A 56,012-nucleotide genomic window follows, 5' to 3' on the forward strand; every position below is an offset into this window, starting at 1 on the left:
CGCCACTGCCCAGAATCACGACCGGCTCATTCATCCAGCAATTCGCCCGGTTGGTAGTCACGCGAGGCGGCACGTCCCATCACGTCCCAGTACCGCACGGGGGGCATGCCCGTACCGGGGCGCATCACCGCCACCTGTTCGGGGCCCAACCGCTGCCCCGCGGCGATCGGCACACGCGCCACCAAGCTCTTGCGGGCCACGCCCGCGGTGGCAGCCTCGCCCGGCTGCGGCCGCTTGATGCCATCGCCCAGGCACGCCTCGATCGTGCGCACGCCGCGCACGAGCGCGGCCATCTCATCGGGCTCCAGTGATGCCGCGTTGTCTGGACCCGGCAGGGTTCGGTCGAGTGTCAGGTGCTTCTCGATAAGGCAGGCGCCGCGCGCCACCGCAGCCAGCGTCACTTCTATGCCCAGCGTATGATCCGAATAGCCCACCGGCAAACCGAATGCCGCCCGTAGCGTGTCCATGGCGCGCAGATTGACCTGCTCAGGAGCAGCCGGGTAGTCGCTCGTGCAGTGCAACAGCGTGACGCCCTGGCGCAAGGCGGCCTGTCCTTCGGGCGAGGCATAGGCATCCTGAAACGCCGCCAACCCAGGGCGCTCCTGCGCGCCCGCGACGCGACCAAAGGCAATCACGCCCAGGGCGAGCTCGACCTCGCTCAACGTCGCCATACCGGTGGAGACGATCAGCTCGGCCCCGGTGCGCGCGTGCTGCAGCAGAAACGGGGCATTCGTGAGCTCGCCCGACGGGATTTTGAGCAAGGACAGCCCCAGCTCGTCGACCAACAAGTGCAGGCTGGCTTCATCGAACGCGGTAGAGAGAAACCGCAAACCTTGCCGCTGCGCGTGGGCCATGAGTTCACGGTGCAGGGCGGCAGGCAACTCCAGCCGTTGCAGCATGGCGAGTTGCGACTCTTGCGCCCCGGTGGCGCGCTGCTGGTAGGCGGCCTTGGGCGCATCGGGCGTGACCAGGCTGGCGGCTTGGAAGGTTTGAAATTTGACGATGTCAGCCCCCGCGCGAGCAGCCGCCTCGACCAACGCGAAGGCCATCTCCGGCTGCCCGTTGTGATTGACACCGGCTTCGGCGATCACCACAACGCCGCTGCGATAGGGGCGGTCAAGCATGGGTCGGCACCATCACGTCGTAAAACCGTTTGTGCACCAGCGCAAGCGGATCGACCCGCCGCAAGACGGTCAGAATACGCTGCGCAACGGCGCCGTCACCGTAGGGATTTTGGACGTCGCTCAAACGAGCCCGAAAATCTGGGTCCAGCGCGCGCCGCAACGCAGCCTCGATCTCCGCTTTGCGAGGCGGGCAATCAATCACGCTGGCCGCGCGCAGCCGACCCCGTTGACGCTCGCCGATGTTGACCGTCGCACATTTGGCACTGGGCGCCTCGATCAGCCCGCTCGATGAGTTGCCGACGACGACATCCACCCAGCGCAGCAGGGACAAGTAACGCTGCTGTCCGAGTGACGCGAATAGCCGGCAGCGCTGCGCATGACGCTGCGCGTACGCTTGCAGCAACGCGATGATGCCCTGCCCTCCCGGATCCGCATTGGGCAAGGTCATGATGATGCGCGCCTGGGGAAACGCGTCCAGCGCAGCCAGCAGTTCACGGCACTGGTCTGCCGGGTCGTCAGCGTCGAGCGTCGCCGGATGGAACGTGACCAGAAACGCTTGATCACCCAGCGCGAAGTCGATTGCGCGCTCCACTTCGGAGCGCGACAACAGTGGCGTGCGCGTCAAATGCTCCAGCCCAGGAGCCCCCACGTTGTAGACTCGATCCGGCGGTTCGCCCATCTGGATGACGCGGCGGCGGTACGGCTCCGCTGCCGTGAAGTGCAGAGACGACAACTTGGTAATCGCGTGCCGAAAGCCATCGTCGAGCGCTCCTTCCGTGACTTCGCCACCATGTAAATGGGCGATCGGCCTGCGCTGCGCAAACGCCGCGGTGGCTGCCGCCAAGGCCTCGAACCGATCGCCGAGTATGACCACCAGCTCGGGATCCAGCTGCGCAAACGCATCGGCGAAGCCGGCCGTCCCGGTGCCGATGGCGCGCGCCAAGGCATGCGGCGTGTCAGCATCGATTTCCAAGTCCACTGTGGCAGCGATGGGAAAACCATCGCGCTCGATAACCTCGATGGTACGGCCAAACTGCGGCATCAGGTGCATGCCGGAGACGACCAATTGCAACTCGAAATCCGGCGCACGATGCAAGTCGTGTATCAACCAATACAACAACCCATAATCGGCCCGCGAGCCGGTCACGACGGCGATGCGGCGCGGTGCCATCTTAGACCGCGCCTCCTGACAAGGGCGAGCTGGGGACATTGACGACGGTATCCGCCAGCCGTTCGGTCACTGGCAGCGGTGCGCACAGGCAGCCGCCGTACATCGGCAGCCGATGCATCGGCGTCCACAGTGGCCGCGTCATCACACCGGCGTCGTTGGTGGCTTGCAAAAATGCATCTCTCTCCTGCGCATTGGACAAGCGCAGCGCATTGAGCCAGTAGTTACTGTACGCGCCCGCTGGCTCGCAAACGAATGTCCACCCAAGACGCTGCGCCGCTGCCTGATAAGCCGCTGCGACCTTGCGTTTACTGGCCAAGAGCTCGGGCAAGCGTTCCATCTGTGCCAAGCCAAACGCGGCGTTCAGGTTGGGCATACGATAGTTATATCCCACTTCGTCATGGTCGAACCGCCACACATGGGGCAGCTTGGCCGTCGTTATCAAATGCCGGGCGCGGCGCGCCAGCGCCTCGTCATCGGTCACGATCATGCCACCGCCGCCGGTCGTGACGATCTTGTTGCCATTGAAGCTGAATACCCCCAGCTTGCCGAAGGTTCCCGTGTGGCACCCGCCACGGGTGCTGCCCAGCGACTCGGCGGCGTCCTCCACCAGCAGCAAGCCCCAGCGCTCGCACACATCCGCGATCTCGTCGACCCGGGCGGGATGACCCAGGGTGTGCATCGGCACGCAGGCACGGATCGGTCGCCCCGATGCCCGCTCAACGCAGACCCCGGCCTGCATGGTGGCATGGTCTGACAACCACTCGCGGAGTACGTCCGGGTCCATCCCGAGCGTCGTCTCCTCCACATCGACGAAGACGGGCTGTGCCCCGCAGTAGTGGATGGCGTTGCACGTGGCCACGAACGTCAGCGCCTGCGTCAGCACCAAGTCGCCGGGTTGCACTCCTGCAACCCGCAGCGCCACGTGCAGCGCCGCCGTGCCGTTGACCGTCGCCACGGCGTGCCGGGCGCCCACGAAAGCCGCCACGCTGGCTTCGAACGCCGTCACGAAGGCCCCGACGCTGGACACATAGGTCGAATCGATCGCCTCGGCCACCAGTGCTTTCTCTCGCTCGCCCATGATCGGGGCGTGCAACGGTATCGGCCCATCGGGCCGTCCGTACAGCTCCCGCACGAAGCCGATGAAGGGGGCAACGTCAAACATTGTAGCGATCGACCTTGTAGCGGCGCAGGTTGTCGGGGTTGGTAAACCAATCGATGGTCCGTTGCAGACCCTCGCGCAGGCAGACCTGGGGCCGAAAGCCCGTCAATCGCTCGATCTTGCGGTTGTCGCACCACAAGCGAAATACCTCGGACTGGGGTGGCCGCAGCCGCTGCTCGTCCTGCGCCACCTCGATGTCGCTGCCCATGAGCTCGCGAATCAAGCGCACCGTATCGCCGATCGAGATCTCCGAGTTGGAGCCGATATTGACCACCTCGCCGACCGCCGCGGCGCACTCGGCCAACGCGAGAAAGCCGCGACAGGTGTCTTCGACGTAGTTGAAATCGCGCGTGGGCGTGAGGTCACCTAGCTCGATACGGCGCTTGCCGGCCGCGATTTGGCTGATGATGGTGGGAATGACCGCGCGCGCCGATTGGCGGGGACCGTAGGTGTTGAACGGCCGCGCCACCGTAAGAGGGAGGCCAAAACTGCTGTAAAAACTTTGCGCGATCGCATCAGCACCGATCTTGGAGGCACTGTACGGCGACTGCGGTTGCAGCGGATGGGCCTCGTCGATGGGCACGTAGCGGGCGGTACCATACACCTCGCTGGTGGAGGTGTGGACGACACGCCGCACGCCGGCCTCCAGCGCGGCCTGACAGACGTTGAGCGTGCCGCGTACATTGGTGTCGACGTAACTGTCTGGCGCGATATACGAATAGGGAATCGCAATCAGCGCGGCCAAGTGAAACACCACGTCGACCCCTTTGACCATGTGCCGGCAGAAATGGGGATCCCGGATGTCGCCGGTGAGCACCTCGACCTCGGGTAGGCACGGCAGTCCCTCCAGCCAGCCCCAGTGGTTGAAGCTGTTGTACTGCGCCAGTGCGCGCACCCGGTAGCCGCGCGCCACCAAGAGCTCCACCAAATGCGAACCGATGAACCCATCGGCACCCGTGACCAGACACAGCGGTGCGGAACCGGAAGCAAGCGTTTGCGGGGTTTCCATCGGCTTGATCGAGTAGATGGTGAGGAGTCTTACGCCCTATCATGCTAGCGCATCGAATCACTGCCAGAAGCCTGAGATGGACGCACAACACTCCCCAATCCCGCCCATCATCGCCGACGATGAGGCGCACCGCCCGCCACCGACGTGGCGGGTTAACCGCTTCGGCGATCGCGTGCTCGACGCCGTCAATGGCGAGGCATTCGACCGCTTGGGCGCCCGTCTGACGCTGGAGGAGGCGTTTCGTGACCAGCTGCTTCGGGAGGACACGCTCTACCTGATCGCGGGCAGTGACTCCGGGCACTTGCTCGAACACGTCAAGCGCCAAGCCCCGCCCGCAGGCACACGGTACCTGTTCGTCGACCTCCCCTCCGTCCACGACACCTTGCGCGCCGCCGGTCTGTTCGAGGACTTGCCGCCCCACATCCGATGCGCGCCAGCCGATACCTGGGCCGAAGCTGCCCAAGCCCTATCCTTGTCCGACTACCTCTACATCGACGGTGTGGAGGTGGTTGCCTCGCTAGCCGCCCAGTCACCGGATATCCCCGATTACGTCAGCCTGGCGTGGGAGCTACGTGAAGCGGCGGCGAGCCTGCGCTGGCGGACGGTGGCGGTGCGGGGCAGTGAAGCGTTCATCACCTGCCAGTTGGACAATGCAGCAGACAACGTGGTTCCAGCGGGCGTCTGGCGCGGCGCCCTGGCTGGACGAACCGGTGTGCTGTTGGCCGGAGGCCCCTCGCTTGACGATGCCCTCGATTGGGTCAAGGCCCACCGCGAGCGGCTCGTCGTGCTGGCCGTCTCGCGCATCAGTCGGCGCTTGTTGGACGTGGGGCTGGAACCCGATTTTTTGTTCTCGGTCGACCCCACCGAGATGAGCTATGAAATCAGCCGCGACATGCTGCGGTTCGGGGAGTCGGTCGCCTTCATCCACCAGTACCACGTCAACCCGCGCTTGCTCGCGCAATGGCCGCACCGCAGCTATTACCTGGGCAACGTGCTGCCGTGGACGTCGAAGCTCAATCCCTCAGAGCCGCTCTTGGGGGTAGGCCCCACGGTCACCAACACGGCACTGGCTTTCGCGGGTGCGCTAGGGTTGGCGCGGGTGATTCTTGCCGGTGTCGACCTGTGCTTCACGCCCGAAGGATACACCCATGCCCGAGGCAGCAATGAACGAGCGGTGGGCCCGCGTTTCGACCTGACGCCACTGACGGTCGACACCAACGCGGGCCAGCGGGCCTGCACCACGGCCGACTTTGCGGCCGCTGCGCAAACGCTCAGCCAACAGGCGCTGTACTGGCGCAGTCAGGGGCTGGAAATCTACAACCCAGCAACCGGGGCTGCGCGCATGGAAGGCGTCATGCACCTGCCTTTGGAACAAATCGCGTTGGAAGGAGCGGCACTGGCGAGGCCGTTGGCGCCCTCCCCTTCCGTGCAGGACACTGATGAAACCCGGCTCCTCCATGCGCAGCGGGTGGTGCGCGCCATGCAGCGTAAGTTGGATGAAATCAAGGCCCTGGAGGGCGAACTGCGCCACGCGCGCCGCGTCGTGGACAAGCTCTTTCAAGCCGACGGGTCGATACAAAACCGAAATCTGCGCAAGCGCCTGGACAAACTGGAGGCCAGCATCGATGTGCAGCACAGGGAAACGGCCAACCTGATCCGCCAGTGCAGCACACATGCCTTTTTGCGCGCCATGAGGACCACCCGCGATGTGGATAGCCTGGACGCCGCCGGCGTTCAGCAAGCCCTGGCCGCATACTACGATACCTACCTGGAAGGCGCCGAACGCCTGCGCACGCAAATCGAGCGCGGCCTGGATCGCGCGCGGCTGCGCGCTCAAGAGTACGCGCAAAATACCCCGCTGTCGGCGCTGGCACCGCGCTGGCTGACGTACCGCGAGCCTGGGCGCTGGCGCCGCTGGACGAATCGCCGCAACGCGTCCGACCTACCCCTGTCACCCGACGAGCAACGAGCACTGCAGACGTTGCAAGACGCGTGTCAGGCCGATCTGCAGTCTACCGGTGGAGCCCATCTCGCGCGTGCGCGCGCTCATGCCGACTTGCGCGCGGCGCGCGTGCGCATGGAAGAGCTCTTCTCGCGCCGCGATGCCAAAGCGCTGCGTGACCTGATCGCGGGTCTGGAACAAGCCCAAGACGCCGATGCGGCCCGCAGCTACCAAGCGCTCGCGCAGGGGCTGCTGGCGGAGCTGGAAGAACGCGAGGACGACGCCTTGGCGCACTACGACGCGGTGCTGCAGAGCGAACAGCGTTCGCTTTGGCCACTGGCGCTGCTTCGCGTGGCCAACTGGGCGTTGCGCCACCAACACACCGAACACGCGCGCCAGGCACTGGAGTGCTTGGCCAGTCTGACGCCCCGGTACCTTTTGCCATATGCCGACGTGCTCGCAGCCATCGGGGATTTGTCAGGGGCCATCGGAGAGTACGAAAAATACCTCACCGATCACCCAGACGACATCCACGCGATGGCGCGCTTGGCGCGCTCGATGGCCCACGCCGGTCACAGTGACGCCGCTCGCGTGATGATCGAGCACATCGAACGCGTGGCGCCTGGGGTGGTGGGACGGCGAAACCTTCACGACTTGATCGACAGTCCAAAGTCCGCAATTAACCCCGAATAGCGTCCATCGGGCGGGGGTATATCGGGGCTTGCGGCGGGCATCGTCGGTCTCAAGAAGCACTCGGCGTGGACGATACAAAAGTCATCGAACATCGTTCGCAATCACGCGAGGGCCACCATGCTTGCTCTGACCCCCATGAAACACGCCAAGACCTACGGCCAGATGGCCGCCAGCACCCGCGCCACCACGGCCGACCCGCACGGGCTGATCGAGATGCTGTTCGACGCGATCGATGAGCAGATCGCGGTGGCGATGGGCGCCCTGGAGACACACGAGACGGAGAGGCGCGGCAAGGCGGTGAAGAAGGCCGTGATGCTGCTGCAAGAGGGCCTGCGCGGCGGACTGGACCTGGAAAAAGGTGGCGAGCTGGCCGAGCGGCTCGATGGCTTGTACGCCTATTGCGCCGCCCGCTTGGCGGAGGCGCACGCCAAGCGCGACCGTGCGCTGTTCGCAGAGGTACGCCAGCATCTGCGCACCGTCGCCGACGGCTGGAAAGCCATCCGCCCCCAGTAAGCAGCCGACTGCCGGAGGCCCGAATCATGAGCGCTACCCCCAAACCCAGCCCCAGCGTGATGGACGTCTATCAAGCCCTGGAAGACGCGAGCGCCCGCATGCTGCAAGCGGCGCAGGCCGACGACTGGGACCGCGTCGTGGAACTGGAAGGCGCCTGCGCGGTGTTGATCGAGCGCCTGCGCGAGCAGGGTGAGCACGCGCAGCTCACGCCCGCCGAGCGGGCAGAGAAGCACCGCATCATGTTGGCCATTTTGCGCCACGATGCGCAGATCCGCGCGCTGGCCGAGCCGTGGCTGGATGTGTGGGGCGACGTGCCCCCAGGCGAGCCGATCCGCAGCGCTTGGCTGCACTGATCCGGTGCCCGCGCGTCGCGGACACCGCTCTGTCCCACGTCGCGGGATGGTCAGGAATGAAGATCCGGGGAGGCAGGCTGAACGTCCCACCCCACCACATTGCGCGTGGCGCTGCTGAACTCCACGCCCAGCAGCCAAATGGGGCGGCCGTCGGCGCGGTATTTGTCGGCGTAGCCCCTCTGTCGCAGCTGGGCGATCGCCTCGCCCGTGGGTTGGTCGCCATCGATGCGCTTGAACTCCATGATGACGATGGCCTGCGGCAGTTTGAGCGTCAAGTCGATGCGGCCTTGGTTCGTGACGTCTTCCGGGGTGAGATCGAGCCCGAGGCTGGCGAGGTGCGAGTAAAAGACGCTGGCCCAGTAGCCCTCATAGTGCAGGACGGGATTCGCGCGGTACCAGTCGGCCGGGATGCCGGCAAAGAGCGACTCGAAGTGCGTGCGCAGGGCAGTCCAATCAAGCGCGAACCACTTCTTCAGAAGCGGCAGCGGCTGCGTGGGCACCTGCGGTGGCACCCAGGCGCGCAGCAGCGCCTGGTTGAAAGCGCTTTCCACCTCGCGGTTGGGATAGCCCAGTTGGTACTGCACGAGTCCCCCGAGCCGCTCCACGCCGGTGATGGTGAGATAGCCCGTCTGCCACAGCAGCGCTTCCGTGCCGATGTACTCGACATCGAACGCGCCCAGCAGCTGATCATCGGCCACCAGGGTGTCGAGCTGCGGGATAAACGTCTGGCGGCTGCGCAGCAAATCGACCAAGAAGGTGGGTGTGCCGGTCTCGAACCAGTACGCGCGAAAGGTGCGCTCTTGCAGCAGCAGCAGCACATCGAACGGGTTGTAGACCGACTCGCCCAGCCAGCGGTAGCCGTTGTACCAGCGGCGGATGTCGTCGCGATCGAGCCCCTCGAGCTCGGGGGCGAACACGGCATCGAGGTCGGCTTCGGTGTAGCCACAGATGGCCGAATACTCCGCCGAGACGGTGATGTCGCGCAGGTTGTTGAGCCCCGAGAAGATCGAGACCTTGCTGAACTTGGAAACCCCGGTCAGAAACGCGAATCGGATGTGGGCGTCTTGCCCCTTGATGACCGAGTAAAGGTTGCGCAAGCCCTCGCGCATGGCCCGCGCCACCTCCGGCTCGGTGAGGTTGTCGAGGATCGGTTTGTCGTATTCATCGACCAGGACGACGGCGCGTTGGCCGTATTTTTGCGTGGCCCGCTCGATGAGCTCGCCAAAGCAGCCCGGGATGGAGCGGTGCTCGCAGTGGATTCCAAGGGAGCGCTGGTGGTTGTCGAGCAGTTCGCGGATGCGCTCATCCAGTTGCTCTCGGCTCTCCAGCCGCCCTTCGGCGAAGCTGATCCGAATGACGGGATGCCGCTTGGACCAATCCCACTTGTCGTGGCAGTACAGCCCCCGAAAGAGCGGCTCGTTGCCGGCGAAGAGTTCGGCGAGCGTGTCCAGAAACAACGACTTGCCGAAGCGCCGCGGGCGCGAGAGGAAGTAGTGCGAACCCGATTCGATCAGCCGAAGCGCGTACGGCGTCTTGTCAACATAGTAATAATCGTCCCCACGGATCTTGGCGAAGGTCTGGATGCCGATGGGCAGCCGCTTGCGGTCGGTCATGGCAGGCAGTCGAGAGGATCTCACGGCGCGATTGTCGCCCAGGCCGCAGGGGGTGGCAACAACGACCGCACGAGGCGCGCTGGCCGGTCACACCTGCATGTTCATGACGTCGGTGTAGGCCTGCATCATGCGGTTGCGCACGTGCAGCGCGGCCTGAAAACCGATCTGTGCCTTTTGCATGGCAACCATCGTTTCTTCCAGGCTGACGCTGCGGTCGCCCAGCTGCACGCGGTTTTGCAGGGCGCTGGCGCGGTTTTGCGCCGCGCTGACGTCGTGCAGCGCGGTGCGCAGCGCCTCGCCAAAGCCGCGGGTGGGCGCAACGGCACCCGCCGTGCGGGGGGCGGTTGCCGAGGCCGACGCAGCGGCCCCCGACACGTCAGCGCCCGCGGCGGCTTTGGCCGCCAGCGCCTTTTGCGCGGCCCGTAGCGCGGCCGCTTGCGCAGGACTCATCGAAGCGGTGGTCATGGGGAGCAGGCGCAGGTCCATGGCAGGCTCCGATCCGGGTTGAACACGATGGCTGGGATGCTACCGGCCGAACAGCCGCTTGCATAAGCGCAAATAACCCGGACTGGAGGGGATTGTTTGGACTTTAGCCACGGCCAACGGTTCTGATAATGCGCGCCATGGCTACCTCGACCACCGCCGTTGCCGAATTGGACCCCTCCCTGCCTGCGCCCGCCGGCGAGCGGGCACCATCGCCGCTGCTAGCCGGCTGGCAGCGCCTGAGCCCGGGACGCAAACTGTCGTTGGGCGCCGGGCTGCTGGCCATGGTGGCGCTGCTGGCGATGGCGTTTTACCTGGCCAACCGACCGGACTACCGGGTGTTGTATGCCAACCTATCGGACAAAGACGGGGGCGCGATTTTGGCGGCACTGTCGCAAATGAACGTGCCGTATAAGCACGCAGACGGGGGCAACGCGATTCTGGTGCCGGCAGACCGTGTCAACGATGTGCGCATGAAACTGGCCAGCCAGGGCCTGCCCAAAGGGACGGTGGCGGGCTTTGAGCTGATGGACACCACGCGGCTGGGGATGACGCAGTTCCAGGAGCGGGTGAACTTTCAGCGCAGTTTGGAAGGTGAGCTTACGCGCACCATTTTGTCGCTGGCGTCGGTGGCGGATGCGCGCGTGCACCTGGCACTGCCCAACCAGAATGGGTTTTTTCGCGAACAGCAAAAGCCGTCCGCCAGCGTGGTACTGACCCTGCACCCGGGCCGCACGCTGGACCGCACGCAGGTAGCGGGCATCGTACACCTGGTGGCCAGCTCCGTGCCCGAGATGGACCCGAAGGCGGTCAGCGTGATCGACCAGAACGGCACGCTGCTGTCACAGCGGGCCGAGGCCGACAACGGTATCGACTCGCGCCAACTGGAATACGTGCGCACGCTAGAGCAGACCTATCAGCAGCGCATTCTGGATTTGCTGGAGCCGGTGGTGGGCCGCGACAACGTGCGCGCGACGGTGACGGCCAATGTGGACTTTTCGCTGACCGAGTCGACTACCGAGCAGCACCGCCCGAATCAGGGCACGGAGCCGGCCGCGGTACGGAGCTCGCAAACCGTGGAAGAGAACACGCCGGGGCTCAACACCCCGGCTGGGGTACCAGGCGCAGTCACCAACGTGGCCCCCGGTGCGACAGCCGCGCCCATCAACGGGCCCGGGGCACCGGTGGGGGTGGTGGGCGCGACGGGCACGAGCGATCAGCGCACCCGGCGCGAACAGGTGGTCAACTATGAAGTGGACAAAACCATCTCGGTCACGCGCAACGCCACCGGCACGGTGCGGCGCTTGAGTGCGGCGGTGGTCATCAACCACCTGCCCAACCCTGACGCCAAAAAGGGCCCCGCGACCGCGGCGCTGCCGCCCGAGCGGCTGGAACAGATTCAGGCCTTGGTGCGCGAGGCCATCGGCTACAACGCCGAGCGCGGGGACTCGGTCAACGTGGTCAACGCGCCGTTCAATCAGCCGAAGGTGGAGCCGGTGGAAATCCCGTGGTACCAAAACCCGGATATGCAAGACCTGCTGCGCAGTCTGGCCGGGCCGCTGGGCATGGTGGCGCTGGGGTTGATCGTGTTCTTGGGCTTGGTGCGCCCGGCGCTCAAGATGATGCAGCCGCCATCTGCACAAGCCACCGCTGGCGCCGCGGGGACGGCCGCCCTGCCCGCCCCGGGCAGCCAGGTCGAGGCGGTGGTGGGCGAAGTCGTCGAGCGCCCCGGTTTGCCCGAACCGGTGCACAATGAGCCCACCCCCGAAGAGCTGCGGCTGGCCGATGCGCGCCGACTGGCGAAAGAAAACCCGGTCGCCGTGGCCAATATCATCAAGGGCTGGATCAGCGGCGAGGGGGCGGCCGCCTGAACCAGCGGCAACGGGTGAACGCAGATGGCCGACACAGACGACGGACTGCAGGATGCCGCCATCTTCCTCATGTCTCTGGGGGAAGAGGAGGCGGCTGAGGTCTTCAAGCATTTCTCGCCCAAGGAAGTGCAGCGTTTGGGCGAGGCCATCGCGCGCATGCGCGCCGTGCCCAAAGAGAAGGTGGCGGCGGTCATCGAGCGCTTCACACACGAGGCACAATCGCAGAGTTTGCTGGTGTCGGACACCGACAACTACGTGCGCACGGTGCTCAAGCGGGCGCTCGGTGACGATAAGGCCGCGCTGCTGATCGACCGTATCTTGCAAGGCGGCGACGTCTCGGGCATCGAGAGCCTGAAGTGGATGGACCCCATCTCGGTGGCCGAGCTGCTGCGCAACGAACACCCGCAAATTCTGGCGGCGATTCTGGTTCACCTGGACCAGGACCACGCGGCCAACATCCTCAAACAATTCAGCGAGCGCACCCGCAACGAGGTGGTGCTGCGCATCGCCACGTTAGAAGGCATTCAGCCCACGGCGCTGAAGGACCTCAACGAAGCGCTCTACCAGGTACTGGCCGGCGGCGACAAGATCCGCAAGAGTTCGCTGGGCGGCATCAAGACGGCGGCCGAGATCATCAACCTGCTGGGCACCAGCCTGGAGGCCAGCGTGATCGACGCCATCCGCGAGCAGGACCCGGATCTGGCGCAGAAGATCATGGACAAGATGTTCACCTTCGAGGACTTGCTCAAGCTGGACAACAAGTCGCTGCAGATGGTGCTCAAGGAGGTGTCGTCCGACCAGTTGGTGGTGGCGCTCAAGGGCGCCTCGCAGGAGCTGCGCGACAAGATTTTGTCCAACATGTCCAGCCGGGCGGCCGAAGCGCTCAAGGAGGACCTGGAGTCGCGCGGGCCGGTGCGGCTGTCCGAGGTCGAGGCGCAGCAAAAGGAAATCCTGAAGATCGTGCGCCGTCTGGCCGACGAGGGCCAGATCGTGTTGGGTGGAGGCGGCGACGATGCCTTCGTCTAACCGCGGGGGACACCCCTATCAGCGCTTCATCCCGCGCGAGGAGGTGCAGGTGGTCACGGCCTGGGCCTTCGAGCCGGTGGACGAGCGCGAGCGCGCCGCTGCCGAACCGGCGCCAGAGCCAGCGATCACGCCGGAGGACCTCGAGCGGGCGCGCGCCGAGGCATTCGCACAGGGGTTCGAGCAGGGTCGCCAGACCGGCGCGCAGGAGGCGCGCGACGCGCTGACCGAGCCGCTGCGCCAGCAAGCGCAGGCACACGCCGAGCAGGTGATGGCGATTCTGGCCGCCGCGGACGCGGAGTTGGACGCGGTGCGCAGTCGGCTGGCCGACCAAGTGCTGTTGCTGGCCTGCGACATCGCGCGCCAGGTGGTGCGGCGCGAATTGGCGCAGCCGCTGGAACCGGTGCGCGCCGTGGTGGAGGAAGCACTGTCGTTGCTGACCGACGACGCCCGCCCAGCGGTGCTGCGCCTGCACCCACAGGATGCGGCGCGGCTGGGACCTCTCATGGAGGAGGCGCTGACCCGCCAGCAGGTGCGGCTGGTGCCGGATGCGCGCCTCACCCCGGGCGGCTGCGTGGTCGAAACGGCACATGGCAGCATCGACGGCACCATCGAGCGGCGCTGGGCGCGCGCGGTGGCCAACCTGGGACTGGATCTGCCCTGGAATCCCACCGAGGGGCATGAGCATGACTGACGTCACCACGCCCGACCTCGCCCCGTGGGAGCGCTTTCTGGCGGCCGCGCGCCAGGCTGCCAGCCAGCCCACGCCGCTGGAGTCGAGCGGACGTCTGACCCGCCTGGCCGGTCTGGTGCTGGAAGCTCGCGGTATTCGTACCCCCGTGGGCTCGCAGTGCGTGATCGACCCCAACCCCGACCCACTCGCCCCCGCGCCGGACGCGGGCGCCACCGTGCTCGCTGAAGTGGTGGGATTTGCCGGCGACCGCGCCTTTTTGATGCCCGCCAGCGAAGTGATGGGGCTGGCACCGGGCGCGCGCGTGCGCCCCCTGCCCCCGTATCGCCCGCGGCCGCGCTGGGGCGACGCGCCCCACCCCATCGTACCCAACGACCGTGGCGTGCTGCGCCTGCCGCTGGGTGACGGCCTGCTGGGCCGGGTGGTGGACGCCTACGGCCACCCCCTGGACGGCGCGGGCCCGCTGCACGGCGTGCAGGTGCAACCGCTGGAACGTCCACCCATCAACGCCATGCAGCGCGCCCCCGTGCGCGAGCCGCTGGACACCGGCGTGCGCGCCATCAACGCGCTGCTGACGGTAGGCCGCGGCCAACGGCTCGGTCTGTTCGCGGGCTCGGGCGTGGGCAAGAGCGTGCTGCTGGGCATGATGGCGCGCTACACGCAGGCCGACGTGATCGTGGTCGGCCTCATCGGCGAACGCGGCCGCGAGGTCAAGGAGTTCATCGACGACATCCTGGGCCCGCGCGACCGTGGGCGGGCCGTGGTGGTGGCCGCCCCGGCGGACGCCCCTCCCTTGGTGCGCTTGCAAGGCGCACACTACGCCACGGCCATCGCCGAGCGGTTTCGCGACGACGGCCGCCACGTGCTGCTGTTGATGGATTCGCTCACCCGCTACGCGATGGCGCAGCGCGAAATCGCCCTGGCGATCGGTGAGCCGCCGGCCACCAAGGGCTACCCGCCCAGCGCGTTTGCACGGCTGCCGCAGCTGGTCGAGCGCTCCGGCAATGGCCCAGAGGGTGGCGGCTCGATCACGGCGTTCTACACCGTGCTGTCGGAGGGCGACGACCAGCAAGACCCCGTGGCCGACGCCGCGCGCGCCATTTTGGACGGACACGTGGTGCTGTCGCGTACGCTGGCCGAGTCGGGCGTGTACCCCGCCATCGACATCGAAGCGTCGGCCTCGCGCGTCATGCACAACGTCGTGAGTGAGGAACATTGGGCGCTGGCGCGGCGCTTCCGGCAACTGTATTCCCGCTACCAAAAAAGCCGCGACCTGATCCAGCTCGGCGCCTATGTGGCAGGCAGCGACCCGGAGACGGATCTGGCGATCCAGCTCTTCCCGGCCATGCAGGCGCTGCTGATGCAGGACATGCGCGAGTGCGCCCCGTTCGACGACAGCGTGCGCCAGTTGGCCGATGTGCTGGCACCAGCCCTTGCGCGCACCCAACGTGATGCCCGCGGAGGTGCCGCATGAACAAACCGCGCGACCTGGGACTGTTGCTGGAGCTCGCGCAACGCCGGCGCGACGCGTGCGCGCAAGCGCTGGCACAGACGCGGCGCGAGCGGCAGCAAGCCGACGCCCAAATGGCCCAGCTACATGCCTACACGCATGACGCCGACGCGCGCTGGCAACAGCGCGCCAGCGCGGGGGTGAGTCCCACCCTGCTGGCCACGCACCGGCAATTCATGGTCAAGCTGGAGGAAGCCATCGGCTACCAGACGCAGGTGCTGCAACAGTTGGACGCGCGCATCGCGCACCACGAGGCGCAACTGATCGACGCCGAGCGCACGCTCGCCACGCTGCAGCGCGTGCATCAGCGCTGGCAGCACGATTGGCTGCGGCGTCAGCAGCGCCTGGAACAAAAAGCCTTCGACGAAATGGCGGCCACCGTGCACCGACGCCGCCATCCGCCGCCCCCGTGACCCTTGGCCCCGCCCACGACAGGAGCCCCGCCATGAAAACCGAAGCCGCCTCGCACGCGCACGCCACCCCAGCGACCCAGCGTACGAACCGCCCAGCCGCGACCGGCGCCAGTGCCGCCGACCCGGCCCAAAACGACCCGTTCGCCCAGCTGCTGGCTGGACTGTCTGCCGACGACGCGGGCGGTCCTGCGGTGGACGACATCGCCACCGACGCGAAGACGAGCGTGTCGGCGCCCGACACGGCCAATGACCCGACGTCGACACCGACCGAGAACCCGCTGTTGGCAGTCCTGGCTGGAAGCCTGGCGGCAACGGCGCAGGCGAGCGATGCGACACCGACGGAGACCGACCCGCCAACACAAGCGCTCATTCCCGACCCTGCGGCAGCCACGGGCGACGGCAAGCGCCGCGGCAACCCGGTCGCCGACCTGGCCGGCGAGGGCGGCTTGGGCCACTCGGCGGGGCCAGCAGCCGACACCGGCACGGCAGGCGCCCCCTTTGGTCAGTGGGTTTCGACACTGGCGCGCGCCAAGCAGCGCCCCACTGCGGGTACGCGCGCCACCGCTGCCGAGAGTGCCAATGCCTCGCCCGTCGCCGAGGATGCACGCGCCCGCAGTGATGCGGCCGGGCCCCACGACACCGCGGGCGCTGCGCGGCTGGATGCGCTGCTGGCCTCTGCCGCGCCTGCCGCCGCGCAGGCCCTGGCGGGGGCGGAACCCAACGGCCTGTCCGTGGCCGGGGACCGGCGCGAGGCCGCACACACCACCGACGGGCCGACGACGGGCAACCCCGGCATCGGCGACCCGATCAGCGCCCCCGCCGCGACGGAAGGAGCCGAGTCCGCCGACTTCGGCCTGCAGTTAGGCGCAGCACTCGCCGACACGTTCGAAGCCATCGGCGCCCAAGTGAGCCTGTGGGCCAGTGGCAAGACGCAGCGCGCCAGCTTCTCGGTGCGCGAGGGGCTGGACACCCCCTTGTCCGTTGACGTGACGCTCAACGACGGCGTGGCGCAACTGCGCTTTCGCACCGACGACGCGGCCCTGCGCCAGTTGATTCAAGCGCAGGCACCGACCGCACTGGCCGATGCGCTGGCGCGCGCCGGCTTGGCACTGGGCGGCATGGAGGTGGGGGGGCAATCGGCCCAGGGCCAAGGCCAGGATTCGGGCACACCCGCCGCTGGCCGCGCGGTGCGCATGGGGTTGACGGCCCTGACCGGGACGGACGCCGCGGAACCCGTGTCCTCGGCGCGCTTGCAGCGAGACAGGGGCGGCGTCGGGCTCGACGTCTATGCCTGAGCGACACGGCCTGGGGGCAGCGACGTTCCCAGTCGCGCCACGGCGTGCGCGGGCAGTGGTGCCGCCAGCCTACCGAGCAACAGGACAAAGCACCCGGTTTTTGGGCTTTGGACAGCGTTCGAGAGGGCGCGACAATGCATTCGACGCTCCTCGTTGCGTGCGCGGCCAGCCGTGACACAATAGGCCACGTCGCGCCCGACGTCGTGTCGTCGGCGATCGGTTCATCCTTGGTATGCCTTTGACATCATGTCCGCCCCAGCAGCCGCCCCCGCCGAAAAACCCAAGAGCAAAAAGCTCCTGATCATCATCATCGCCCTCGTCGTCGTGCTCGCGGCAGCGGGGGGCGCCGCCTTCTTCCTCCTCAAAGGCGGGGGAGAAGAGCACGAAGCTGAGGCGCCCGCCAATCACGAGAAAGCCAAGCCCAAGCCGAAGAAGAAGGACGCAGCGGCCGCGCCCACTTTCATGCCGCTGGATGCCGTGGTGGTCAACCTGGCCGACCCAGGCACGACGCGCTACGCCCAAGTCGGATTGACCTTGCAGCTCGAAGATGCCAAGACGGCCGAGGAAGTCAAAAAATACATGCCCGCCATCCGCAGCGGCATCCTGATGCTGATCTCGCGCCGCACGGCCGACGAGCTGCTCAGCGCCGAAGGCAAGGCCAAGCTGGCCGAAGAAATCCTGGAGCTGGTGCAAAAGACCGCCGACATGGAACCTTACAAGGGCTACAGCCCGGTCGAGGCGGTATTGTTTTCCAGCATCATCGTGCAGTGAAGCAACAGGCACCTTGCACTTGACGCACTAGACGGACGACCATGAGCGACGCGTTTTTGTCCCAGGACGAGATCGACGCCCTGCTCGAGGGCGTCACCGGTGAGAGCCAGAAGCTGGCCAAGGAAGAGGTGCAGACCGGTGGCATCCGCACCTACGATCTGTCCAGCCAGGAACGCATCGTGCGTGGGCGCATGCCCACGATGGAGGTCATCAACGAGCGCTTCGCACGCAATTTGCGCGTGGGGTTGTTCAACTTCATCCGTCGCAGCCCAGAAATTTCGGTCGGCCCGGTGCAGGTACAAAAGTACAGCATGTTCCTGCGCGAGCTGGTGGTGCCAACCAACTTCAATATCATGGCTGTGCGCCCGCTGCGTGGCAGCGGCCTGGTGGTGTGCGAGCCGACCCTGCTGTTTGGCGTCATCGACAGCCTGTTCGGTGGCACGGGGAAGTTTCACACCCGCATCGAGGGGCGCGACTTCTCGCCCACCGAGCAGCGTGTCATCAACCGCATGGTCGACGTGATCGCCGAGGAATACAAAAAAGCGTGGAAGGGCGTGTACCCACTGGAGCTGGTCTACCAGCGCTCGGAGATGCAACCGCAGTTTGCCAACATCGCCACGCCCAGCGAAATCGTCGTCAGCACCAGCTTCACGCTCGAGATTGGGGACATCAGCGGTTCGCTGCATGTCTGCATCCCCTACTCGACGCTGGAGCCGATCCGCGACCTGCTGTATTCCAACACGCAGGGCGACTCGATGGAAGTCGACCGACGCTGGGTCAAACTGCTGAGCCACGAGATCCAGGCGGCCGAGGTCGAATTGGTGGCCGAACTGGCCACGGCGGAGGCCACGGTCGAGCAATTGCTGGCCATGAAGCCGGGCGATTTCATCGAGCTGGAACGACAGCGCATCATCCAGGCCAAAGTGGACGGCGTGCCCGTGCTCGAATGTGAATACGGCACCCACAACGGCAAGTACGCCCTGAAGGTGGTGCGCACCATCCGCAGCAGTGACCAGAGTTGGCACGCCCACGGAGGGATGAACTATGACAAATGAGAACGACAACCCGCCGGCCACCCCGGTGGACGAACAGGCCCTGGCCGACGAGTGGGCGCAAGCGCTGCAGGAGCAGGCCAGCACCGACCACGGCGGTGGCGGTGCATTTGCCAGCGCGCCAGCCTTCGACGGTACACCGCCAGCCCCGACGGGTAACAACGACATCAGCATGGTGCTGGACATCCCCGTCACGCTGTCGGTGGAGCTGGGCCGCACCAAGGTGCCAATCAAATACATCCTGCAATTGGCACAGGGCTCGATCGTCGAGCTCGATGCGCTGGCGGGCGAGCCGATGGACGTGTTGGTCAACGGCTACTTGATCGCGCAGGGTGAAGTGGTGGTGGTCAATGAGAAGTTCGGCATCCGCCTGACCGACATCGTGACACCATCGGAGCGCCTGCGGCGCCTGAGCAAGCATTGAGCGCGGGAACATGAGCGGCACCTGGGCATCGCTGGCCCCCGCCCTCGCCTTGCTGGCGATACTGGCGGGGCTGGCCTGGGGGGCACACTGGTGGCGCCGGCAACGGCAAGCCTCCAGCGGCGATACGGCCGCGCTGCGCGTGGTGTCGCAGCTGATGGTCGGCCCGCAGCAGCGCGTGGTGGTGGTGGAACTCGACGGCCCGGCGGGCCTGGTGCAGCTGACGCTGGGCGTCACGCCCCAGCACGTGCGCACGCTGCACGTGCAGCCGCTGGGGACCACCGCTCGGCGGGGCGCCGCCAGCCCTGCCCCGGCCAGCCCCGGGGCGCCGCCCACGCCCCGCTACGCGGACGTGGCGCGCGCGCTGCAAACCCATGAGCCACGACGGGAGCCCACGCCATGACGGCGAGGTGCCGCTGGCTGCAAGGGGCACTGGCGCTGGCGCTGGCCACGGGCAGCGCGGCGCTGTGGGCCCAGTCCACCCCGCCGGGACAACTGCCCCTGGTCATCGGACAGGGGCCGAGCGGCACCAGTTACTCGGTGCCGATCCAGACGCTGCTGTTTTTCACGGCGCTGTCGTTTTTGCCGGCCATTTTGCTCATGATGACGGCGTTTACCCGCATCGTCATCGTGCTGTCGCTGCTGCGCCAGGCGCTGGGCACGCAAGCGTCGCCGCCCAACCAGGTCATCATCGGCCTGTCGCTGTTTCTGACCTTCTTCGTCATGGGGCCGACGCTGGACAAGGTTTATGAGACGGCGTACCGTCCCTACAGCACGGGACAGGCCAGCTTCGAGCAGGCGGTCGCCGCTGCCGAAGCGCCCATGCGCGAGTTCATGAAGGGCCAGACGCGCCAAGCGGACTTCCAACTCTTCGTTAACCTGGCCAAGCTCCCGCCCGACACCCGCATTGACGACGCACCCCTGCGGGTGCTGGTGCCTGCCTTCGTCATCAGCGAGCTCAAGACGGCGTTTCAGATCGGGTTCATGGTGTTCATCCCGTTCCTGATCATCGACATGATCGTGGCCAGCGTGCTAATGTCGCTGGGCATGATGATGTTGTCGCCGGTGCTGGTGGCGCTGCCGTTCAAGCTCATGTTGTTCGTGCTGGCCGACGGCTGGAATCTGCTCATCGGCTCGCTGGCCGCCAGCTTTGCCACCCCATAAAGGAGCCCGCATGGAGCCGCAAGCCGTCCTCACCCTGGCCCAGCAAGCGATGTTCACGCTGTTGGCGGTGTCAGCGCCCGTTTTGGGCACGGTATTGGTGGTCGGGTTGGTGATCAGCCTGTTTCAGGCGCTCACGCAAATCAACGAGGCAACGCTGTCCTTCGTTCCCAAGCTGGTGGCGGCGGTGGCGGTCTTTGCAATCGCGGGCCCTTGGATGCTGACCACACTGGTCGAGTTCATCCGCCGGGTACTGCTGGCCATTCCGGAGTACGCGGTCTGAGCCACCCGCAGGCGCGACGGCTACCAGCGCCATGGACGGCGTCTTTTTGACCTTCACCGAGGCACAGCTGATGGGCTGGATCGCACCCATCTTCTGGCCGTTTTTGCGCATTCTGGGGGTATTTTCGGCGGCACCGCTGTTTTCGTCACGGTCGGTGCCGGTGCGCACGCGCATCGGGCTGGCGTTCGTGATCGCCGTGTGCATCCAGCCCGCCCTGCCCGCACCGCCCACGCTGTCGCTCAACAGCCCACACGCGCTCGGCGCGGTCGTGCAACAACTCGCCATCGGCCTGTCCATCGGGCTGGCGGCACGCATCGTCTTTGCCGCCATCGAAATGGCAGGCGAAATCATCGGCTTGCAAATGGGCCTGAACTTTGCCGGCTTCTTCGACCCGAGCACCGGCTCGCAGGCGAGCACCGTCGGGCGCTTCTACGGCAACGTCACCATGCTGCTGTTCATCGTGCTCAACGGGCACCTGTTGCTGATCCAGGCCGTGGCGGCGAGCTTCACGACGTTCCCGGTCGGCGACGACAGTTGGAGCGCGCTGCGGCAGATGCGGCTGTTCGAGTTGGGGGCAGTCATTTTCTCGCACGGGCTGTGGATCGCGCTGCCACTGATTGCCACGCTGCTGTTCGTCAACGTGGTGCTGGGCATCATCTCGCGCATCGCGCCGCAGATGAACGTGTTCGCGATCGGCTTTCCCCTCACGCTGTCGGTGGGGCTGATCGGCATCGCGGCGTCGCTGCCGCTGCTGGCCGAGCCAATGCGGCGCCTAATGCAGCTGCTGGCGGGGCTGGTCGGCGTATGAGCGCTCACACCAGCTTGTTGCGGATCGCGTAGACGGTGAGCTCGGCGTTGTTGCTCAACCCCAGCTTTTCCAGCACGCGCGCACGGTAGACGCTCACGGTCTTGGGGCTGATCATGAGCGCCTCGGCAATCTGCGACAGCTTCTTGCCCGAGGCAATCAGGCGCAGCGTCTGCAGCTCGCGCTCGGACAGGCTGTCGTGCAGCTCGCCGCTGTCGGGCGCTTGCAAGTGGTTGGCCAGCAGCTCGGCAATCTCGGGGGTGATGTACTTGCGCCCCTGCGCCACGGTGCGCACGGCGGCAATCAGCGCCTGCGGGTCACCGCCCTTGTTCAAATACCCCATGGCGCCCGCGCGCAGGCAGCGGATGGCGTACTGGTCCTCCGGGTACATGCTGACCATGACCGTGCGCACCGGGTTGCCCTCCTCTTGCAGCACGGCAAGGATCTCCAACCCGCTGCGGCCGGGCAAGTCCACATCCAGCAGCAGCACGTCGGGCTTTTCGCGTCGCAGGGCTTCGCGCAGCGCGGGGTAGCTGTCGGCTTCGGCCACCACCTGGATGTCCGTGGCTTCCATCAGCGTGTCGCGCACCCCGCGGCGCACCACGGCATGGTCGTCGCACAGCACCACACGAATCATGCGTCGTCCTCCTCATGCGTCGTCGATAACGCCTCGGCCAGCGGCACCGACAGGATCAAGGTCATGCCCTGGCCGGGGGCCGTGACCACGTCCAGCCAGCCGCCCACGGATTGGGCGCGCTCACGCAGGCCCAGCAGCCCAAACGAGCGCTCCTTGCCCAGCTCCTGCGCGCTCGCGCCGCGCCCGTCGTCGGCGATTTCGATCGTGAGGTGATCCTCCAGATCGCTGACGTCGATCGTGACCCGGCGCGCCTGCGCGTGTTTGAGCACGTTGGTGAGCGCCTCTTGTACTGTGCGGTATGCCACCATCTCGTGACGCGCGAGCAACGGCTGGCACAGCCTGCCGCGCAGCTGCACCTCCAGCCCCGTGCGCTCGGCAAACGTGCGCGTGAGCCATTGCAGCGCCGGCATCAGGCCCTGGTCGAGCACCGCAGGGCGCAGGTTGCGCATGAGGCGCTGGCTGGCTTCGAGCGCCTGTTCGGCCATCGCCAGCGCCGAGCGCACGTGCGCCAGCGCCTCCTCGTCCATCAAGCGGCGCGCCAGCCACGCCAAATCCAGCTTGACGGCCGCCAAAGCGCCGCCGATGTCGTCGTGGATCTCGCGCGCGATGTCGGCGCGCTCGCGGTCGATGCTGGTTTGTAGATGCTCGGTCAGCTCCAGCAGGCGCTGGCGCGAGGCGGCCAGCTCACGCGCCGCTTCGGCCTGCGCGCGCCGTGTCGCCGACAACTCCAGCGCCCGCAGCAGCACCCGCGGTAGGCGTGACAGTTGTGACTTGTCTACATAGTCGCTGACGCCGCGCACCATGGCGTCGGCCACGGTGGCCTCACCGATGGCACCGGAGACCAGAATGAACGGAAGATCGAGCCCTTGCGCCTGCAACCACTCCCACGCCTCCATGCCGCAGAACCCGGCCAGGTGGTAGTCGGCGAGCACAGCGTCGAAAGCCGGGGCAGCGCCGTCGGCCAGCGCAGCCTGAAACGCTGGCATCGCATCGACCAGCACCACGTCGGCCTCGACCTCCGCGCGGCGCAGCGCGCGCACCAGCAACCCGTGATCGACCGGGTTGTCTTCTAGATGCAAAAGACGCAAAACGTTCACGCGACGACGAACCGCAACAAGTCAAGGGGACACGGACGCGCTGGCCGCGGCTCAGTCGGCTTCACCGACGCGGCGCTGCACCCCGTCGGTCCCGATTGTGCGGGAAAGTGTGCCCCAAATCGCCCCAACATCGATTTTCGTCACGATCCGGAACAACCCCGGGTCGCACCGGCACCAGATGCCGGTATATTTACGGATACCGATCCTATCCGATCCCCTTTTGGGCTTTCCCATGGCAGATCCGGCATCCCCCGCCCCTCAACCCCAGCGCCGCCGTTGGCCGCGGGAAGAGGTGACCGTGATCGAGCCCCGACCCGCGCCGGCCGAGGCCGATGATGAACCCACCGTCGAGGTTCGCTTGGCCGTGGTGGCCGATTTGCAGGATTCGCTGCTGGTGGCGATGAACGACCTCAAGCGCCTGGAGGGGCTGCTGGATCACGCGACCAGCAACCTGTTGGACCGCTTCAACCGCGCCCTTGCCGCCGCAGATGCTCTGGAGCCGGCACACGATTCGCCCGCGCTGCAAGAGCTGCGCGAAACGCTGCGCAGCGCCGTGCTGGAGCTGCAATTCCACGACATGGCCACGCAACTGCTGGTTCATACGGGCAAAGTGCTGCGCGGCTGCGCATACACGCTGGCCGAGCAGGTCATGGAGCCCGAAGAGGACGAAGTGGGCATGGTGGTCACCCACCTGCCTCAGCGGCCCAATCCGGTCACCCAAAGTGAGATGGATGCCGGCTCCATTGAATTGTTTTGAACATTTTCACTTCCACAAGGTTCGCCCATGCACTCGATCCTGGCCGTTGATGATTCCGCCTCCATGCGCAAAATGGTGTCGTTCACCCTGGTGGGCGCGGGCTTTCAAGTGGTGGAGGCCGTCGATGGCGTCGACGCCTACGAGAAAGCACAGAAACAGCGGTTCGACCTGGTGCTGACGGACCAGAACATGCCGCGGCTCGATGGCATCGGCCTGACGCGCAAGCTGCGCGAGCATCCCCAATACGCGCAGACGCCCATCCTGATCCTGACCACGGAGTCGAGCGACCAGATGAAGCAAGCGGGCCGGGCTGCCGGCGCCACCGGCTGGCTGGTCAAGCCGTTCGACCCAAACCGGCTGATCGAAGTCATCCGCAAGGTGATCCGCTGACCCCCACGTCCACCCGCCCCGAGACGACCGAGAGCCCCGCCATGGCAGACACCGCGAATGACGGCTTCGACCTGACCCAGTTCTACCAAATCTTCTTTGAAGAAGCGGGCGAGAACCTGGAGCAGATGGAGCAGCTGCTGCTCAACCTGGACCTGGACACGGTCGACGACGAGACGCTCAACGCGATCTTCCGCTGCGCGCACTCGATCAAAGGGGGCGCCGCGACTTTCGGCTTCGAGGACGTTGCCGAGCTCACGCACCAGATGGAGTCGCTGCTCGACAAGCTGCGCCGCCATGAACTGGTGCCGACCGCGCCCATGGTCGACGTACTGCTGGAGTCGAGCGACGCGCTCAAAGGGCTGCTGGCGCGGCACCAGGGCTTGGGCGGCGAGCCACCGGAGACCTCTGGCTTGGTCGCGCGCATCCGCCAGCTGGCCAGCGGGCAGGCCGCTGCCCCCGTCGCTCCACCCCCACCGCCCCCTCCGCCCCCACCACCGCCGCCCGCGACCGCCGCGCCAGCACCCATGGGGGCTGGCGGCATGCCGGCTGCCGCTCCGCCTGGCGTCCCTCGGCGCCTGCAAGCGCGTATCGGGCCACTGGCTCGGCTCGACCTGGCAGACCCCATCAAGGACTTGTTTCGTGACATTGCCGGGCTAGGCCACATCACCGCCGAGCGCGACGAGGGCGCGTACCGCATCTACGACATCGACACCAGCAGCACCGATGACGAGCTGCTGGATCTGTTCGCCTTCCACGTTGCGCGTGACCAGGTGACGTTGGTGCCGCTGACCGGGGCACCCGAACCCGCGGCATCCACGGCATCGCCGATGACGGCATCGGCCGTCGGGACCAGCGTGGAGCACAGCCGCGACGTCATCGAGGAGGGCTTCGGACTTTTCGCTGGCGCCCCCGGCAGCCCCGTGGCGGGTACCCAGCCGGATCCAGCGACCGGCGCGCCAGTGCCTGGCAAGGACGAAGTGCATGGCTACGGCCTCTTCGCTGGCGCACCGGGCAACCCCATCACGCCTGACGAACACGCCGCCAGCGTGCAGGCCGAGACCCAGGCACATTTACACCCCGCTCAGGGCGACGCCGGCGCGCCGAGCGCGGAAGCGCGCACGCGTGAATCGGCCGCCAAGGCCGCACGGCAGGCCTCGACGGCGCAGCTCGAGACCACGACGCTGCGCGTGTCGGTCAGCAAGATCGACCAGCTCATCAACCAAGTGGGCGAACTCGTCATCACCCAGGCTATGTTGGCGCAGTACAGCCGAGACCTGGACGCTACCCTGCACCAGCAGCTGCTGGCCGGCCTCGCCGATCTGGAGCGCAACACGCGTGACCTGCAGGAATCGGTCATGTCGATCCGCATGATCCCAATGTCGGTGGTGTTCAGCCGCTTCCCACGCATGCTGCGCGACCTGGCCAGCAAGCTCGGCAAGAAGGTGGAGCTGGTCACGCACGGTGAGGCGACCGAACTCGACAAGGGCCTAATCGAAAAGATCACCGATCCCCTGACCCACCTGATCCGCAACAGCTGCGACCATGGCATCGAGCTGCCCCATGAGCGCCTGGCCAAGGGCAAGCCCGAGGTGGGCACGATCACGCTGTCGGCGGCGCACCAAGGGGGTTCGATCCTCATCGAAGTGCGCGACGACGGCCGCGGCCTGTCGCGCGCCAAATTGCTGAAAAAGGCGCGGGAAAAAGGCATCCCCTGCTCGGACGACATGAGCGACAGTGAGGTCTGGCAGCTCATTTTTGCGCCGGGCTTCTCCACCGCGGAGGTAGTCACCGATGTCTCGGGACGCGGCGTCGGGATGGATGTCGTGAAAAAGAACATTTCGGCGCTGGGCGGCTCGGTGGAGATCGACTCCGCAGAAGGCTATGGCATGAGCGTGCGGGTGCGCCTGCCGCTGACGCTGGCCATCATGGACGGCATGACCGTGCGCGTGGGCAAAGAGGTCTACATCCTGCCACTGTCATCGGTGGTCGAATCGTTCCAGGTACAGGCCAGCGATATCAACACCGTCGCCCAAAGTGCGCAGCTCATCAAGGTACGCGACGAATACATGCCGGTGGTGGAGCTCGACCGCTTGTTCCAGGTGCCCCGCGCGGGCAGCGATCCTTCGGCCAACAGCATCATGGTGGTCATCGAGTCCGATGGCGCGCGGGTGGCGCTCATGGTCGACGAACTGCTGGGCCAACAGCAGGTGGTGATCAAAAACCTCGAAGCCAACTACCGCAAGGTGCCCAACGTCTCCGGCGCCACCATCCTGGGTGACGGCAGCGTCTCACTGATCCTGGACACGTCGTCGCTGGTGCGCCGGGCGCGTCAATAACGGCGCGTTGCGCCCCTACACCACGATGATGGCCGACGCTTCCGCCACCCTGCAGTCCCGCGAGTTCGCATGGACGGTGGCGGATTTCGAGCGCATTCGCCAGCTCATCTACCGCTACGCCGGCATCAGCCTGCACGAGGGCAAGCAGGCCATGGTGTACAGCCGTATTTTGCGTCGGCTGCGCGAGACGGGCCACCAGAGCTTTCGCGCCTATTTGGATTGGCTCGAATCGCACCCGAACAGCGAGGAGTGGCAAGAGTTCGTCAACGCGCTGACCACCAATCTAACGTCGTTTTTTCGGGAGAATCATCACTTCGTCGAGCTGGCGCGCATGGTGCGCGAGGCACCGCCCACGCACGAGTGGAAGATCTGGTGCAGCGCTGCCTCCACCGGCGAAGAGCCCTACTCCATCGCCATCACGATGGCCGATGCATTGGGGCTGCAGGGCCGGTTTCGCATCTGGGCCAGTGACATCGACACGCGCGTGCTGGAGACGGCCACGCACGGCATCTACAAATTGGAGCAATTGAGCGCGGTATCGCCGGAGCAGCGGCGCAAATACTTTCTCAAGGGCAAGGGCGCCAACGAAGGCTTGGTACGTGTCAAGCCAGATCTGCAAAAACACGTCCAGTTCTTCACGCTCAATCTGGTGGAGGAGTCATGGCCGCTGCGCGAGGAGTTCGATGCGATCTTCTGCCGCAACGTCATGATCTATTTCGACCACGATACCCAACGGCAAGTGTTGCGCCGCCTGCACCGTCTGCTGCGACCGCACGGAACGCTGTTCGTCGGCCATGCCGAAAATTTCAGCGACGCCCGTGACCTGTTCCGCCTGCGCGGCAAAACCATTTACGAAAAATTATGACGGCGTCGGTGCGCACCCCCACCCATGTGCAACAGCTCAAGTCGCGCCCGCGCAAACCGGGTGAGGCTTCTTTTTTCTTCTTCGACCAGCATTTCAAATACGCCGCTGTCAAGGTACTGCCCGGCGAATACTACGTCAGCGATGAAGACATCGTCATCATGACGGTACTGGGCTCGTGCATTGCCGCGTGTATCTGGGACTCGCGACTGCGCATCGGCGGCATGAACCATTTCATGCTGCCCGAGGGGGGCGCCGACACCTCAGGCCGCTATGGCTCGTATGCCATGGAACTGTTGATCAACGAGTTGATCAAGCGCGGCTCGACCCGCGAATACATGCAGGCCAAGGTCTTCGGTGGCGGCGCAGTCATCGCCGGCATGACCAGCATGAACGTGGGCGAACGCAACACCCAGTTCGTGCTCGACTACCTGGCCACCGAGCGCATCCCCGTCGTGTCCAAAGACGTGATGGATATATACCCCCGCAAGGTGGTGTTCTTTCCCGTGACGGGCAAGGCGATGGTCAAACGGTTGGCCCATGCCCACCCGGATACACTGGAAACCCACGAGCGCCAGGGCGTCGCAACCCGTCTGGCGCAAAGCAACGCCGGCGGTACCGTGGATCTGTTCTGAATCGTTTTCTTGCCCGCATGACGAACAAAATCAAGGTGGTGGTGGTCGACGACTCGGCCTTGGTGCGGTCGCTGTTGACCGAGATCATCAACAAACAACCGGACATGGTCTGCGTCGGTGCCGCCAGCGACCCGCTGATGGCGCGCGAAATCATCCGCGAACGCGACCCCGATGTCATCACGCTCGACGTCGAAATGCCCAAGATGGACGGGCTGGAGTTTTTGTCGCGGCTCATGCGGCTGCGCCCCACACCGGTGGTCATGGTCTCGACGCTGACCGAGCAGGGGGCCGAGACAACGTTGCGCGCGCTGGAATTGGGCGCCGTGGACTTCGTCGCCAAACCGCGCATCGGGGTGGCCAGCGGCCTGCAGCAGCTCGCCGACGATATCGTCGAGAAAATCCGCATTGCGGCGCGTGCGCGCGTGCGGCGCCTGAGCGCAGCCCCTGCGCCCACGCCGACTGGCTCGAGCAGCCCGGCGTTACGCGGCATCACGGGTCACACCGCTTCTTCGCCCCCAGCGGCCCCAGCCCCTGCCACAGCCCCCAGCGCGGTGCGCCTGTCCACCGAGAAGGTGATCTGCATCGGGGCCTCGACCGGCGGCACCGAGGCCATCAAGGAAATTTTGATGGAATTTCCCCCTGATGCGCCTGCCGTGGTCATCACCCAACACATGCCGCCGGGCTTTACCGCCAGCTTTGCGGCCCGCTTGGACAGTTTGTGCCGCATCCGGGTAGCCGAAGCGCGCGACGGCGAACGGATCTTGCCCGGTCACGCCTACATCGCCCCAGGAGGCAAACAGTTTTCCATCGCCCGCAGCGGGGCCAACTACGTCGCGGTGGTGGACGACTCCCCGCCCGTCAATCGCCACAAACCGTCGGTCGAGGTGCTGTTTCGCTCTTGCGCGCGGGTACTCGGGCCCAACGCCATCGGTGTGATGCTGACCGGCATGGGCGCCGACGGCGCGGAAGCGATGAAGGAGATGCGCGACGCGGGCGCTTACAACATCGCGCAAGACGAGGCGAGCTGCGTGGTCTTTGGTATGCCGAAGATGGCGATCCAGGCGGGTGCAGTGCACGAGGTGCTGCCGCTCAAACAAATCGCGCGCGCCATCATGGAGCGCGTCGCGGCCGCCGGCGTGCGACACCGGATCTGAGCACCACGCCCTTCACACCAGCCGATCGAGCTGGCTACCAGGGACCGGTCGAGACTCCCCTTGCGCGGCCTCACCATACGTCTGGGCCGCTTCGTCTGGCGGAAGGTTGGCCAGCGGCCGGGTATTGAGGCGCGCCTGCAATTCCTCCAGCCGCTGGGCGCGCTCTTGCGCGGCCTTGATAGCCTCCTCGCCAATCACCATGTCGACCGCCGCGCGGCTGGCCTTCCACATGTTGGGCAACAGCTCCTTGATCTGGGTGTCGAGCCGCTCGAGCGCGGGATTCTTCACCTCCGGAAAATCCGCCTTGCCATCCGCCCGATTGGGGGTGCCCCCCCCACGGGCACCCTGCGCTCGGGCCGGGTCGGCCTGCGCCGCGCGCTGCTGCGCTTGTTCATCGAGGCGCCGCTGGGCTTGCGCGTCCTCAACCTCGCGGGTGCGACGCTCCTCCTCCGCTGCACGGACACGGGCGGCCAAACCGCCGCCCTCTGCCCCGGCAGCCACCCCGGACTCTTTGGCTGTCGGCGGCGGCAGCCCCGCCCGCTCGGGTGCCGCTGCATTGGCAAACCCGTCTGCGCGCTGCCCCTCTTGCGCTGGCGTGACGGGTGCCAGCACGGGCGGGGCCGCTTGCGCCTGGACACGCGCGGCCTCGCCCTGCGGTGCGACGGCACCGCCCGCAGCGTTCTCGCGCGCCACCGCGTTGCTCGGCCGCGCCGGTGTCACGGGCTGGGCCCGCACGGTCGGCGTCGACTGTGGCGCTGGCGCAACGGCAATCGATGAAATGGTCAACATGGTGCGTCCCTCACAACACCCCGCGCATGAGCTACACGCCCCGCGCTCATCCTCGTTATCGTCCAGCATGAGCCGAACTTTAGGGTGAAAAGTGCCGTTGATCAAACTTTTGTGGGCCGCTCGCGCCGTCACCTTGGCTTGCGGGTCGCCACGGCCGGTCACCGAGGCCGCCGCCCACGTAAAATGGACGCTCGTCACAGTCCGCCGCGCGTCTGACGGTCGCGCATCGCACCGCGCCGGCGCGTCTGCCTCTCAGTAAAGGATCTTTCGATGGCGACACCTCTTCCGCTGCACGACCGCGACGGCAAAATCTGGATGGATGGCGAACTGGTGGACTGGCGCGACGCCAAGGTCCACGTGCTAACCCACACCCTGCACTACGGCTGCGGGGCGTTCGAGGGCGTGCGTGCCTATGCCACCGAGCGGGGCACCGCGATCTTCCGGTTACAGGAACACACCGAGCGTCTGTTCAACAGCGCCAAGATCCTGCGCATGACCATCCCGTACTCGATGGACGAGGTCAACGAGGCGCAACGCACCGTAGTACGCGCCAATGGTCTGCAAAGCGGCTACATTCGCCCGCTGATCTGGATTGGGTCGGAGAAGCTGGGCGTCAGCCCCAAGGGCAACCGCGTGCACCTGATGGTCGCCGCCTGGGCCTGGGGGGCGTATCTGGGGGAGGAAGGCATGAAGCGCGGTATCCGCGTCAAGACCTCCAGCTACACCCGCCACCACGTCAACATCACCATGACGCAGGCGAAGACGGTGTCCAACTACACCAACTCGATCCTGGCCAACATGGAAGCCACCGACGACGGCTACGACGAAGCCTTGCTGCTGGATCCCAGCGGCTTCGTCTCGGAAGGGGCCGGGGAAAACATTTTCATCGTCAAGGGTGGAGTGATCTACACGCCTGACCTCTCCGCCGGGGCGCTCAACGGCATCACCCGCAACACGGTGCTGCACATCGCTCGTGATCTGGGGCTGGAAGTGGTGCAAAAACGCATCACGCGCGACGAGATCTACATCGCCGACGAAGCGTTCTTCACCGGCACCGCTGCCGAAGTCACCCCGATCCGGGAGCTCGACCGCGTCACCATCGGCGCTGGCATGCGCGGCCCTGTCACCGAAAAAATCCAGACCGCGTTCTTCGACATCGTCAACGGACGCAACCCGAAATACACCCACTGGCTGACCCTGGTATGACCATGCAAGCCACCACCGCACACGCCTCCCTGGTCGTCGAACTCGGCGCCGCCGACCTCAATGCCCACGGCGGCGTCCACTGCCCACACCCCAAAGCGGGGATGGAGCTCTGGAACAGCCACCCACGCGTATTTCTGGACGTGGTCAAAACCGGTGAAGCCACGTGCCCCTATTGCGGCACGGTGTATCGACTGCGGGCGGGTGAAGTAGTCAAGGGCGGGCATTGAGCGCGCCTCTATGCCTCTATTCATGGCAGATGCTCGGCCTCCGTCGGGCCACTGGCATGAGCGCGTCGTCGCCGGGCTAGTGACCGGCGCGGCGTTTGCCCTACCTGCTTTCAGCCTAGGTTTGCCCAGCGGCTACTCTTGGGGCGCGCTGATGCTCGTGCTGGCGGGCTTCGTCGCACTCTTTTCAGGTGGTGCGCGCACGTGTTGGCAGCTGTCGCATTGGCGGTGGTTTTCCATCGCCGTGGCGCTGATGGGTTTGGTTTGGCTGCTGCGCATCGACATCGATTGGGGGCGGCCGCTCACCATCGAAGCGTTTGGCCGCATCGCCAAATACGCGTTGGCACTGATCGCCATCACCGCCGTCTGCCGAAAGCCACCCCCAATCGGCTGGCTGAAGCTGGGCTGCTGGACCGGCGCCTGGTTTGCTGGTCTGACGGCCGCCTGGCAAATCCATGTCCAAGGCATGGAGCGCGCCTCTGGTTATACCAACGCCATTCAGTTTGGTGACATTGCCGTTCTGCTGACGGTGTGGAGCCTGCTCTGGTGGCGCCATGCGGGCGGTGTCGTGGCCAAACTATATGCGGCCGGGGCCATCGTGGCGGGTGCATACGCGGCCCTGGCGTCGGGTACGCGCGGGGGATGGATCGTTGCTCCTGTGCTGCTGATGCTGGCCTGGTTGCTGGATGGCTCACGCCGCCGTTCATTACCATCGCTCAATAAGCAGACGTGGTTTTTATGGGGTTTTGCCGGAATTGCCAGCCTCATCGCGGCAGGAGTGATATCCCACCACACACCACAATGGGGAGCAAGACTCGCGCAGATTCCACTGGAGTGGAGCCTTTTCCGCGAGGGTGGAGTGAGCGAAACATCGATAGGCCATCGACTGGCCCACTGGCAGCTTGCTTGGGATATGGGTTGGGATCGGCCGATGCTGGGATGGAGCGAGGCAGGATACGACCGCGAAAAGCAATATCGTGTGATTTTAGGCGAGGCTCCACCCGTCGTTCTGCGGTTTGGCCATGCTCACCATGAATGGCTGGATTTGTGGGCGAAAGGGGGGCTAGCGGGCGTCGGCGCGCTCGCACTTTTTTTCGGGATTCCGCTGTTGATTTACATTCACTCACTACGCCAAAACGCCACATCGACTGGGCATGAGAGCGGGGAACTATGCACGGCTGCCGTTTGCGGTGCCGTGCTCGTTCTAGGTTTCTTTGGTTTCGGCATGACCCAGGTTCTGTTCGCCCATAACAGTGGAAATATGATGTACCTGTTCATGAACCTGCTCTGGATGGGCGCAACAGCTCCCCGGTCACACCGGCAGGTATGACGGCCTCCCCATCGACAACCCAACCACAGTCGGATCGAAAGCGGCTGCGGGTTTTGCACTTCGTCACTGGGGGATTTTCCGGGGCCACCCAAGTGGCCATCGACCTGTGCGCGGCAACGGCCGATGACCAAGAAACGCTGTTGGTACTACGACGACGCGCCAACGATCCGACGGCACGGGTCGCGCAACTGCGTGCCCAAGGGCTGCGCGTTGAACTGGTGCCCCGTCGTCCTCATCTTCTGACTATTTGGCGATTGCGGCAACTGTGCTTGGTGTGGCAACCAGACATCCTGGTTGCGCATGGCTTCAGTGATCACCTCTGGGGACGATATGCTGGTTTGTTGGCAGGGGTTCCCCATTTGGTCCATGTCGAACACAATGTGCGTGAGCGGTACGGCTGGTGGCGGCGCCAACAGTCTCTGTGGTTGGCACGGCGTACCGATGCACTGGTTGCCGTCTCGGATGCCGTTCGTGAAGCGCTGGTTCGACTCGGCCACCCGCCGGAGCGCTGTATCACTATCCACAACGGCATCGACCTTGGCCGTTGGACTCAAGGTCTGCCTTGGAAGGACCGAGAGAATGCCGTGGTCATGGCCGCACGGTTTTCGCGTCAGAAAGATCACACCACTTTGATACGGGCCGTGCATCAAATGGTCAAGAACGGCAACCCCATTCCCGTCTATCTTGCAGGCGGCGGTAGCCATCGATGGCAAAAACGATCGCAGGCGCTGATTGCCGAACTGGGTGTTCAACCCTGGGTACGGCTTTTGGGTCCTACCGACGATTTGCCGGCACTGTATGGTCGAGTTCGGTATTGCGTCCTCAGCTCGCATTATGAAGGCTTACCACTGGCGTTGCTCGAGGGTATGGCCAGCGGCTGCTGCGCCATTGGTTCCGACGTGGAGGGTATCCGCGAGGTGGTAGAGCCGAATCGCACCGGAATCCTGGTGCGTCATGCCGATCCCGAGGACCTGGCCCGGGCGCTGGAATGGCTGACGCGGAACCCTGATCAGGCTAGCGAGCTCGCGGCGTCGGGGCAGCGTAAAGTAGCCCAGCAGTTTGGCCGGCAACAAATGATCGAACGCTACCGCACGCTTCTCAGGCGTTTGACCCAGCGTTTTTAATCGCCGGCTGAACCAGCTCGACGTCTCGCTACCACAATCCTTCAGACGGAATGGGAAGAACGTCATGAAACCGGAAAGGATTGACGGGCGCCATACCATGCGTTGCGCAGCGAATAATCTGCCTGCAGACTCCAACGGCGTAAACGCTCACCCCACCTCCGATGGGGACGCCCCCCTACCCAGATGCTGCTGTCTTCGGAGGAAGGGGCCATGGTGACGATCGAGGGCAGGACGCCATAAACGCGTAGGTCGCACTCCCACCAATATCGCACATCCACATCGACCGGGCGGGCGAAGGGAATGCGTCGATTCAGCAATTTTCGCGCACCTGCGCGACTGAGCACGTAGCCGTTGCTCATGCTCGGCACCCGCTGGTAAATGATCCAGTCCCAGTCGCCTGTGAGCGCTTGGCGCGCACGGGGCCGCTCGTCGGGACGGCTATAGAGTTTGATCAGGTCCCAACCCTCATTCCCAAGGTTTTGCAGCGCAGTGATGATCTCGCAAAATCTATCGGCGAGAGCAACATCGTCTTCCAACACGACGATGGCTGGCCAATCCGATGCAAGCAGATGCTCACACGCCCGCAAGTGACTGGCATAACAGCCCTTCTCGCCATCGACCAAGGGCCGAAAGAACTGTCTCGCATTCAGCGACGGCGAATACAGGCGCGCCTGCTCTTGGGGTGACAACGCCGACCACAACACGCCAGGCAATCGAGTATGGGGAAAAGGCAGCTCCGACAGCAGCGCCTCCATGCGCTCGCGCCGTTGGACGTCACGGTCCAGGTTGATGTAAACCAGCGGCCACACAGTCGAACGCTGCCCCATGGGCATCCATCACGACACGATATACACCCCCGCCCCCGTCGCCAGCAGCTTGCCGTCGAGGGCGAGGAAGGCCATGCGCGTAGAGGCCACGCGCGAGCCCAGGCGCAGCACCTCCGCTTCCAACCGGAACCCCTCGCCGATACCGGGGCGCAGATAGTCGACGCGCAAGTCGATGGTGCCGAGTTTCGCAAAACGCTGCAGCCGCTGCGGCACGGGTTCATCCATGTGGCGCGCGCCGATGGCCGCCATCACGGCCAGGCCGCCCATCGCGTCCAGACTCGCGCTGATGACGCCGCCGTGGATGCGATGGTAGGCAAAGTGCCCCACCAGATCCGGGCGCATGTCGATGTGGGCGGTCACGCGCTGGGGCTCGATGGCATCGATGCGTAGGCCCAAGACGCGGTTGAAGACGATCTTTTGTTCGAAAATCTCGCGCACGCCGTCGATGAACTCGGCTTCGAACGGCGGCATCGGGGACGCAGCGGCAGCGGAGCGGCTCATGGTTGGCGCACGCGAGTCGTCGAGTAAAAGGATGGCACTACACCCGGCTGAAGTCGGGCGTGCGCTTTTCGAGGAACGCCTGGAACGCTTCTTTGGCGGCGGGGCCGCGCAAGAGTTGCGCAAACACAGTGGCCTCGTCGTGGATGCACTGCACCACGGCGTTTTGCTGCGCGCCCTTCATGAGGCGCTTCGTCTCCATCAGCGACGCCAGGGGTTTGGCAGCGAGTTTACGGGCCACCCCTTGCGTGTAAGCGTTGGCCTCGGTGGGCGGCAGCACTTTGTTGACCAGGCCGACTTCCAGCGCGGCTTCGGCATAGATCGGTTCACCCAGCAGCAGCGCCTCGGCCGCGCGGTGGTAGCCCATCATGGCAGGTGCCAGCAGGCTCGCGGCGCCTTCCACGCACAGCCCCAGGTTGACGAACGGCATAGAAAACGCCGCGTTGTCGCCCGCGTATACCAAGTCGCAGTGGAACAGCATCGTGGTGCCGATGCCCACCGCCGGTCCGCACACGGAGGCCAGCAGCGGCTTCGGGAACGTGGCGATGGCACGCAAAAAGCGCAGCACGGGGCTGTCCGCCCCCATCGGGGGCTGGTTCAAAAACTCCTCGATGTCGTTGCCCGCGCAAAACATCGATTCGCTGCCCTGGATGACCACGGCACGCACGGCCGAGTCGTCGACGGCCGTGGCCAGCGCATCGGCCAGCGTGGCGTACATGGCGCTGGTCAGCGAGTTTTTGCGCGCCGGGCGGTTGAGCGTGAGCGTGAGCACGCCCGCTTCGCGGTGTTGCAGGATATCGGACATGGCGTGCTCCATCATACCCGCTCAAAGATGCCGGCGGCGCCCTGCCCCATGCCCACGCACATGGTGACCATGCCGTAGCGCAGCTGGTGGCGGCGCAGGGCGTGCACGACGGTGGCGGAGCGGATGGCACCGGTGGCGCCCAGCGGGTGCCCCAGCGCGATGGCGCCGCCCATGGGGTTGACCTTGCCGGGGTCGAGCCCCAGTTGGTTCATGACCGCCAGCGACTGCGCGGCAAACGCTTCGTTGAGTTCGATCCAGTCGAGGTCGTCCTGCTTCAGGCCCGCGGCGCGCAGCGCGGCGGGGATGGCCTCGATGGGACCAATGCCCATGATGTGCGGCGGCACGCCGCGCGCGGCATAGCCGACGAACCGCGCCAACGGCTGCAGGCCGAATCGTTTGACCGCCTCCTCACTGGCGAGGATGAGCGCGCCGGCCCCGTCGGACGTCTGCGAGCTGTTGCCCGCGGTCACAGTGCCCAACCCGGTGGGGGTGAGATCCGCCCGGCGGGGGGTGGCGAACACGGGCTTGAGTTTGCCCAGCGCCTCCAGGTTGGTGTCGGCCCGCGGGCCTTCGTCCAGCGTGACGGTGCGCGTGCGGGTACGAACCTCACCACTGTCGAGGTCGAGCGTGCGCTCGACCACGTCCACGGGCGTGATTTCGTCGGCAAATTCGCCAGCCTGCTGGGCGCGGATGGCGCGCTGGTGCGACTGCAGCGCAAACGCATCTTGCGCCTCACGGCTGACCTTCCATTGCTGCGCGACCTTCTCTGCCGTCAGACCCATGCCGTAGGCGATGCCGTAGTCCTCGACATTGTCCAGGTTGGCAAAGATGCTGGGCGACAGGCTGGGCGTGTTGCCCATCATGGGCACCATGCTCATGCTCTCCACGCCGGCGGCGATCATGACGTCGGCCTCGCCGACGCGGATGCGGTCGGCGGCCATCTGCACGGCCGACAGGCCCGATGCGCAAAAGCGGTTGACGGTGATGCCACCCACGCTCTTGGGCAGACCGGCCAGCACGGCGCCCACGCGCGCGACGTTGAGGCCCTGCTGGGCCTCAGGAATCGCGCAACCGCAGATCACGTCTTCGATGGCAGCGGGGTCGAGGCCCGGCACTTGGGCGACGGCAGCGCGCAGCACGTGGGCCAGCAGGTCGTCGGGCCGGGTGTGGCGAAAGTAGCCCTTGTGGGATTTGCCGATCGGCGTGCGGGTGGCCGCGACGATATAGGCGTCTCGAAGGTGTTTCATGTCGGGTATCTCCGCATCGGGGTCAGTTGCGCAGCGGCTTGCCGGTATTGAGCAGCGCCATGATGCGTTCCTGGGTCTTGGGCTGGGTGATCAGGGCGCAGAAGGCCTCGCGCTCGAGCTTCATCAAGTACTCTTCGCTGACCAGGGTGCCCGGCTCGACGTCACCGCCGGTGACGACGTGGGCGATGCGGCTGGCGATCTCGAAGTCGTACGCGGTCATGAAGCCACCGTCGCGCATGTTGACCAGCGACCCCAGGATGGTGGCCTTGCCCGAACGCCCGGCGACGGGGAAGAGCCGCTTGAGCGGCGGGCGGTAGCCGGCCTCGGCCATGGCCTGCGCGGTGCGCAGCGCCACGAACAGCAGCTCGTCGCGGTGCGGCACGATCAGGTCGCTGTCCAGCAGGTAGCCCAGCTTTCGGCTCTCCAACGCGCTCGTGCCCACGGTGGCCATCGCCGCAGCCTTGAAGCCTTCGGTCAAGAAGGGCAGCAAGTCGGTGCCGGTCGACAGACGCGCGTTTTCCGCGGCGCGGCGGGCGATATAGGTCAGCCCGCCCGCGCCGGGAATGAGGCCCACACCCACTTCCACCAAGCCGATGTAGCTCTCCATGTGCGCGACACGGCGGGCACAGTGCACCGCCAGCTCGCAGCCGCCACCCAGCGCCATGCCGCGCACCGCAGCCACGGTCGGCACCAGCGCGTAGCGCAGGCGCAGCATAACGCGCTGCATCTCCGACTCCACCGACTCGATGGCCTGCACGCCCATGGCCGCAAACGCGGGCAGCGTGGCCTGCAGGTCGGCACCCACCGAAAACGGCTCGTCGCCCGACCACACGACCAGGCCGCCAAAGCGCGCCTCGGCCTCATCCACCGCGCGGTCCAGCCCCTCCACCACCGCCGGGCTGATGGCGTGCATTTTGGTCTTGAGGCTGGCGATTAGCACATCGTCCAGTCCGGGACGCGCCAGCGTCCACAGGCGGATCGCGTCGTCCTCATACACCGTGGTGCCATCGGTGCGCCAGTCGGGGCCGGTCTCACCGAACACGCGCTCGCGGTAGAGCTGGCGCGCGTGCACCGGCAGCGTGCGCGGCGGCTCGAACCGACCGGTGGCCGGGTTCCACGAACCTTCGGGCTGGTGCACCCCACCGCGCTCGGCCACCGGACCGTGGAACACCCACTCCGGCAGCGGCGTGCGGCACAGTGCGCGCCCAGCGTCGATATCTTCCTGCACCATGCGTGCCACGTCCAGCCAGCCCGCCTCTTGCCAAAGTTCGAACGGCCCCTGGCTCATGCCAAAGCCCCAGCGCATGGCCTGGTCCACGTCACGCGCGGTCTCGGCGATGGTTTGCAAGTGCACCGCGGCGTAGTGAAAACCGTTGCGCAGGATGGCCCACAGGAACTGCCCCTGCGGCCCCTCGGCGTGGCGCAGCAGCTTCAGCCGTTCGGCCGCGGGTTTTTTGAGCATACGGCCGTACACCTCGTCGGCCTTGGCGCCCGCGGGCACGTAATCGCCCTTGGCCAGGTCGAAGCGCAGCACATCACGCCCCGCCTTTTTGTAAAAGCCCGCCTTGGTCTTTTGGCCCAGGTGGCCTTTGTCGAGCAGTGCCTGCAGCACCGCCGGGGTGGCAAAGGTGTCGTAGAACGGGTCGGTCTCGGGGTTGAGCTGGGTTTGCATCGTGCGGATGACGTGCGCCAGCGTGTCCAGCCCCACCACGTCGGCGGTGCGGAAGGTGCCGCTGGAGGCGCGCCCGAGCCGCTTGCCGGTGAGGTCATCGACGATGTCGAACGTCAGCCCGTAGCGCTCGGCTTCGCGCATGGTGGAGAGCATGCCCGCGATACCGATGCGGTTGGCCACGAAGTTGGGCGTATCTTTGGCGCGCACCACGTTCTTGCCCAGCGTGGTGGTGACAAACCCCTCCAGCGCATCCAGCACGTCGGCGCGCGTTTGCGCGGTGGCGATCAACTCCACCAGCGGCATGTAGCGCGGGGGGTTGAAGAAGTGGATGCCGCAAAAACGCGGGCGCAGCGCCTCGGGCAGCGGCTCGGCGAGCTGGCCAATGGACAGGCCCGAGGTGTTGGTGGCCAAAATGGCGTGCGGCGCCAGGTGCGGGGCGATGCGCGCGTAGAGCTGGTGTTTCCAGTCCATGCGCTCGGCGATCGCCTCGATCACGAGGTCACACTCGCCCAGCCGCCCGATGTGTTCGTCATAGTTGGCGGGCTCGATCAGGTCGGCCTCGTCGGCCACGCCCAACGGGCTGGGTTTGAGCTTTTTCAGGTTGGCGATGGCCTGACGGGCGATGGCGCTCTTGTCGGCACCGTCCTTGGGCAGGTCGAACAGAATCACGGGCACGCGCACGTTGACGAGATGGGCGGCGATTTGCGCGCCCATGACGCCCGCGCCCAGCACGGCCACGCGGCGAACTTGGAATCGAGACATGGATAGGGTTCCTCGCGGTCAGCGGGCGCGGCGCGTCACTGCGCGCGCACCCAGGTTTGGGTACGACCGATGAACAGCACCGAGCCGCGCACCTCCAGCTTGGCCCCGCCCTCGACGGGCGTCAGGCGCACGTTGTAGGTCTTGCCGGATTCGGGATCGAGGATGGTGCCGCCTTCCCAGACGTCCTTGCCCTCGACCTTGCGCACGCCGCGGATGATCTCCAACCCCACCATGGGCTGGTCTTTGCGGTCATCGGTGCAGGCGGTGCAGCGCCGGTTGGGGTCCGCCCCCTTGCGCAGCAGCTTTTCGATACGACCGGTCAGGACACCGTCTTTCTCGGTGATCACGACCTCGCTCTTGAGCTCCTTGGTCTGGTCGTCGATGGTGTGCCAACGGCCCACCGGGGTCATTTGCGCCCAGGCGGGCAGCACCAGGGCCGACAAGACAGTGACGAAGGTGGTACGGATGTTCATCGATCGTCTCCTCTGTGAGTGAAAAATGCCGTTCAAATACCCTCGACACCCAGGGCGGCGTCGGTGTTCATCAGCGACGCCACGCCCGCGCGCGCCTGGCGCGTGAGCGTCGCCGTCTCCGGGAAGAGGCGCGTGAAGTAAAAGCGCGCCGTTTGCAGTTTGCCCTGGTAGAAGGGGTCGGTGCTGCCCGCCGCGATCGCCTTGAGCGCCGCCGACGCCATGCGCGCGAAGAAGTAGGCAAACACCAGATGCCCCGCCACGCGCAGGTACGGCACGGCCGCAGCACCCGCCTCGTCGGGGTTTTGCAGCGCCTTGAAGCCCATTTCGGTGGTGAACTTGGTCATCTGCTCAGCCAGCTGCGCCAGCGGGTTGATGAATTCGCTCATCTTCTCGTTGACGCCCTCTTCCTCGATGAGCGCCTGCACCAGCTTGCCGAACTTCTTGAGCGTGGCGCCGTTGTTGGCCAGCACCTTGCGCCCCAGCAAGTCGAGCGACTGAATGGTGTTGGTACCCTCGTAGATCATGTTGATGCGGGCATCGCGCACGAACTGCTCCATGCCCCATTCTTTGATGTAACCGTGGCCGCCGAAGACCTGCAGGCACTCGTTGACCGCGATGAAGCCGTTGTCGGTCAGGAATGCCTTGGCGATCGGGGTCAGCAGCGCCAGCAGCTCGGCGCTGTCCTTGCGCACCTGTTCATCGGGGTGGTGCAGCTCCTTGTCCAGCAGCAGCGCACAGTAGATCAGCAGTGCACGGCCGCCCTCGGCGTAGGCCTTGGCGGTCAGCAGCATGCGGCGCACGTCCGGGTGCACGATGATGGGGTCGGCGGGCTTGTCCTTGGCCTTGGGGCCGGAGAGCGCGCGCATCTGGATGCGGTCCTTGGCATACGCCAGTGCGTTTTGGAACGCCACCTCGGTCAGGCCCACCGACTGGTTGCCCACGCCCAGGCGCGCGGCGTTCATCATCACGAACATCGCCTGCAGCCCCTTGTTCGGCTGGCCCACCAGCGTGCCCACGGCGCCATCCAGAATCATCTGGCACGTAGCGTTGCCGTGGATGCCCATCTTGTGCTCGATGCCGCCACAGTAGATGGCGTTGCGCTCGCCCAAGCTGCCGTCGGCGTTGACCTTGAACTTCGGCACCACGAACAGGCTGATGCCCTTGGTACCCGCGGGGGCATCGGGCAGGCGCGCCAGCACCAGGTGCACGATGTTTTCCGCCAGATCGTGCTCACCGGCCGAGATGAAGATCTTCTGCCCGGTCAGCTTATACGTGCCGTCGGGCTGGGGTTCGGCCTTGGTGCGCAACAGGCCCAAATCGGTGCCGCAGTGCGGCTCGGTCAGGCACATGGTCCCGGTCCACTCACCCGAGGTGAGCTTGGGCAGGTACAGACGCTTTTGCTCCTCGGTACCGTGCGCGTGTAGGCATTCATAGGCGCCGTGGCTCAAGCCGGGATACATCGTCCAGGCTTGGTTGGCGCTGTTGAGCATCTCGTAGAACGCCTGGTTGACCACGAACGGCAGGCCCTGGCCGCCGTACTGCGGATCGCAGCTCAGCGCCGGCCAGCCACCGGCCACGTACTGCGCATACGCCTCTTTGAAGCCGCTGGGCGTGGTCACGGTGTGCGTGGCCTTGTCCAGCCGGCAGCCCTCGGCGTCCCCGCTGATGTTGATGGGGAAGGCCACCTCGGCGGCAAACTTGCCGCCCTCCTCCAGCACGGCATTGATGGTGTCGGCATCCACCTCGGCGTGCGGCGGGCAGACCTTGAGTTCATCGACGACACGCAGCACTTCGTGCAGCACGAATTGCATGTCGCGCAGGGGCGGGGTGTACTGGGGCATGGGGAGTCTCCTTCCGAAAACGGGCAGACAGGGGTTGAAAGAAGCCCCGGCGCTTACGCGAGGTAGCGCGCCAGGATGTTGTCGAAACCGGTGCGGGCGCGCTGCAGGCCCTCGGCCGTACGCAGGAAGCGGGCTTCGTAGTGCAGCGCCAGGATCAGGCCGTGGATCTCGAAAGCGATCTGCGCCGGGTCGGCGTCGGTACGCAGGTGGCCTTCGTCGATAGCGAGCCGAATCGCGCGGCGCAGCGCGGCCTGCCAAGTCGTGACCGTCTCCACCAACGCGTCGCGCACGGGGCCAGGGCGGTCGTCGAACTCGACCGCGCCGCTGATATAGATGCAGCCGGAGTCGATCTCCAGCGAGGTCTGGCGCATCCAGTTGTCGAACAGCGCGCGCAGCCGCGGCAGCCCGCGGGGCTGCTCCAGCGCCGGACGAAAGACGTCGCGCTCGAAGCGCTCGTGGTATTCGCGCACCACCGAAATCTGCAGCTCTTCGCGCGAGCCAAAGTGCGCAAAGACGCCGGACTTGCTCATGCCCATGACCTCGGCGATGGCGCCGATGCTCAAACCCTCCAGCCCCACTTGCGACGCCAGCGACAGCGCGGCATCGATGATGGCAGCCTTGGTCTGCTGGCCTTTTTGGGCGGCCTTGGACAGCCGGGGCTGGCTGGCGCTGCGAGCGCGGCGCGCGGGTGTCGCGACGGTGGCGCTGCTCGACGGGCGAACGTCTGCGGTCATGCGGCCCTCTAAAATAAAACGAACGATCGTTCTATTTTAGAGGCCACTCGTGGGTTGTCAACCGAAATTTTTGCGACCGGTGCTGGGCAGCTGCCTTGGGGACACCGACCGCGCACGGCGCGCCACTTCAGTGCGAGCGGATCATGGTGCCAAACGGCTGGTCACCAAGCACCTCGAGCAGTAGCGCATGCGGCACACGCCCGTCGATAATGTGCACCGCCTTGACGCCACTCTTGGCGGCATCCAGTGCACCGGCAATCTTCGGGATCATGCCACCGCTGATGGTGCCATCCGTCACCAGCTCGTCGATGCGCCGCGGCGTGAGCTCGGTCAACAGCTGGCCGTCTTTGTCCAGCACGCCGCGGATGTTGGTCAACATCAACAGCTTTTCGGCCTGCAGCACGGTGGCCAGCTTGGCCGCCACCACGTCGGCGTTGATGTTGTAGCTCTCGTTGTGCTCGCCAAAACCAATCGGACTGACCACCGGGATGAACTGATCCTCCTGCAACGCGCGCACGACCGAGGGATCGATGGAAACAATGTCGCCCACCTGGCCAACGTCGTGCTCCACGCTCGGATCGTTGACATCGACCATGCGCAGCTTGCGCGCGCGAATCATGGCGCCGTCGCGCCCGGTCAGGCCCACCGCCTTGCCGCCCGCGCGGTTGATGAGGCCGACGATGTCTTGCTGCACCTCGCCGGCCAGCACCCACTCGACGACCTCCATCGTCTCGGCGTCGGTCACGCGCATGCCCTGGATGAACTGACCCTGCTTGCCCAGGCGCTTGAGCAGCCCCTCGATCTGCGGCCCTCCGCCGTGCACCACGACGGGGTTGATGCCCACCAGTTTGAGCAGCACCACATCCTCGGCAAACGCGGCCTGCAAGAGCGGATCCGTCATCGCATTGCCGCCGTACTTGATGACCATCGTCTTGCCGTGGTAACGCCGGATGTAGGGCAGCGCTTGGCTCAGGATTTCGGCCCGGTCGGCGGGGGCCACGTGCGAAAGATCGCGGGGAGGTTGGTTCATGGTGGCTAATGCGGCTACGATCGAACAAATGTCAGCATCGGAGGGCATTGTGCCGCAAGAAATCGAGCTCAAGTTTGCGCTTGCGGGCTGGCGCGCCGAACAGGCCCTGCAGCGGCTAAGCCAGCATCCGCTGCTGCGCCGGCGCAAGCGCCAGCAACAGCGCCTGATCAACCGTTACTACGACACGCCCGACGGCTGGCTGCGCCAGCAGCGCTGTGCGCTGCGCATCCGCGCCATCGAGCCGCTGCCTGGCGCGGCGGGCGTGCCGTCTGAAGCCGCTCGCCCGGTGCGCACCTACGAGCAGACCCTCAAAACCGCCGGCAGCGGCCACGGCGCTTTGAGTGTGCGCGGGGAGTGGACGGCCCCGCTGCGGCGACCCGCGCTGGATGAGGCCGCGTTACGCTCGACACCGCTGGCGCAGGATCCGGCATTCGACACACAGGTGCGGGCACTGCAACCCGTGCACGAGACCCGCTGCGTGCGCACCACCTGGGTCGTGCGTAGCCGCGACGGCAGTGTGGTCGAGGTCGCGCTCGATGCCGGCGACATCCGCGCGGCTGGACGACGCGCGCCGCTGCTGGAGCTCGAGCTGGAGCTCCTGCGGGGTGACGCCGATGCACTGATCGCCATGGCCGAGGCGCTGGCTCAGCACCTGCCGCTGTTGCCCGCGCGCATCAGCAAGGCCGAGCAGGCGCAACGCCTGGCCGATGGTACCCACGACGCCCCCATCACCGCCCGCGCGCTCGACTTGCCGCGCGCGGCGGACCCCGCTTGCGTGGCCCGCGCCGCTCTGGGCGACGCGCTGGGGCAGTTGTGCGACAACCTCGCGTTGGCCGCCCGCAGCGACGCGCCAGAGGCCATCCATCAGGCCCGTGTCGGTTGGCGGCGCTGGCGCAGCCTGTTGCGGCTGCTGCGCCCGTGGCTGCCTCCCCCGCCCGCGATGCAAGCGCTGCGCCCCCTGCTAGACACCCTGGGTACGGTGCGCGATCTGGACGTCGCGCGCACCGAAACCCTGGCCGAGTGGGGGCCGCTGTATGTCGAAGACGAGTCCGCCCACCCCGAGCGCGTGCGCGCCGTGGAGCGCGCCCAGCAGCAGCTGGCGCGCGGCGCGCACCAAGCCCGGCGCGCCCTGCGCGCGCAGCTGGGCGACCCCGCCATCACTGCCGCGCTGGTGGCGTGCGCCGCCTGGCTGCAGCAGCTGCCGGCGCAGGTGGACGCCGACCCCGACTGGGGTATCGAGCGCTTGGCGCGCTGGCACGCGCGGCTGCAGCGCCACCTGCGCACCGCAGACCCTGCCCAGCCCGGCGCTGCCGAGGCCCTGCACGAGGCGCGCCTGCTGGCCAAACGACTGCGCTACGGCTCGGAAGCGTTGTCGCCCACCCTGCCCGGGCGCGCCGCGCGGCGCCTGCAGCGCTGGCAGCGCGACGCCCGCGGCTGGCAAACCCGCATCGGCCGCTGGCGCGACCTGCTGCGCGCGGCGCAACTGCTCGAGGGGCCACGCGCCGCCCCGCCGTCGAGGGCACTGGCCGCGTTCCTGCGCGGGGCGGCCGTGGCCGGTCAACGCGCAGAAATCGCTGCCTGACCCCGGCCGCTGCGGAACCCGGCGGCGGCGGAAACGATCCCACGCGATAACCTTACTCTCTCCATGGTCATGAACACACACCCGCGCCCCGCTGCCACTGACACGCCCGCCGCCGACACCCCATGGCACGCGCTGCCCTGCGACGACGTGCTGCACCAATGGCAAAGCTCGGCGCGCGGCTTGGGCAGCGCGCAGGCGCAGGCGCGGCGCGAGCGCTACGGCCCCAACCGCCTGGCCGAAGCCCCGCCCACCCCGTTGTGGCGGCGGGTGCTGCGACAGTTCAACAACCTGCTCATCCTCATCCTGCTGGCGGCGGCCACCATCACGGCGCTGCTCGGGCATGGCATCGACGCCGGCGTCATCCTGGCGGTGGTATTGCTCAACGTCACCATCGGCCTGATCCAGGAGGGCAAGGCCGAGCGCGCCCTGGCCGCCATCCGCGCGCTGCTCACGCCTCACGCGCAGGTCTGGCGCGACGGGCGCTTGGTCGAGGTGGACGCGACCGAACTCGTCCCCGGCGACGTGGTGCAACTCAGTGCCGGCGACCGCCTGCCCGCCGACGTGCGCTGGCTGCGCACGCACGACGTGCAGGTGGACGAATCCATGCTGACCGGGGAGTCCGTGCCCGTCGGCAAAGACCCCGCCCCCGTCGACGCGCACGCTGCGCTCGGCGACCGGCGCAGCATGGGCTATGCCGGCACACTGGTCACGCGCGGCCAGGGCACCGCAGTCGTCGTGGCTACCGGCATGGCGACCGAGATGGGGCGCATCGGCCGCCTGCTACAAAGCGTGGGCGACACCGCCACGCCACTGGTGCGACAAATGGCGCAAATGGGGCGCTGGATCACGCTGGCGGTGCTGGCCGCCGCCGCGTTGTTGTTCGGCGTGGGCTGGGGGTTGCGCGGGCTGCCAGCACTGGATACCTTCATGGCAGCGGTGGGGCTGGCCGTGGCCGCCATCCCCGAGGGGCTGCCCGCGATTCTGTCGGTGACGCTGGCCATCGGCGTGCAGCGCATGGCGCGACAACGCGCCATCGTGCGCCAGTTGCCTGCGGTGGAGACGCTGGGCTGCGTCACCGTCATCTGCTCCGACAAGACCGGGACGCTGACGCGCAACGAAATGACGGCACAGACCGTCGTGCTCAGCGACGGTATCGTCACGGTGGAAGGCAGCGGCTACGCCCCTCAGGGCGCGCTGCTGCGCGACGGGCACCCACTGCAGGCGGCGGAGCTCTGGCGCGAAGCCCCCGCACTGTTGCTGCTGGCCGAAGGCGTGGCGCTGTGTAACGATGCCGCGCTGGTACAGGACGAGTCGGGCCAGTGGCAGCTCAGCGGCGACCCGACCGAGGGCGCCTTGCTGACACTGGCGATGAAAGCGGGGCTCGACCCCAACACCTTGCGCGAAGAGCGCCCGCGCGTCGCGCTGCTGCCGTTCGAGTCGGAGCGCCGCTACATGGCCACCGCGCACGCCGATGGCGACACACTGCGCGTGTGGGTCAAAGGGGCGCCGGAGGCGATTCTGGCGCGCTGCTCCCACGTGCTCGACGATCGGGGAAAGACCGTCGCACTCGACGCCGCCCCTTGGCAAGCCCAGGCCGACGCCCAAGCGGCCCAGGGCCGACGGGTACTGGCCGTGGCCACGGTGCGCGTGCCCGCGGGTAACGCGCTCACCCATGACACGGTGCGCGACGGGTTGACCCTGGTCGGCCTGGTCGGCATCATCGACCCGCCACGTGAGGAGGCCATCGAGGCCGTGGCGCAGTGCCGTGCCGCCGGCATCCGGGTCAAAATGATCACGGGTGACCACCTGGTCACCGCGCGGGCGATCGCCGCCCAACTCGGCTTGGGCGAGCACCTGCAGGCCATGGCGGGGCAGACGATCGACACCCTGGACGACGCGGCACTGCGGCGCGCCGTGCGCGAGGTCGACGTCTTTGCGCGCGCGGCGCCCGAGCACAAGCTGCGACTCGTGCGCGCGCTGCAGGCCAACGGCGAGGTGGTGGCCATGACGGGCGACGGCGTCAACGACGCCCCTGCGCTCAAAGCCGCCGACGTGGGCGTGGCCATGGGCCACAAGGGCACGGATGCCGCCAAGCAAGCCGCCGCCGTGGTGCTGACGGACGACAACTTCGCCACCATCGCGCGCGCCGTGCGCGAAGGCCGCACCGTCTACGACAATCTGCGCAAGGTCATCACGTTTTTGCTGCCCATCAATGGGGGCGAATCGGTGTCACTGCTGGTGGCGGTACTGTTCGGGCTGGCGCTGCCCATCGCACCGGTGCAAATCCTCTGGGTCAACATGGTCAGCTCCATCGCGTTGGCCATGGTGCTGGCGTTCGAGCCCACCGAACCCGACATCATGCGCCGCCCCCCACGCCCGCCGGGCGAACCGATCCTGACCCCCTTCGTGCTGTGGCGCATCGGTTTGGTCTCCACGCTGTTTGCGGCCGGCATCTTCGGCACCTACCAATGGGCGCTGGACGCCGGCTACCCCCAGGCCATGGCGCAGACGCTGGCCGTCAACACGCTGGTGGCGATGGAGATCTTCTACCTGTTCAGCGTGCGCTACGTCAAGGCCCCTTCTTTCACCTGGGTGGGCGTGCAGGGCACCCCGCGCGTGCTGGCCGCGGTGGGCGCCGCGTGCGCGCTGCAGGCGGGCTTTACCTACCTGCCCCTCATGCAAACGTGGTTTGGCAGTGCGCCGCTGCCGCTGCCGTGGATCGGCATCAGCGCCGCCATCGGCGTCGCCGTCCTGGGGGTGCTGGAGCTAGAAAAAGCGCTGCTGCGCGCGAGGCGCTAGACTAGCGGGCTTTCCCCGGTTCAGCCCCTGGCTCTACACCACGCACCGCTGACGCACCATGCCCAAAAAAGTCTACATCCGCACCTTCGGCTGCCAGATGAACGAGTACGACTCGGACAAGATGGCCGACGTGCTTGCCGCTGCCGAAGGCTACACCCCCACCGACAACCCCGAAGAGGCCGACCTGATCCTGTTCAACACCTGCTCGGTGCGCGAAAAGGCGCAGGAAAAAGTCTTCTCCGACTTGGGACGGGTCAAGCATCTCAAGAAGAAGGGGGTGCTCATCGGCGTCGGCGGCTGCGTCGCCAGCCAGGAGGGCGAAGCCATCATCCAACGCGCACCGTACGTGGATGTGGTCTTTGGCCCGCAGACCCTGCACCGCCTGCCGCAGCTGCTGCGCGAACGCCAGCGGCAAGCACGGCCGCAAGTGGACATCCGTTTCCCCGAAATCGAAAAGTTCGACCACCTGCCGCCAGCGCGGGTCGAGGGCGCCTCGGCCTTCGTCAGCATCATGGAAGGCTGCAGCAAATACTGCAGCTATTGCGTGGTCCCCTACACGCGTGGCGAAGAAGTCTCGCGCCCGCTGGAGGACGTACTGGTCGAGGTGGCCGGCCTGGCCGAGCAGGGCGTCAAAGAAATCACCCTGCTGGGCCAAAACGTCAACGCCTGGCGTGGCGGCGAAGGCGAGGACTTCGCCCTGCTGCTGGAGTGTGTGGCCGACATCCCCGGCATCGAGCGCCTGCGCTATACCACCAGCCACCCCAACGAATTCACCCCGCGGCTGATCGAGGCTTACGCACGCATCCCCAAGCTGGTCAACCACCTGCACCTGCCGGTGCAGCATGGCAGTGACCGGATCCTGGCGGCGATGAAGCGCGGCTACACCGCCTTGGAGTACAAGCACACCATCCGCAAGCTGCGCGCGGTGCGCCCCGACATCAGTGTGTCGAGCGACTTCATCGTCGGCTTCCCTGGCGAGACCGACGACGACTTCGCCAAACTGATGAAGCTGGTCGACGATATCGGTTTCGATGCGAGCTTCAGCTTTATTTTCAGCCCACGCCCCGGTACACCGGCGGCCAACCTGCCCGACGACACGCCCCACGACGTCAAGCTGCAACGACTGCAAACGCTGCAAAAGGCATTGGAAGGCCATGTCGCGCGCATCAGCGCCAGCCGTGTGGGCACCGTACAGCGCATCCTGGTCGAAGGCCCGTCCAAGAAAAACCCGCACGAACTCATGGGCCGCACCGCCTGCAACCGCATCGTCAACTTCGACGGCGGCCCACACGCCCAGCGCCTCATTGGGCAGATGATCGACGTCACCATCACCCAGGCGCTGCCGCACTCGCTGCGGGGGACGGTGGTGGTGCGCGAATGCCAAGCCCCACTCTCCGCCTGACGGCTGAACGCCACCGCTCGTCCACCCACCCGGCCCGCTCGTCGCGTCCGCGGCGTTGCGTTCTTGTTCGGCCGCGCCCGCATGGTTACAGTCGTTGACGACTGGACCATCACCACGTACCGAGAATGTCACAACGACCCTCTCCCCGGCACGGCGCCGGCGTCACCCTCATCGAGCTGCTTGTCGTCATCGCGCTCGCTTCGCTTCTGGCCGGTATCGCCGTACCGTCTTTTAACGACACGATTCGCCGCAACCGCATCGACACCGCCGCCAATACATTCCTGAATGCGCTTAATTACGCACGAACCGAAGCCATACGCCGAAACACCTATATCACCTTGCGTAAGTCCGGTGACGAATGGGAAAATGGCTACCAAGCCTTTGTCGACTCAAACGGCGATGGTAACATCAATACCAACGAAGTCATAATCCGAACATGGCAAGGACTGCCAGCTGGTTACACGCTGCGATCCAACCAGGCGAACTTCACCAACTTCGTCCGCTACAACGCCCGCGGAGAAGTCGACAACAATGCCATCGGCGGCCATTTTATAGTCTGCTATAAAAATCAACTGCAAGGCGCCAAGGCGGTCATCCTGACCCGCATGCGCCCCGTCTTAGCGGTCGACACCGATGGTAACGGCGTTCCTGAGAGTGACAGCGCTGACATTTCCTCCTGCGAAACGTAATTTGGCCTAGTACCCACAATCACATGCAACATGTCACTTCAACCACTGCCCCCTCCCTCAATGGAACCCCGACATCTCGCCAGATCAGCAGGCTTCAGCTTGATCGAAGTTCTCGTCGCGTTGGTGGTGCTGGCTTTCGGGCTGCTGGGTGTCGCGGCCATTCAGATCAATGCACTCAAAACCAACCACTCGGCTGCGCAACGCAGTCAGGCAACGATGTTGGCGTACCTCATGCTAGACGCGATGAGGGCCAACGACACCGCTGCCAAAGCTGGCGACTACAACCTCGAAAGATCCTGTGAAATCCCCTCAGTAACGGGAACCCTAGTCGCCAACGACAGGAAATACTGGATGGAGAAACTCCACGAACAACTGGGTGAAGGCACTTGCGGCACCATCAACTGCGCAAGCAATGGCGTCTGCACCGTCGAAATCGAATGGAACGACAGCCGCGCGCGTGGCGACGAAAATCAAACCTTCGTGTTGACGACCCGTCTATGAACACTCACCGCCGCGCCACTCATCAATCGGGGCTCACACTGGTCGAAATGTTGGTCGCCCTGACCATTGGCCTCGTCGTCCTCACTGGGGTCGTCGGCGTTTTGATAGCCAATCGCCAAACGTATCGGACGAGTGAAGCACTCGCGCGCATGCAGGAAAATGCCCGCTTTTCCTTCGAAATTCTGGGGCGCTCGATACGCGCCGCTGGTGGTAATCCCTGCGGTGCATACAAAGTTGCCAATGTGCTCAACAACCGTTCCAGCGCATGGTGGGCGGATTGGAGCAATGCCATACGCGGTTTTGAAGGGGGCAACGCTGATCACGATTCCCAATTTCCTCAGGCGACCGGGAGCGGCCCGGCTGCCCGTATTGCCGGGACAGACGCTTTGATTACCTTGACCGGCTCCTTGGATACAGGGCTCCCCATCATCGACCATAATCCTAGCGCCGCCCAATTAAAAATCAATACGAACGCACATGGATTAAAGGATGGTGATATTGTTATCGCATGTGATACCCAACAGTCCGCCATCTTTCAAATTACCAACGCCAGCCCATCTAACAACGTCATTGTGCACAACACTGGAACCGGGAGCCCCGGCAATTGCAGCAAATATCTTGGCTATCCGACACCACCCAACTGTGGAGCGCCCGGCCCTAACAATGACCCGCCCCCCTATTCGTTTGAAAGCCGAGGATATTTGAATCGACTGAGTGCGCATGCGTGGTACATCGGCAATAACCCACGGGGCACCCGATCATTATATCGGATAAACCTATCGGGATCGTCTACTCAGATCGAAGAGGTCACACCGGATGTGTATGATTTACAACTCGACTACCTTGCTCAAGGCAGCAACAGCTATGTCAACGCGTCATCCATTACTGACTGGAATCAGGTGATTGCAGTACGCCTCGAGATCACGACCCAAGACCCCTTTGTCCGTGACAACAACGGTAATCCGCTGACGAGAAAGTGGTACACGATTTTTCGCGCGCGCAACATGCAGCCATGAAAACATGTCTTCTAAAGCCAACGCCACTGCCGCCTAGCCACTCACAACGCGGAGTTGCTCTCGCGGTCAGCCTTATCCTGCTGATTATTGTCACATTGCTTGCACTAAGCAATTTACAATCTGTCACGCTCGAAGAAAAAATGACTGCTGCGACGTATGATCGGCAGCTTGCGTTCCAGGCCGCTGAGGCGGCGCTACGCGAGGGTGAACAGTACGTTACTAACAATAAGCCAACACCTCAATACACGGATGCCGATAACACCTGCCCCAAAACCGCTATCAACAATTGTGCGGACGGGGTCTGCCCCGTTCCAGACAAGGATTGTCCACCCAGATGGCTGACATCAAGCGGATTTACCCAGTGGAAAAATGCGACGACGACAGTAAATGAACTAACGCCACAATATTTTATCGAGTTCATGAAAAATAATGCGGATTGCACAGACGGTGGGGTATCGGATCCCAAAAACTGCAAACTCTATCGCATAACCGGACGCGCCGGTGTTGTCACCGGTCGATCTACCGTCGTGTTGCAGTCACTGTACCGAACCGAATAGGAGCAGACGATGCAAAAGAACCATATCCTCCGATTCGCCTTACCGACTGCAGGGGCAGTGTTACTTTTTTCAGCTACATTGCACGCGCAACTGAGTATACCCAATCTACCACTAACTACGCCAACGAACGCGAAGCCCATGACGATGATTGTCGCGTCCAAAGATCATCGTCTTTTCTATGAAGCACACAATGATGCCAGCGATATAGACGGCGACGGTGTACTCGACATCCGATTCAAGCCAAATATTATTTATTTCGGACTTTTCGATTCAAACCTCTGCTACACATATAGTGGGTCCGGCCCCTCCGGTTTGTTTACCCCTGCGAATACGGCCACGAACGGAAAGTGTCCCGGACAATGGTCCGGCAACTGGCTCAACGACGTCGCCACCAGCAGGGTCGATGCGCTACGCAAGGTCTTATATGGCGGACATCGCGAGGTCGATACGGCGGATCAAACCATTTTACGTCGCGCCTACATACCGCAAGACGCACACTCGTGGGCCAAGGAATATACGAGTGCAAACGTGGATGGATATCGTATTTCTGATTATACCCCCTCGGGTGAACCCGACCCCGGAAAGCGTCATTTTTTTGGCCATTTGACTGCCAATGCGAATGTCAATTGCGCAACACTCAATCACTGCAGTGATCTTCCCCCTCTACTTTCTGTGGTGACGAACAGCACCAAACGGGTTTGGGAATGGGCAGCCTCGGAAAGGCCTGTACTGGATGGCTCACACGGCGGAACACGAACTAACTACACGGTTCGTGTCGAGGTATGTACAACATCTTTTCATGACGACTGCACGCAATATCCCTGCGGAAAATGGAAACCCGTTGGAGTACTGCATGACTACGGCGAAAACGATGCCATGTTATTTGGCTTAATTACTGGCAGTTACGATCGCAACATGGCGGGAGGACGACTGCGCAAAGTCGTCTCTTCATTCAAAAGTGAAATCAACCCATACGATGGGACGTTCAGCCCCAATGCAACCATCGTGCGTACATTCGATCGCCTGAGGATACGTGACTTCAATAATGGACGCACTGACACAGCCTATAGATCAGGTTGGGTGGCAACTCGACCACCTGACTCTGGAGAGTTCGTTGATTGGGGCGCTCCGTTTGGCGACATGATGTATGAAGCGGTTCGATACTTCGCAGGTAAGAAGAAAGCCACGCCAGAATTAGCCGGATCGACAACGATCGATGATCACGTTGGATTACTGTCCGCTGCCTGGGATGACCCGTACGACACACTCGCAAGTGCAGTGAAGGCACCTTACTGTGCCCGCGCGAATATGCTTGTCATATCCGACATCAACGTCTCATTCGATTCCGATCAACTTCCTGGCGTCGCACCGGAGTTTGGCAGTGGTGTTGGGGACGCTCTGGCATCCTTCAATGCGAGCGCCGAAGCAACCTATATTTCCAGCCATGAATCCGGTGTCGCCGGTCTCCGGTTTATTGGACAGGTTGGCACGAATTTCGACTCGATGCCTTCTCCAAAAAGCGTCACCTCGCTTGCAACCATTCGCGGTCTAGCACCCGAGGAGCCCACCAAACAGGGAATCGACTATTCCACGTCTGTCGCCGCATTCGCCAAACGCGGCGACTTGCGTTCTGATTTACCTACCCGCCAGTCCATTGATACCTTCATCGTCGCTCTTGCTTCACCACTACCGCGGATCGAAGTTCCTCTCAACGGCGGCCGACGCATCACACGCGTGCCATTCGCAAAATCTGTTAATACCTGGGTAACACCTTCCCGTGCAGCGACGGCGGGGCCAGTGACCCCAACAACTGCAAACGCTACCGCATCACCGCACGCAGCAATCCCGGCGCCGGGCGGGCGAGCGTGATGCTGCAGTCGATTTATTGGACGGAATGGGGAGAGTAAGATGTTTTGTCGTCAGCTTTTAAACTCCATTTTGCTAGCTGTTTTCGTTTGTATTTCAGGGATACCTGAGGCAAAGGCAGTAAGCATCCCAAACTATCCTTTGTTTATCGCGACCGGGAAGCCGAACGTATTGCTAATTCTGGATAATTCGAACAGTATGGACGAGGCGCCCAACGGCGAGGCCAGGGGCTCAAATAGTCCGGAAAGCAAATCAGAAATCGCGCGTCAAGTCGCTCGCAGTCTCCTCGACACCTATTTGAATCGCATCAACCTGGGTTTAATGGCTTATCGCCAAAACGAACCAACTGCTTCGTTTCTACACAACTCGCCCTACGATGTCAGCTATGATCCAGCCAATTACAATCCCAGCTACGCCGGCCCCCGCAGATCTTTGACAAAGCGTTTCCGTACTCCCAATCCGACTGATCCGGGCGGATTTATTTACTACAACGTCGCGCTTCCTTTTTATGCCAATTCAAACTACGGCAATGGCTTTTGTTATTCTCCAACTGCCGACTTTGATAATGGCGCAGAGACTTATCCGGGAGGCCCGTGGGATACGTATCGGTGTTTCCGCGTGAAAATCGGTACCAGCGATGGGGTCGTTTCCCCTTTGCCCAGCGGCGGTATCAGACCCGGGGAAGCGGCTCTCGGTTACGGTGTGCTGATAGGAAATTTTACGTTTTGGCCGACCGATAGTGACTTGGCCCAAGGCATTTTGGATTTCGGCAGATTGAATGCATGGACATTCGTCGGCAGAACCTGGTTTCGCAATGATTCGCCTGGGCGCGGTTTTTACATGTTCCGATCAGTCCGTTGGATGCTGCGCACAGGGCATCCTTACTTGCCAAATTGAGATGCAATGTTCCTGGGCAGCCTTTGCCATGCAACGAAACTGGGATTCGCAATGCCGGCCTTACACCAATCGAGGGAACGTTGCTGACCGCGCGCGACTATTTCAGAGGGACTTGGACGAATACTGCTGAAGGTTACACTGCTTCCTGTTATCCTCTGCCGCAATCGTGCGGCAGGAATTTTGTTATTTTGCTCACCGATGGGTTGCCCTCTACTGATAGGAATGGTAACCCTGTGAGCAACCCAGCTACTGCGATTACGCAGGCTGCGTCTGCTGCTGCAGCATTGAGGGCAGAGGGGGTGGAAACGTATGTTATCGGCTTTGCTTTGCCATTTGGCGTAAATCCGACGACGTTGGACGCGATTGCTGCTGCGGGGGGCACTTCGAGGGCATATTCGGCAAGCGATTCAGCTTCGCTGAACGCGGTATTCGATTCGATTTTTCTGGATATCCTCAAAAAAGTTGGATCCGCGTCTTCAGTGACGGCCAACTCGACCTCGATTTCCTCAGATTCAGCAGTTTATCAAGCACTGTTCAATAGCCAAGAATGGTCTGGCGATCTCAAAGCCTATCCGGTAACTTCCTCCGGTGCGGGAGATACTCCCCTCTGGAAAGCCTCAGAGCATGTTCCTACGCCAGCCAGCCGCAAGATTTTTACCCGCTCCGGCGGCAGTGCGGTAGCATTTACTTGGACGAATCTTTCATCGAGTGACCAATCGGCGCTGGGCGGCGCTGACGTGGTGGACTACCTGCGCGGCGTGCGCAGCAAGGAACTGCAAAACGGCGGCAGCTTCCGCAATCGGCCAAAAAGCCCAGACAACGTGCTGGGTGACATCGTCCATTCCTCCCCGTTCTATGTGAAGGACACCAACACCGTCTATGTCGGCGCCAATGACGGGATGCTGCACGCCTTCAAC

The 56,012-nt window shown here is 64.8% G+C and carries 55 protein-coding genes (2 of these 55 running past the window's edge); 36 read left to right on the plus strand and 19 right to left on the minus strand.

Annotated elements, in window-relative coordinates:
- The 5 genes in view from ACPYIS_RS13745 to ACPYIS_RS13765 are tightly spaced (at most 1 nt apart) and all read right to left on the minus strand, a layout consistent with a single transcriptional unit that may run on beyond the window.
- Positions 1-34, minus strand: the beginning of a protein-coding gene (locus ACPYIS_RS13745) for a NeuD/PglB/VioB family sugar acetyltransferase (protein ID WP_424858892.1). 614 nt of this gene lie to the left of the window's left edge; only the first 34 of its 648 coding nucleotides appear in the window; its start codon is at positions 32-34; the stop codon falls past the left edge of the window.
- The gene (gene neuB, locus ACPYIS_RS13750) at positions 27-1,124 is read right to left on the minus strand and encodes an N-acetylneuraminate synthase (protein ID WP_424858891.1); all 1,098 of its coding nucleotides are present in this window, start codon (positions 1,122-1,124) and stop codon (positions 27-29) included. Before neuB ends, ACPYIS_RS13745 begins: the two co-directional genes overlap by 8 nt.
- Positions 1,117-2,295 (minus strand): UDP-N-acetylglucosamine 2-epimerase, encoded by a 1,179-nt coding sequence (neuC, locus tag ACPYIS_RS13755; protein WP_424894504.1) that lies wholly within the window; start codon positions 2,293-2,295, stop codon positions 1,117-1,119. Before neuC ends, neuB begins: the two co-directional genes overlap by 8 nt.
- A 1-nt stretch (position 2,296) precedes the next feature.
- Positions 2,297-3,457, minus strand: a complete 1,161-nt coding sequence (locus ACPYIS_RS13760) for a LegC family aminotransferase (RefSeq protein ID WP_424858889.1) — start codon at positions 3,455-3,457, stop codon at positions 2,297-2,299.
- Positions 3,450-4,463: an NAD-dependent 4,6-dehydratase LegB gene (locus ACPYIS_RS13765; RefSeq protein ID WP_424858888.1), complete on the minus strand. Its 1,014-nt coding sequence runs from the start codon at positions 4,461-4,463 to the stop codon at positions 3,450-3,452. The genes ACPYIS_RS13760 and ACPYIS_RS13765 overlap by 8 nt, the downstream gene beginning before the upstream one ends.
- A 76-nt stretch (positions 4,464-4,539) precedes the next feature.
- Between ACPYIS_RS13765 and ACPYIS_RS13770 the strand changes: the two genes are divergently transcribed.
- The 3 genes from ACPYIS_RS13770 (at position 4,540) to ACPYIS_RS13780 (ending at position 7,964) form a co-directional block, all read left to right on the plus strand.
- Positions 4,540-7,098: a 6-hydroxymethylpterin diphosphokinase MptE-like protein gene (locus ACPYIS_RS13770; RefSeq protein ID WP_424894503.1), complete on the plus strand. Its 2,559-nt coding sequence runs from the start codon at positions 4,540-4,542 to the stop codon at positions 7,096-7,098.
- 117 nt (positions 7,099-7,215) lie between these two features.
- Positions 7,216-7,611 (plus strand): flagellar export chaperone FliS, encoded by a 396-nt coding sequence (gene fliS / locus ACPYIS_RS13775; protein WP_299020316.1) that lies wholly within the window; start codon positions 7,216-7,218, stop codon positions 7,609-7,611.
- A 26-nt stretch (positions 7,612-7,637) separates the two neighbouring features.
- Positions 7,638-7,964 (plus strand): flagellar protein FliT, encoded by a 327-nt coding sequence (locus tag ACPYIS_RS13780; protein ID WP_299020313.1) that lies wholly within the window; start codon positions 7,638-7,640, stop codon positions 7,962-7,964.
- 50 nt (positions 7,965-8,014) lie between these two features.
- On the opposite strand, the gene ACPYIS_RS13785 is transcribed toward ACPYIS_RS13780, so the two are convergent.
- Both ACPYIS_RS13785 and fliE read right to left on the minus strand, forming a co-directional pair.
- On the minus strand, positions 8,015-9,577 hold the full coding sequence (locus ACPYIS_RS13785) for an ATP-binding protein (RefSeq protein WP_424858886.1): 1,563 nt from the start codon (positions 9,575-9,577) through the stop codon (positions 8,015-8,017).
- An 87-nt stretch (positions 9,578-9,664) separates the two neighbouring features.
- Positions 9,665-10,063, minus strand: a complete 399-nt coding sequence (gene fliE / locus ACPYIS_RS13790) for a flagellar hook-basal body complex protein FliE (protein WP_424858885.1) — start codon at positions 10,061-10,063, stop codon at positions 9,665-9,667.
- Between the two features lie 137 nt (positions 10,064-10,200).
- Between fliE and fliF the strand changes: the two genes are divergently transcribed.
- The 13 genes from fliF to fliR all read left to right on the plus strand — a co-directional run bounded on the left by fliF (position 10,201) and on the right by fliR (position 21,359).
- Complete coding sequence (fliF, locus tag ACPYIS_RS13795; protein ID WP_424858884.1) at positions 10,201-11,931, plus strand: flagellar basal-body MS-ring/collar protein FliF; 1,731 nt, start codon at positions 10,201-10,203, stop codon at positions 11,929-11,931.
- Between the two features lie 24 nt (positions 11,932-11,955).
- Positions 11,956-12,957, plus strand: coding sequence for a flagellar motor switch protein FliG (gene fliG, locus ACPYIS_RS13800; RefSeq protein WP_424858883.1), 1,002 nt, complete (start codon positions 11,956-11,958; stop codon positions 12,955-12,957).
- Positions 12,944-13,648, plus strand: coding sequence for a FliH/SctL family protein (locus tag ACPYIS_RS13805; protein WP_424858882.1), 705 nt, complete (start codon positions 12,944-12,946; stop codon positions 13,646-13,648). The genes fliG and ACPYIS_RS13805 overlap by 14 nt, the downstream gene beginning before the upstream one ends.
- The gene (gene fliI / locus ACPYIS_RS13810) at positions 13,641-15,119 is read left to right on the plus strand and encodes a flagellar protein export ATPase FliI (RefSeq protein ID WP_424894502.1); all 1,479 of its coding nucleotides are present in this window, start codon (positions 13,641-13,643) and stop codon (positions 15,117-15,119) included. Before ACPYIS_RS13805 ends, fliI begins: the two co-directional genes overlap by 8 nt.
- On the plus strand, positions 15,116-15,568 hold the full coding sequence (gene fliJ, locus ACPYIS_RS13815) for a flagellar export protein FliJ (RefSeq protein ID WP_424894501.1): 453 nt from the start codon (positions 15,116-15,118) through the stop codon (positions 15,566-15,568). Before fliI ends, fliJ begins: the two co-directional genes overlap by 4 nt.
- 32 nt (positions 15,569-15,600) lie before the next feature.
- Complete coding sequence (locus tag ACPYIS_RS13820) at positions 15,601-16,863, plus strand: hypothetical protein (RefSeq protein ID WP_424894500.1); 1,263 nt, start codon at positions 15,601-15,603, stop codon at positions 16,861-16,863.
- A 246-nt stretch (positions 16,864-17,109) separates the two neighbouring features.
- Complete coding sequence (gene fliL / locus ACPYIS_RS13825) at positions 17,110-17,634, plus strand: flagellar basal body-associated protein FliL (protein ID WP_424858879.1); 525 nt, start codon at positions 17,110-17,112, stop codon at positions 17,632-17,634.
- Between the two features lie 41 nt (positions 17,635-17,675).
- Complete coding sequence (gene fliM / locus ACPYIS_RS13830; protein ID WP_424858878.1) at positions 17,676-18,689, plus strand: flagellar motor switch protein FliM; 1,014 nt, start codon at positions 17,676-17,678, stop codon at positions 18,687-18,689.
- Positions 18,679-19,110 (plus strand): flagellar motor switch protein FliN, encoded by a 432-nt coding sequence (gene fliN, locus ACPYIS_RS13835; protein ID WP_299020457.1) that lies wholly within the window; start codon positions 18,679-18,681, stop codon positions 19,108-19,110. The genes fliM and fliN overlap by 11 nt, the downstream gene beginning before the upstream one ends.
- A 10-nt stretch (positions 19,111-19,120) precedes the next feature.
- A complete protein-coding gene (locus ACPYIS_RS13840; protein ID WP_299020458.1) occupies positions 19,121-19,510 on the plus strand; it encodes a FliO/MopB family protein in 390 nt (129 codons plus the stop codon).
- Positions 19,507-20,271 (plus strand): flagellar type III secretion system pore protein FliP, encoded by a 765-nt coding sequence (gene fliP / locus ACPYIS_RS13845; protein WP_299020459.1) that lies wholly within the window; start codon positions 19,507-19,509, stop codon positions 20,269-20,271. Before ACPYIS_RS13840 ends, fliP begins: the two co-directional genes overlap by 4 nt.
- A 10-nt stretch (positions 20,272-20,281) precedes the next feature.
- Positions 20,282-20,551 carry a flagellar biosynthesis protein FliQ gene (fliQ, locus tag ACPYIS_RS13850; RefSeq protein ID WP_299020460.1) on the plus strand — a complete coding sequence of 90 codons (270 nt, stop codon included), beginning with the start codon at positions 20,282-20,284 and terminating at the stop codon, positions 20,549-20,551.
- A gap of 31 nt (positions 20,552-20,582) precedes the next feature.
- Positions 20,583-21,359, plus strand: a complete 777-nt coding sequence (gene fliR / locus ACPYIS_RS13855; protein ID WP_299020461.1) for a flagellar biosynthetic protein FliR — start codon at positions 20,583-20,585, stop codon at positions 21,357-21,359.
- A 4-nt stretch (positions 21,360-21,363) separates the two neighbouring features.
- Here fliR and ACPYIS_RS13860 read toward each other — a convergent pair whose 3' ends face one another.
- Both ACPYIS_RS13860 and ACPYIS_RS13865 read right to left on the minus strand, forming a co-directional pair.
- A complete protein-coding gene (locus ACPYIS_RS13860) occupies positions 21,364-21,993 on the minus strand; it encodes a response regulator (RefSeq protein WP_299020462.1) in 630 nt (209 codons plus the stop codon).
- The gene (locus ACPYIS_RS13865) at positions 21,990-23,090 is read right to left on the minus strand and encodes an ATP-binding protein (protein WP_424858877.1); all 1,101 of its coding nucleotides are present in this window, start codon (positions 23,088-23,090) and stop codon (positions 21,990-21,992) included. The genes ACPYIS_RS13860 and ACPYIS_RS13865 overlap by 4 nt, the downstream gene beginning before the upstream one ends.
- Before the next feature lie 400 nt (positions 23,091-23,490).
- On the opposite strand from ACPYIS_RS13865, the gene ACPYIS_RS13870 reads away from it, so the two are divergent.
- From ACPYIS_RS13870 to ACPYIS_RS13895, 6 genes are read left to right on the plus strand one after another with little or no spacing between them, the layout of a single operon-like run.
- A complete protein-coding gene (locus ACPYIS_RS13870) occupies positions 23,491-23,847 on the plus strand; it encodes a hypothetical protein (protein ID WP_299020474.1) in 357 nt (118 codons plus the stop codon).
- Positions 23,848-23,874: 27 nt separating this feature from the next.
- The gene (locus ACPYIS_RS13875) at positions 23,875-24,237 is read left to right on the plus strand and encodes a response regulator (RefSeq protein WP_299020467.1); all 363 of its coding nucleotides are present in this window, start codon (positions 23,875-23,877) and stop codon (positions 24,235-24,237) included.
- A 41-nt stretch (positions 24,238-24,278) separates the two neighbouring features.
- Positions 24,279-26,573 carry a chemotaxis protein CheW gene (locus ACPYIS_RS13880; RefSeq protein WP_424894498.1) on the plus strand — a complete coding sequence of 765 codons (2,295 nt, stop codon included), beginning with the start codon at positions 24,279-24,281 and terminating at the stop codon, positions 26,571-26,573.
- A gap of 25 nt (positions 26,574-26,598) precedes the next feature.
- Complete coding sequence (locus ACPYIS_RS13885) at positions 26,599-27,438, plus strand: CheR family methyltransferase (protein ID WP_424895243.1); 840 nt, start codon at positions 26,599-26,601, stop codon at positions 27,436-27,438.
- Positions 27,435-28,070, plus strand: coding sequence for a chemoreceptor glutamine deamidase CheD (cheD, locus tag ACPYIS_RS13890; RefSeq protein WP_424894497.1), 636 nt, complete (start codon positions 27,435-27,437; stop codon positions 28,068-28,070). Before ACPYIS_RS13885 ends, cheD begins: the two co-directional genes overlap by 4 nt.
- Positions 28,071-28,087: 17 nt before the next feature.
- Positions 28,088-29,224, plus strand: coding sequence for a protein-glutamate methylesterase/protein-glutamine glutaminase (locus tag ACPYIS_RS13895; RefSeq protein WP_424858873.1), 1,137 nt, complete (start codon positions 28,088-28,090; stop codon positions 29,222-29,224).
- A gap of 12 nt (positions 29,225-29,236) precedes the next feature.
- Here the strand turns inward: ACPYIS_RS13895 and ACPYIS_RS13900 are convergent, their stop codons facing one another.
- The gene (locus tag ACPYIS_RS13900) at positions 29,237-30,013 is read right to left on the minus strand and encodes a hypothetical protein (RefSeq protein ID WP_424894496.1); all 777 of its coding nucleotides are present in this window, start codon (positions 30,011-30,013) and stop codon (positions 29,237-29,239) included.
- A gap of 270 nt (positions 30,014-30,283) precedes the next feature.
- On the opposite strand from ACPYIS_RS13900, the gene ACPYIS_RS13905 reads away from it, so the two are divergent.
- The 4 genes from ACPYIS_RS13905 to ACPYIS_RS13920 are packed head-to-tail and all read left to right on the plus strand — an operon-like array spanning position 30,284 to position 33,897.
- A complete protein-coding gene (locus ACPYIS_RS13905) occupies positions 30,284-31,219 on the plus strand; it encodes a branched-chain amino acid transaminase (protein ID WP_299021911.1) in 936 nt (311 codons plus the stop codon).
- Positions 31,216-31,446 (plus strand): zinc-finger domain-containing protein, encoded by a 231-nt coding sequence (locus ACPYIS_RS13910; RefSeq protein ID WP_424894495.1) that lies wholly within the window; start codon positions 31,216-31,218, stop codon positions 31,444-31,446. Before ACPYIS_RS13905 ends, ACPYIS_RS13910 begins: the two co-directional genes overlap by 4 nt.
- A gap of 10 nt (positions 31,447-31,456) precedes the next feature.
- Positions 31,457-32,773, plus strand: a complete 1,317-nt coding sequence (locus tag ACPYIS_RS13915; RefSeq protein ID WP_424894494.1) for an O-antigen ligase family protein — start codon at positions 31,457-31,459, stop codon at positions 32,771-32,773.
- Complete coding sequence (locus tag ACPYIS_RS13920; protein ID WP_424858869.1) at positions 32,770-33,897, plus strand: glycosyltransferase family 4 protein; 1,128 nt, start codon at positions 32,770-32,772, stop codon at positions 33,895-33,897. The genes ACPYIS_RS13915 and ACPYIS_RS13920 overlap by 4 nt, the downstream gene beginning before the upstream one ends.
- A 62-nt stretch (positions 33,898-33,959) precedes the next feature.
- Here the strand turns inward: ACPYIS_RS13920 and ACPYIS_RS13925 are convergent, their stop codons facing one another.
- The 9 genes from ACPYIS_RS13925 to argB all read right to left on the minus strand — a co-directional run bounded on the left by ACPYIS_RS13925 (position 33,960) and on the right by argB (position 43,786).
- The gene (locus ACPYIS_RS13925; protein WP_424894493.1) at positions 33,960-34,724 is read right to left on the minus strand and encodes a glycosyltransferase family 25 protein; all 765 of its coding nucleotides are present in this window, start codon (positions 34,722-34,724) and stop codon (positions 33,960-33,962) included.
- A gap of 9 nt (positions 34,725-34,733) precedes the next feature.
- Positions 34,734-35,225 carry a thioesterase family protein gene (locus ACPYIS_RS13930; protein WP_424858867.1) on the minus strand — a complete coding sequence of 164 codons (492 nt, stop codon included), beginning with the start codon at positions 35,223-35,225 and terminating at the stop codon, positions 34,734-34,736.
- 37 nt (positions 35,226-35,262) lie between these two features.
- Positions 35,263-36,027, minus strand: coding sequence for an enoyl-CoA hydratase (locus ACPYIS_RS13935; RefSeq protein ID WP_424858866.1), 765 nt, complete (start codon positions 36,025-36,027; stop codon positions 35,263-35,265).
- Between the two features lie 11 nt (positions 36,028-36,038).
- Positions 36,039-37,274, minus strand: coding sequence for an acetyl-CoA C-acyltransferase (locus ACPYIS_RS13940; protein WP_424858865.1), 1,236 nt, complete (start codon positions 37,272-37,274; stop codon positions 36,039-36,041).
- 22 nt (positions 37,275-37,296) lie between these two features.
- Positions 37,297-39,708, minus strand: coding sequence for a 3-hydroxyacyl-CoA dehydrogenase NAD-binding domain-containing protein (locus ACPYIS_RS13945; RefSeq protein ID WP_424858864.1), 2,412 nt, complete (start codon positions 39,706-39,708; stop codon positions 37,297-37,299).
- Positions 39,709-39,743: 35 nt separating this feature from the next.
- Entirely contained in the window at positions 39,744-40,181 is a 438-nt protein-coding gene (locus ACPYIS_RS13950; RefSeq protein ID WP_424858863.1) for a DUF2147 domain-containing protein, read from the minus strand.
- Positions 40,182-40,213: 32 nt separating this feature from the next.
- Entirely contained in the window at positions 40,214-42,022 is a 1,809-nt protein-coding gene (locus ACPYIS_RS13955) for an acyl-CoA dehydrogenase C-terminal domain-containing protein (protein WP_424858862.1), read from the minus strand.
- Between the two features lie 53 nt (positions 42,023-42,075).
- Positions 42,076-42,756 (minus strand): TetR/AcrR family transcriptional regulator, encoded by a 681-nt coding sequence (locus tag ACPYIS_RS13960; protein WP_299019507.1) that lies wholly within the window; start codon positions 42,754-42,756, stop codon positions 42,076-42,078.
- A 127-nt stretch (positions 42,757-42,883) separates the two neighbouring features.
- Positions 42,884-43,786 (minus strand): acetylglutamate kinase, encoded by a 903-nt coding sequence (argB, locus tag ACPYIS_RS13965; protein WP_299019505.1) that lies wholly within the window; start codon positions 43,784-43,786, stop codon positions 42,884-42,886.
- 28 nt (positions 43,787-43,814) lie between these two features.
- On the opposite strand from argB, the gene ACPYIS_RS13970 reads away from it, so the two are divergent.
- The 10 genes from ACPYIS_RS13970 to ACPYIS_RS14015 form a co-directional block, all read left to right on the plus strand.
- Entirely contained in the window at positions 43,815-45,368 is a 1,554-nt protein-coding gene (locus ACPYIS_RS13970; protein WP_424858861.1) for a CHAD domain-containing protein, read from the plus strand.
- 63 nt (positions 45,369-45,431) lie between these two features.
- Entirely contained in the window at positions 45,432-48,167 is a 2,736-nt protein-coding gene (locus tag ACPYIS_RS13975) for a cation-translocating P-type ATPase (RefSeq protein ID WP_424894490.1), read from the plus strand.
- 58 nt (positions 48,168-48,225) lie between these two features.
- Positions 48,226-49,569 (plus strand): tRNA (N6-isopentenyl adenosine(37)-C2)-methylthiotransferase MiaB, encoded by a 1,344-nt coding sequence (miaB, locus tag ACPYIS_RS13980; protein ID WP_424894489.1) that lies wholly within the window; start codon positions 48,226-48,228, stop codon positions 49,567-49,569.
- Between the two features lie 125 nt (positions 49,570-49,694).
- A complete protein-coding gene (locus ACPYIS_RS13985) occupies positions 49,695-50,258 on the plus strand; it encodes a GspH/FimT family pseudopilin (RefSeq protein ID WP_424858858.1) in 564 nt (187 codons plus the stop codon).
- Positions 50,259-50,318: 60 nt separating this feature from the next.
- A complete protein-coding gene (gene pilV / locus ACPYIS_RS13990; RefSeq protein ID WP_425974130.1) occupies positions 50,319-50,759 on the plus strand; it encodes a type IV pilus modification protein PilV in 441 nt (146 codons plus the stop codon).
- Complete coding sequence (locus tag ACPYIS_RS13995) at positions 50,756-51,775, plus strand: PilW family protein (protein ID WP_424858856.1); 1,020 nt, start codon at positions 50,756-50,758, stop codon at positions 51,773-51,775. The genes pilV and ACPYIS_RS13995 overlap by 4 nt, the downstream gene beginning before the upstream one ends.
- Positions 51,772-52,332 carry a pilus assembly PilX family protein gene (locus ACPYIS_RS14000; protein ID WP_424858855.1) on the plus strand — a complete coding sequence of 187 codons (561 nt, stop codon included), beginning with the start codon at positions 51,772-51,774 and terminating at the stop codon, positions 52,330-52,332. Before ACPYIS_RS13995 ends, ACPYIS_RS14000 begins: the two co-directional genes overlap by 4 nt.
- A gap of 1,760 nt (positions 52,333-54,092) precedes the next feature.
- The gene (locus tag ACPYIS_RS14005; protein ID WP_424860176.1) at positions 54,093-54,239 is read left to right on the plus strand and encodes a pilus assembly PilX family protein; all 147 of its coding nucleotides are present in this window, start codon (positions 54,093-54,095) and stop codon (positions 54,237-54,239) included.
- Position 54,240: 1 nt separating this feature from the next.
- Positions 54,241-55,095, plus strand: a complete 855-nt coding sequence (locus ACPYIS_RS14010; protein WP_425973731.1) for a hypothetical protein — start codon at positions 54,241-54,243, stop codon at positions 55,093-55,095.
- Positions 55,096-55,328: 233 nt separating this feature from the next.
- Positions 55,329-56,012 carry the 5' portion of a pilus assembly protein gene (locus ACPYIS_RS14015; RefSeq protein WP_425973733.1) on the plus strand. It continues 1,338 nt past the right edge of the window, so 684 of the gene's 2,022 nt are visible here — the first part of the coding sequence; it begins with the start codon at positions 55,329-55,331; its stop codon lies off the right edge, out of view.

It is taken from the genome of Tepidimonas sp. HKU78 (assembly GCF_049860815.1).
Classification (GTDB): domain Bacteria; phylum Pseudomonadota; class Gammaproteobacteria; order Burkholderiales; family Burkholderiaceae_C; genus Tepidimonas.

What these genes read in the sequence shown, in the direction of transcription:
- ACPYIS_RS13880 (WP_424894498.1), top strand. Translation starts at nt 24,279, where the DNA reads ATGGCAGACACCGCGAATGACGGCTTCGACCTGACCCAGTTCTACCAA.
- ACPYIS_RS13805 (WP_424858882.1), top strand. Translation starts at nt 12,944, where the DNA reads ATGCCTTCGTCTAACCGCGGGGGACACCCCTATCAGCGCTTCATCCCG.
- ACPYIS_RS13975 (WP_424894490.1), top strand. Translation starts at nt 45,432, where the DNA reads ATGGTCATGAACACACACCCGCGCCCCGCTGCCACTGACACGCCCGCC.
- ACPYIS_RS13945 (WP_424858864.1), bottom strand. Translation starts at nt 39,708, where the DNA reads ATGTCTCGATTCCAAGTTCGCCGCGTGGCCGTGCTGGGCGCGGGCGTC.
- ACPYIS_RS13875 (WP_299020467.1), top strand. Translation starts at nt 23,875, where the DNA reads ATGCACTCGATCCTGGCCGTTGATGATTCCGCCTCCATGCGCAAAATG.
- fliN (WP_299020457.1), top strand. Translation starts at nt 18,679, where the DNA reads ATGACAAATGAGAACGACAACCCGCCGGCCACCCCGGTGGACGAACAG.
- ACPYIS_RS14000 (WP_424858855.1), top strand. Translation starts at nt 51,772, where the DNA reads ATGAAAACATGTCTTCTAAAGCCAACGCCACTGCCGCCTAGCCACTCA.
- ACPYIS_RS13950 (WP_424858863.1), bottom strand. Translation starts at nt 40,181, where the DNA reads ATGAACATCCGTACCACCTTCGTCACTGTCTTGTCGGCCCTGGTGCTG.
- ACPYIS_RS13995 (WP_424858856.1), top strand. Translation starts at nt 50,756, where the DNA reads ATGAACACTCACCGCCGCGCCACTCATCAATCGGGGCTCACACTGGTC.
- fliM (WP_424858878.1), top strand. Translation starts at nt 17,676, where the DNA reads ATGAGCGACGCGTTTTTGTCCCAGGACGAGATCGACGCCCTGCTCGAG.
- ACPYIS_RS13940 (WP_424858865.1), bottom strand. Translation starts at nt 37,274, where the DNA reads ATGAAACACCTTCGAGACGCCTATATCGTCGCGGCCACCCGCACGCCG.
- pilV (WP_425974130.1), top strand. Translation starts at nt 50,319, where the DNA reads ATGGAACCCCGACATCTCGCCAGATCAGCAGGCTTCAGCTTGATCGAA.
- ACPYIS_RS13930 (WP_424858867.1), bottom strand. Translation starts at nt 35,225, where the DNA reads ATGAGCCGCTCCGCTGCCGCTGCGTCCCCGATGCCGCCGTTCGAAGCC.
- ACPYIS_RS13840 (WP_299020458.1), top strand. Translation starts at nt 19,121, where the DNA reads ATGAGCGGCACCTGGGCATCGCTGGCCCCCGCCCTCGCCTTGCTGGCG.
- fliG (WP_424858883.1), top strand. Translation starts at nt 11,956, where the DNA reads ATGGCCGACACAGACGACGGACTGCAGGATGCCGCCATCTTCCTCATG.
- fliI (WP_424894502.1), top strand. Translation starts at nt 13,641, where the DNA reads ATGACTGACGTCACCACGCCCGACCTCGCCCCGTGGGAGCGCTTTCTG.
- ACPYIS_RS13920 (WP_424858869.1), top strand. Translation starts at nt 32,770, where the DNA reads ATGACGGCCTCCCCATCGACAACCCAACCACAGTCGGATCGAAAGCGG.
- ACPYIS_RS13900 (WP_424894496.1), bottom strand. Translation starts at nt 30,013, where the DNA reads ATGTTGACCATTTCATCGATTGCCGTTGCGCCAGCGCCACAGTCGACG.
- ACPYIS_RS13780 (WP_299020313.1), top strand. Translation starts at nt 7,638, where the DNA reads ATGAGCGCTACCCCCAAACCCAGCCCCAGCGTGATGGACGTCTATCAA.
- fliL (WP_424858879.1), top strand. Translation starts at nt 17,110, where the DNA reads ATGTCCGCCCCAGCAGCCGCCCCCGCCGAAAAACCCAAGAGCAAAAAG.
- cheD (WP_424894497.1), top strand. Translation starts at nt 27,435, where the DNA reads ATGACGGCGTCGGTGCGCACCCCCACCCATGTGCAACAGCTCAAGTCG.
- ACPYIS_RS14010 (WP_425973731.1), top strand. Translation starts at nt 54,241, where the DNA reads ATGTTTTGTCGTCAGCTTTTAAACTCCATTTTGCTAGCTGTTTTCGTT.
- ACPYIS_RS13960 (WP_299019507.1), bottom strand. Translation starts at nt 42,756, where the DNA reads ATGACCGCAGACGTTCGCCCGTCGAGCAGCGCCACCGTCGCGACACCC.
- ACPYIS_RS13955 (WP_424858862.1), bottom strand. Translation starts at nt 42,022, where the DNA reads ATGCCCCAGTACACCCCGCCCCTGCGCGACATGCAATTCGTGCTGCAC.
- ACPYIS_RS13985 (WP_424858858.1), top strand. Translation starts at nt 49,695, where the DNA reads ATGTCACAACGACCCTCTCCCCGGCACGGCGCCGGCGTCACCCTCATC.
- miaB (WP_424894489.1), top strand. Translation starts at nt 48,226, where the DNA reads ATGCCCAAAAAAGTCTACATCCGCACCTTCGGCTGCCAGATGAACGAG.
- ACPYIS_RS13905 (WP_299021911.1), top strand. Translation starts at nt 30,284, where the DNA reads ATGGCGACACCTCTTCCGCTGCACGACCGCGACGGCAAAATCTGGATG.
- ACPYIS_RS13895 (WP_424858873.1), top strand. Translation starts at nt 28,088, where the DNA reads ATGACGAACAAAATCAAGGTGGTGGTGGTCGACGACTCGGCCTTGGTG.
- ACPYIS_RS13925 (WP_424894493.1), bottom strand. Translation starts at nt 34,724, where the DNA reads ATGGGGCAGCGTTCGACTGTGTGGCCGCTGGTTTACATCAACCTGGAC.
- fliR (WP_299020461.1), top strand. Translation starts at nt 20,583, where the DNA reads ATGGACGGCGTCTTTTTGACCTTCACCGAGGCACAGCTGATGGGCTGG.
- ACPYIS_RS13910 (WP_424894495.1), top strand. Translation starts at nt 31,216, where the DNA reads ATGACCATGCAAGCCACCACCGCACACGCCTCCCTGGTCGTCGAACTC.
- fliJ (WP_424894501.1), top strand. Translation starts at nt 15,116, where the DNA reads ATGAACAAACCGCGCGACCTGGGACTGTTGCTGGAGCTCGCGCAACGC.
- ACPYIS_RS13820 (WP_424894500.1), top strand. Translation starts at nt 15,601, where the DNA reads ATGAAAACCGAAGCCGCCTCGCACGCGCACGCCACCCCAGCGACCCAG.
- ACPYIS_RS13765 (WP_424858888.1), bottom strand. Translation starts at nt 4,463, where the DNA reads ATGGAAACCCCGCAAACGCTTGCTTCCGGTTCCGCACCGCTGTGTCTG.
- fliP (WP_299020459.1), top strand. Translation starts at nt 19,507, where the DNA reads ATGACGGCGAGGTGCCGCTGGCTGCAAGGGGCACTGGCGCTGGCGCTG.
- neuB (WP_424858891.1), bottom strand. Translation starts at nt 1,124, where the DNA reads ATGCTTGACCGCCCCTATCGCAGCGGCGTTGTGGTGATCGCCGAAGCC.
- ACPYIS_RS13885 (WP_424895243.1), top strand. Translation starts at nt 26,599, where the DNA reads ATGATGGCCGACGCTTCCGCCACCCTGCAGTCCCGCGAGTTCGCATGG.
- ACPYIS_RS13915 (WP_424894494.1), top strand. Translation starts at nt 31,457, where the DNA reads ATGCCTCTATTCATGGCAGATGCTCGGCCTCCGTCGGGCCACTGGCAT.
- fliS (WP_299020316.1), top strand. Translation starts at nt 7,216, where the DNA reads ATGCTTGCTCTGACCCCCATGAAACACGCCAAGACCTACGGCCAGATG.
- ACPYIS_RS13860 (WP_299020462.1), bottom strand. Translation starts at nt 21,993, where the DNA reads ATGATTCGTGTGGTGCTGTGCGACGACCATGCCGTGGTGCGCCGCGGG.
- ACPYIS_RS13870 (WP_299020474.1), top strand. Translation starts at nt 23,491, where the DNA reads ATGAACGACCTCAAGCGCCTGGAGGGGCTGCTGGATCACGCGACCAGC.
- ACPYIS_RS13770 (WP_424894503.1), top strand. Translation starts at nt 4,540, where the DNA reads ATGGACGCACAACACTCCCCAATCCCGCCCATCATCGCCGACGATGAG.
- ACPYIS_RS13785 (WP_424858886.1), bottom strand. Translation starts at nt 9,577, where the DNA reads ATGACCGACCGCAAGCGGCTGCCCATCGGCATCCAGACCTTCGCCAAG.
- ACPYIS_RS13970 (WP_424858861.1), top strand. Translation starts at nt 43,815, where the DNA reads ATGTCAGCATCGGAGGGCATTGTGCCGCAAGAAATCGAGCTCAAGTTT.
- argB (WP_299019505.1), bottom strand. Translation starts at nt 43,786, where the DNA reads ATGAACCAACCTCCCCGCGATCTTTCGCACGTGGCCCCCGCCGACCGG.
- fliQ (WP_299020460.1), top strand. Translation starts at nt 20,282, where the DNA reads ATGGAGCCGCAAGCCGTCCTCACCCTGGCCCAGCAAGCGATGTTCACG.
- ACPYIS_RS13760 (WP_424858889.1), bottom strand. Translation starts at nt 3,457, where the DNA reads ATGTTTGACGTTGCCCCCTTCATCGGCTTCGTGCGGGAGCTGTACGGA.
- neuC (WP_424894504.1), bottom strand. Translation starts at nt 2,295, where the DNA reads ATGGCACCGCGCCGCATCGCCGTCGTGACCGGCTCGCGGGCCGATTAT.
- ACPYIS_RS13935 (WP_424858866.1), bottom strand. Translation starts at nt 36,027, where the DNA reads ATGTCCGATATCCTGCAACACCGCGAAGCGGGCGTGCTCACGCTCACG.
- fliE (WP_424858885.1), bottom strand. Translation starts at nt 10,063, where the DNA reads ATGGACCTGCGCCTGCTCCCCATGACCACCGCTTCGATGAGTCCTGCG.
- fliF (WP_424858884.1), top strand. Translation starts at nt 10,201, where the DNA reads ATGGCTACCTCGACCACCGCCGTTGCCGAATTGGACCCCTCCCTGCCT.